This is a genomic window from Streptococcus sanguinis, assembly GCF_020729765.1.
GTDB classification, from domain to species: domain Bacteria; phylum Bacillota; class Bacilli; order Lactobacillales; family Streptococcaceae; genus Streptococcus; species Streptococcus sanguinis_Q.
Genome location: NZ_JAJEPD010000034.1, coordinates 1 through 57,671 on the forward strand (window position 1 = coordinate 1; position 57,671 = coordinate 57,671).

Here is a 57,671-nt window from a genome sequence, read left to right on the forward strand (position 1 = left end):
TTGATTATTTATGGCGTTGCTAAAAATCAGGAAAAAAGAAAGAAGTAGAATTCTATGAATATCTTATTTACATTAAATGATGCGTTTGTACCTCAAGTTGCAACCTGTATGTGTTCTATATTTGAGAATAATAAATCTGCTGAGAATATTACAGTATATTTAATTGGCGAGAGGATAAGCCAAGAGAATCAAAATAAATTAAAAGAATTCGTTAAAAGTTACGATAGAAAAGTTTGTATTATTTCTATAAATAATATCGCAGACTATATTGACTTTGATTTTGATACAAACGGTTGGTCTTCAATTATTTTAGCACGTCTTTTTTTAGATAAACTTCTTCCACAAGAAGTTGATAGGATCTTATATCTCGATGGAGATACACTAGTTCTAGAAGATTTAGGTTCATTGTTTTATAGCGACTTAGGAGATAAGGTAATAGGTATGTGTCCCGAACCAACTGTGGATAAGTCAAGAAAGGAATTTCTAGCTTTGAAAGAGTACCCCTATCATAATTCGGGTGTCCTATTGATCGATCTAAAAAAATGGCGTAGGGAAGAGATTGGTAAAAAGGTCATAGAATTTTATCAGTTTCATGAAGGGAAGCTATTCGCACCAGACCAAGATGCCTTAAATGGAGCCTTGAAAGAGCAAATTTTTACCTTGCCAATTTCCTTTAATTATTTTAATATTTATGATGTTTATCCTTACAAAACGTTGAGTGAATTAAGTAAGCCAACTAAGTTTATATCACAGGAAGATTTTAATCATTTCCGAAAAGCACCTACAATTATTCACTATCTTGGTGAAGAGAGACCTTGGCGGAAAGGGAACACACATAGGTTTAAAAAGGAGTACCTCTATTATCTCCACAAAACTCCATGGAAAGATACACCAATGGAAGAAGGTTGGCAGCTGTATTTTGTTTGTTTTAGAATCTTTAATATTGTTATGAAGCCTTTTCCAATGCTAAGATATAAGATTATCAACTCCCTAATTCCAAGCTTTATGWGATATAGGAAAAAACAGTTGCAGAAAAACAAAAAATAATGTGATGACATGTTATAGAAAGAATAGATTAAATTAATGAAAGTTTTAATGATAATTCCTGCTTATAATGAGGAAGAAAGTATTTTAAATACGGTTATGAGCATTATAGAATATCGGAAGAAAGTTGATTTTGACTTAGACTACGTAGTTATCAATGATGGGTCAGTTGACAGAACTAAGGAGATTTTGGACAGCCATCATCTGAATGCTATTCATTTAGTTATGAATTTAGGGATTGGCGGGGCTGTTCAGACGGGCTATAAGTATGCTCTTGAGAAGAATTATGATGTGGCCGTACAGTTTGATGGAGATGGTCAGCATGATATTGAGTCGCTGGATGCTTTGCTGGAGCCTATTCGCCGTCAGCAGGCGGATTTGGTTGTTGGTTCTCGTTTTATCGGTGACAAGTCTTCGGAGTTTCAGACGACTTTTATGCGGCGTTTTGGCATTACCATTATTTCAGCTTTTATTAAATTAACAACAGGCAAAAGGATTCTGGATACCACATCGGGCTATCGATTGGCTAATCGAGACATTATTAGACAATTCGCTGCGCGCTATCCTATCAAGTATCCTGAGCCAGAATCAATCGTCCATATCTTGAAGCGGAAATATAAAGTGGTGGAAGCACCAGCCAATATGTTTGAACGTGCAGGAGGAGTCTCTTCGATCACTCCGATTAAGTCCATTCGTTATATGATTGAAGTTTGCTCTTCGATCTTGATTGCTGCTTTTATGAAAGAGAGTGAATAATGTCCATTTTGTCTATTGTTATGCTAGTGGCTTCAGTTCTATTCCTGTATTTTGTCTTTCGGAATATCAATCAAAACAATATTTTGTTTGAGCAAGCCTTTATGTGGATTATTATTGGCTTTGTACTGATTGTTATCTCTATTTTTGATTGGATCCCAGTTTCGATTGCCAAATTGTTGGGCTTTGAGCTGACCTCAAACTTTGTCATGTCCTTGGCCATCTTTTTCCTACTGATTATTGTTTTTTTACATACTATTTCCATTTCCAAGCAAAAGGAGCAAATCAAGCAGTTGGTGCAAGAATTGTCTATCATGAAGCAAAGAATGTCCAAGTTAGAGAGTGAAAAAGATGAAAAATAACCATACCTGGGTGATTTGCGCCTATGGCGAGAGTGAATTTTTAGAAGCTTGTATCCTGTCTTTGCAAGCTCAAACCTTGCCATCAAAGATTATCTGCTATAGCTCAACACCGTTGGATTCAATCAAGCAGCTGTGCCAGAAGTACGGTATTCCTTTTTACACGAAAGAAGGCGGTGGTATCGGTAAGGACTGGAATAATGCCCTTTCCTTTGTTGAGACTTCTTATGCTACCATTGCTCATCAGGATGACTACTATGAGCCAACTTATCTAGAAGCAGTGATGCAAAAAATAGAGCAGTCGAAGGACATTCTCATTGCCTATACAGACTATTTTGAAGAGAAAAATGGAGTCAAAATTCCGGCTAATACTAATCTGAAAATCAAGACTCTCATGCTTAAAACCTTGAATCTGATGCCGACCAGCCGTTTTTGGAGAAATCGTGTCCTGGCTTTTGGAAATCCTATTTCCTGTCCGGCGGTAACTTACAACTTAGAGGCATTAAAGGATTTTCGATTTGATGAGGAAATGCGCGTGAGTCTGGATTGGTATGCTTGGTACAAGATTAGCGCCTATAAGGGTCGCTTTGCTTATATTTCTGAGAAGCTTATGTGCCACCGAATTCATGGAGAGTCTGAAACAACCAAGACCATTTCAGATAACACTCGGACTAAAGAAGATTTGTTCATGTATCAGCTTTTCTGGCCAAAGTGGGTGGCAAATCTGATAAATAAAGCATACATGAAGAGTCAAGATGCTAACTCAAACTAATAGAGTTATTTACAAGGAAAGTATATGAAAGATTTAATATCTGTTGTTGTAACTTGTTACAACCATCAAGATTACATTGAACAGTGTTTGCGCAGTATTTTTGAGCAGACCTATCKAAATATTGAGTTACTGGTATTGGATGATGGCTCCTCTGACCATTCTGCTGAAATCATAGAGTCTGTCTTGGTGGATTCCCCTTTTTCGACGCGGTTTGAAAGCCATGAAAATATGGGGGTTGTCAAGACAAGAAACAAGGCTTTGCAGCAAATTCAAGGAACTTATTTTATTTTTGTGGATAGTGATGATTTTCTGGATTCGGACTATATTGAGAGCTTCTACACAAGCATGGTGAAGGAGGAGGCAGATATTGTCTATGGTGATTTGTATGATCCTGATAAAAAGGAAGTTTACCTTAAATCACGGCCATTTGACAAGCTAGCTTTCTTAACAGAGAATTATATTTCCAACTGTTCCCTCATTCGTCGTTCGGTTGCTGATGGTATTTATTATGATGAAGCGCTGAATCGTGAAAAACTGGAGGACTATGATTTCCTTTTAAACTTAATTATCAATCAAGGAGCGAGACCAGTTTATGATGCAAAAACAAAGCTGAATTACCGGGTCTTTGATAAGGAATCAATCTCTAAACGGGATTCTACGAGATATCATTACGAAATGTATCTGAAAATCTTGCGTAAGTATGTGAGAAAGATACCAGATGAAATATATCAAGCTTTGGGCAAGAACATATTTACTCTGGAAGGCCGTTTRGATGAACTGATTCAGCATATGGATAAAGTGAACGACTATGTTCTTGAACTGCAGGAGGATCAGCGACAGTTACATAAAAATCTAGATTCTCTGAAATCCAGACTGAGAACGATAAAGGAACAGCGAGATGAGGCTATTCAGGAGCAGTTTCGTATTCGCCGATCTATTTCCTATCGGCTGGGGAATGGTGTGATTACCCCATTGAAACGTCTGGCTCGATTAGTCAAAAATCCTCGCAGTATCAAAGCTGTTTTAAGTCGGATTAAGCAACAGTTGATTCGTCTAAAACGTCAAGTTAAGTCTCCTAAAGTTTATTATTATCAATGGCTGCGGAACTCTCAAAGGGAAAAAGCTCTTGCTTCAGTTTCAAGCGGCGAAAAAGTCTTAATTTATGTCATTTTTGAATCCGAGCCTCGCTTGCAGCAGTATAAGGTTATCTTTTTAGAAAAATTAGCAACTTTGGCTGATAAGACTCTCATCGTCGTTAACGGCGGACTGGCTGCAGAGGATTTAGAAACTTTAGAGCAGTATGGGCAAGTCTTGGTGCGGGATAATACCGGCTATGATACAGCAGCTTTTCGTGAAGGCATTCTTTCCTTAGGAAAGGAAAAGCTGCAGCATTGCTCTCAGCTGATGCTCGTCAATGACACCAATATCGGACCTATGAGTGATCTGGCGGCTGTCTTTCAAACTATGGTTGGCCGAAATCTTGATTTTTGGGGAATTTCCTATGGTGAAACTCAGGAAGATATCACTGGTTTTAACCGCTATGGTTACATTCCCAACCACCTACAGTCTTATTTTTTGGTGATTGAGCCTTTGCTGCTTCAGTCCGAAGAATTTTACGACTATTGGGAAGTGCTGACTGACACGGATTCACGGGAAGAAGCTATCGGAAAGCATGAAACGACTTTTACCAAGTACTTTGCTGACTTGGGCTATCGTTACGATGCCTTGGTTCACGAAAATCGGGATTCGGCTATGTATATTCATCCATTAAGGATGTTAAAGGCGGGCAGTCCTCTGATTAAGTATACTTCTTTGAAGAATTATGATGATCAGCAGTTTTTATGGCAGGGTCTGGGAAGAGAGTCAGAGGTTCCTGATGTATTGGACTATGTTCGGGAGAAGACAGACTACCCAGTGGAGATTCTTGAGAACATTGTTCAAAAATTTAAAGCGGTGCCTCGTGATCAATACATTCTCATCATTGACGGTGTAGAGAATATCATTCCGCAGTGTACGCGCTACCGTGTTCTCAATAAGGCAGAGCAGCTTAGAAAGAATGGCTTTGCTGTGAAAGTGGTCAATGCGTCTGAGTTTAGTCTGGCTCAGGCCCAGTATGCTAGCCACATCATTATCTACCGCGCTCCTTGGTCCGCCCAGCTCCAGCTTTTATGCGATTTGGCTCGGGAGGAGCATAAGCCAGTCTATTTTGATATTGATGATTTGGTCTTTGATACCCTTTATACGGATCAGCTTAGCTATACCCAAGGTTTGTCTGAGAAGGAAAAGGGCAATTACGATGCTGGTGTCAAGAATTACGGGAAAATGCTGGCGGCTTGTGATGGGGCGATTACCTCCACTAATCAGCTAAAAGAGGAATTGCTCAAATACAAGGACTCTGTCCTGCTGAATCGTAATCTGGCGTCCAGCGAATTGATTGCGGTTAGCTCGCAGTTCTTGAAGGAAGACTTTGGTGCAGACGACAGAATCAAAATCGGCTATTTCTCTGGCTCTATCAGCCACAATGAAAATTTTGAGCTCATCAAGCCGTCTATCAAAGAAGTTCTTGACAACTACCCAACCGTTGAGCTTCATATTGTAGGGCACTTGGATATCCCGCAGGATATGAAACAATATACGCAGCGTATTGTTGTCCATGAGTATGTGGACTGGAAGGCCTTGCCTCAGTTGATTAGTCAGGTTGATATTAATCTAGCTCCGCTGGTTGACTCAGTCTTTAATCGGGCCAAGTCAGAAATCAAGTGGATAGAAGCAGCTCTAGTCAAGGTGCCAACGATTGCCAGTCATATCGGTGCTTTTTCTGATATGATGATTGACGGTCAGACTGGACTTTTGGCTAAAGATGGTGAATGGAAAGAAAAGCTGGAAAGCCTGATTCTTTCTACGGATTTACGCAGAGAACTGGCGGAGAATGCCTACGCTTTTGTATTAGAAAATTGCAGTTTAGATAAAAAAGATGAAATGGTGACTTATTTTGAAAAGAAATAAAGAAGTAAAAGTTGAGAATATTTTCTTGCTGCTGGCAAGTATCTTTGTCTTGACTTTTATGATTGCACAGCCGATTAATCGAGTGCCTGATGAGACCAATCACGCTCGTATGACATGGGAAATCTTCCATAAACCTACCAGCCGAACATATAAATGGATGGACAAAATCCCATCCACTCCGAATGTTTCGCCGGCAGAGTACAAGCAGCTGTTCTCAGAGAAGATAGATCTGGCGCAAGAAGAGTTTACCTTTGGCTTTAATCTCAAGGCTATCTCTTTTCTGCCTCAGCTACTAGGTATGACCTTGGGAAGCATGCTTTATCCGTCAGTAGGCTTCATCGTGATGATGGGGAGGCTCTTTAATGCTTTGGCATATATCATCGGGGTTTATCTGCTGATTAAATACTTCAAATATGGCAAAAAAGCTCTGTTTTTCCTATCTCTTTTGCCTATTATGGTCCAGCAGGCTGCTTCTCTCTCTTACGATGTGATGAGCTATCTGGAGATTATGTTGGCGGTTGGCTTTTTGACCAATATTGCCTACCATAAGAAATTCACTAATAGAAATGTACTGGAGCTTTTGGTGATTTCTATAGGCCTCTTTGTCACCAAACCGAATAATGTCCTTTTATTAGGCTTGCTACCTTTTGTTCATTTTGAGTTTGAAGGATTCCTTGCGGTTCTGAACAAGCCTTTTGTTGCAACCAAAGCTTTTGTAGCTCGTTATCGCATTATCTTTTATATACTTGGCTTTGCAGCTTTCTTTCTTGCCCTGCATTTGGCATTTCGCAATCAGGGAGGGCTCTTGCACTATGGTCAAGTCTTGCTGAATACGCTCTTTAAGCAAAGTGTTAATGGCGACTTGAATACGATTTTGACAATCGGTATGTTTGGCTTTTTGGGGAATTTTACTATCCAGCTGCCGCTTTGGTTGATTTTTATCGATGTGGCAGTTTTGGCGCTTATCTTTTTGCAGTCGCAGAAAGATTTTATGACCATGGGCTACACAGTCATGTCGCGTTATCTGTTTCTGGTTCAAGTGATTGCTGTTGTGTCAATTATGTATCTGCAGTGGACACCCATTGTCCTCGGTAAAGGTGCCATGATATCAGTTGGTGCTCAGGGACGTTATTTTACACCCTTCTTGATCTTACTGCTACCAACTGTTGCTAATTTAGGAACCTTGGACATTAAAGACAGGGTAGTGAATCAAATGATGGTTGGGACTCTGGTAGCTAACTTCTTGGTTTCCCTCTACTTGATGGTGCCCTTTTATTGGAATATATTAGGATAAGCTATGAAAAAAAAGATATTATTCATTTCGCCGACTGGAACGCTAGATAATGGAGCTGAAATCTCTATTGTCAATTTGATGGAATACTTGGTCCAGACGGGCCATCAGGTTATCAATGCGATTCCGGATTATCATGTAGCCGTTCAGCAGGACTATATATCCAGCTTGGTTGCCTTGGCTATTGAGACTATAGCCTTGCCGTCAGTTAAATGGTGGTGGGAGGATGCGCCTGGTGGCCTGCCAGATAGTCCTGAGACTAGAGCTCGGTCATATCAGGATAATACCTCAGCGCTCAGAAAGATACTAACGGAGCGAAAGATTGATTTGGTTATTACCAATACGGTCAATATGTTTCAAGGTGCAGTGGCAGCGGCCTGCGAGGATGTTCCGCATTTCTGGCTGATTCATGAATTTCCTGACGGAGAGTTTGGCTACTATAAGGAAAAGCTAGATTTTATCAGTGATTATTCACAGGAAATATTTGCGGTGAGAGGTGCCTTGCAGAGACAGCTGCAGGAGCTGCTGCCAGACAGAAAAATCTTGCCTTTTGCCCCTTTTACCAAAATTCATCCTACTAATACAGGAGAAAAGGATAGAGCCGAAAGGCGTATTGTGTCAGTTGGACGTTTGACCGAGCGGAAAAATCAATTAGAATTGATAAAAGCCTATAACCAGCTATCTCAGTCAAAACCGGCCTTAGTTTTTATCGGTGCCTGGGATGAGGAGTACAAAAAAAGATGCGATACTTATATCTCTGAACATCAGGTAAAAAATATTAGCTTCCTGGGACACAAGGACAATCCTTGGGCAGAGGTGACGGAAGCAGATCTTGCGGTATTTCCGTCTGCAATGGAAACCTTTGGTTTAGTCTATATTGAAGCGATTATGAATGGCCTTCCGACCATTTTGTCGGACAATCCTGGTCATCTATCTGCCTATGAAATCTTTGAAGAAGGCCAGCTGTATTCATCTGGCAATATCGAGGAGTTGGCTGATAAGATAAACATTGCATTGGCAAACTTTGAGAGATTAAAAGACCAGTTGGTGGCCAATCTTGGCAAAATCCAAGAGCGCTACACAGTTCAGAGTGTTTACCGGACCTTATTGGATAAGATTGAAAACACTGAAATGTATCAGGCTAACTCTCTGCACCATGTCAAATGCTTATTGGATACAAATTTACCTTCTCAACCAGCCAGCTCTTTCTTACGCAAAGTGAAAAATAAGCTGCTTTCTGGTAGAAGAGGTTAAAGAAAGAAAAGGACAAGTTCAGCCGCGGCTCTACCTGTCCTTTTTGTATTATACAAACACACTAGAAAGTGGTATAATAGAATGGATTGTAAAATCTTGAATTGAGGGAAATCATGAAACATGTCTTCATCATCGGGAGTCGGGGACTTCCTGCCAAATATGGAGGATTTGAAACCTTTGTCGAAAAATTGACAGAGCATCAAATCTCTTCTCAAATCCAATATCATGTGGCTTGCTTATCAGATGATGAAGCTTTTCATCATTTTGACTACAAGGGGGTAGACTGTTTTACAGTCAAGCCACCTAAGCTTGGCCCGGCCCGCGTAATTGCCTATGATATGATGGCTGTCTCCTATGCCCTCAAGTTTGCTAAGAAAGAGCAGATTGGGCAGCCAATTTTTTACATTCTTGGAAATACGATTGGTGCTTTTATCCTTCCCTTTGCTCGTCGTATCCATCAGGCAGGCGGTAAATTCTTTATCAATCCTGACGGGTTGGAGTGGAAGCGGGCCAAATGGTCTAAGCCAGTTCAAGCCTATCTCAAGTATTCTGAAAAGGTCATGACCAAGCATGCAGACTTGGTTATAGCGGATAATCAAGGCATCGAAAGCTATATTCAAAAAGCTTATCCTTGGTCTAAAACGACCTGTATCGCTTATGGAACCGACCTTTATCTGTCCAATCTGACGGAAAACGAAGGCAAGGTCAGGGTCTTCTTTGAAAAGTGGGCCAGTAAGGAAAAAGACTACTACCTCATTGTCGGACGCTTCGTTCCGGAAAACAACTATGAAACCATCATTCAAGAATTTATGAAGTCCAAAACCCAACGTGACTTGCTGATTATCTGCAATCATGAGGGCAATCCCTATTTTGAAGAACTTAAGCAGAAAACGGGCTTTGACCGTGATTCTCGCATTAAGTTTGTCGGCACGGTTTATGACCAGAATCTGCTCAAATATATCCGTAATCATGCTTTTGCGTACATACATGGCCACGAGGTTGGTGGGACCAATCCGGGACTCTTGGAAGCACTGGCTCAGACAGATGCCAATTTGGTGCTGGATGTGGACTTCAATCGGAAGGTAGCAAAGGAAACGGCTCTCTACTGGAAAAAAGAACCTGGCCAGCTGGCCCAGCTGATTGACCGAGTAGATGCTCAAACAGATTTTACGGAGCTAGGTCAAGCCGCTAAAGAAAATATGAAAGAAAACTACACCTGGGAAAAAATTGTGGGTGAATACGAGGATTTATTTTTATCATGAAAGTGACCATTCTTCTGTCCACCTATAATGGGGAACAGTTTCTGTCCGAGCAGATTAAGAGTATCCAAGAGCAGACATATAGGGATTGGCAGCTGCTGATTCGTGATGATGGCTCTACAGATGGGACGCGGGCTGTCATCGAAGACTTTTGCCGCAAGGATGACCGCATTGCCTTTATCAATCGGGAAAATCCACAAAATCTGGGTGTCATTCAGAGTTTTCATAGCCTGCTTCAATACCAAGATTCGGATTTCTATCTCTTTAGCGACCAAGATGACGTTTGGCTGCCAGACAAGATTGCCATGCAATTAGCTGAGGCAGACAAGTATGATAGCAGTCAGCCCTTGCTGGTGTATACTGACTTGAAGGTCGTAGATCAAGAGCTACAGGTTGTTCATGAAAGTATGATTCGCACTCAGTCAGATCACGCTAATACAGAACTAGTCCAAGAGTTGACGGAGAATACAGTGACGGGTGGTGTTTCTATGATAAATCGCGCCTTGGCCCAACTTTGGACTGGGAAGGAAGAGAATGAACTGCTCATGCACGATTGGTATCTGGGCTTGCTGGCTGCGGCTTTTGGCAATCTAGTCTATATTGACAAGCCGGGTGAGCTCTATCGTCAGCATTCGAATAATGTGTTGGGAGCTCGAACGCTCAGAAAACGCGTAAAAAACTGGGTTCGTCCCCATGTTCTTTTTGCCAAATATTGGAAATTGATAAAAGACAGTCAGACTCAGGCTAGAAATTTGCTGGTTCTGCCGCTGACTGCTGAAAATAGAGAGTTAATTGAGAACTTTGTGACCATTATGGAGGCGCCTTTTAAGGAGCGCTGGCGCAGGATTCGCCAGTATGGCTACCGTAAAAACCGTGCTTTTCATACCCTTGTTTTTACGAGCCTCATTCTCACAAAGTTTGCTTATAAGGAGTAATATTCATGGATTTTTTTAGTAAAAAAAATCGGATTCTTTTGAAAGAATTAATCAAGACGGATTTTAAATTACGTTATCAAGGGTCCTTGGTCGGCTATCTCTGGTCGATTTTGAAGCCATTGATGATGTTTACTATCATGTATCTGGTCTTTGTCCGCTTTTTGCGCTTTGATGACGGGACACCTCACTATACAGTAGGGCTTTTGCTGGGGATGGTTTTCTGGTCTTTCTTTACCGAAGCCACCAATATGGGCATGCTTTCCATCGTTTCTCGGGGAGATTTGCTTCGTAAATTAAACTTTCCTAAGCATACCATCGTCTTTTCATCAGTTCTTGGAGCAGCTATCAATTTTCTGATTAATCTAGTCGTTGTTTTCCTCTTCGCTTTGATTAATCAGGTGGAGTTCGGCTTGCATACGCTAGTAATTATTCCTCTTTTTCTGGAAGTATTGGTCTTGGCAATGGGCTGTGCCCTCATGCTGTCTTCCTTGTTTGTGAAGTATCGGGATATTGGACCGATTTGGGAAGTGGCTCTTCAAGCAGGAATGTACGCCAGCCCGATTATCTACTCTCTGACCTTTCTTTTGCAGCGGAAGCAATTCTTTGTCGCTAAAATTATGATGCTCAATCCGATTGCCCAGATGCTGCAGGACATGCGCCATTTCATTGTTGCTCCTGTTAATGTCAGAGGCTGGGATATTGTGAATAACAAACTAATCGCCCTCATCCCTTACTTGATTCCTTTTGTGATATTGGCTCTAGGTTTGTTCTTCTTTAATAAAAATGCTAAGAGATTTGCGGAGATTTTATAATGTCAAATAATATTGCAGTAAAAGTCGACCATGTAAGTAAATTCTTTCGATTGCCTACTGAGGCTACTCAGAGTTTGAGAACCAGTCTGGTTAATCGTTTTAAGGGGATTAAAGGCTACAAAGAACAGCATGTTTTGAAAGATATTTCCTTTGAGGTCGAAAAGGGTGACTTCTACGGTATTGTCGGCCGCAATGGCTCTGGTAAGTCTACCCTCCTGAAAATTATCTCTGAGATTTATATTCCGGAGAAGGGCAAGGTAACTATTGATGGTAAGTTGGTTTCCTTTATTGAGCTGGGTGTAGGTTTCAATCCAGAACTAACTGGCCGCGAAAATGTCTATATGAACGGTGCCATGCTGGGATTCTCAACAGAAGAAGTAGACGCCATGTACGATGATATCGTGGAGTTTGCTGAGCTAGGAGAGTTTATGAACCAAAAGCTTAAGAACTACTCCAGCGGTATGCAGGTGCGTCTGGCTTTTTCTGTGGCCATCAAGGCTCAGGGTGATATTCTGATTTTGGACGAGGTCTTGGCTGTTGGAGACGAAGCCTTTCAGCGTAAGTGTAATGATTACTTCAAAGATCGCAAGGAGTCAGGCAAGACGACCATTCTGGTGACCCATGACATGGGAGCTGTTAAAAAGTATTGTAATAAGGCCGTCTTGATTGAAAATGGCTTGGTCAAGGCTATCGGCAATCCAGATGATGTGGCAAACCAGTACAGTCTGGACAATGCGACTGAAACAAAAGCCATGAACGAGGGATTCCAGGTTGAGAATGCGGCAGTTTCTGATTTGAAGGTTAAGCTCTTGCATTCGCCTCAGATTTCACCTGAACAAGAAATTGAATTTGAAATTTCTTATCAGGTAAATCAAGACCTTCCGACCTATGTTTCCTTTTCTCTGACAGATATCGATCGAACTATCTGGCTTTACAATGATAATTCCATGGATCAGCCGACAGAAGGACCTGGACAGAAGCGCTTGACTTACAAGTGTCATGTGTCACAGATAAATAACGCTAAGTTAAAACTGCAGGTTTCGGTGCGGGATCAGGAAGAACAGATTTTAGCCTTTGCAGACTCTCAGAACAACCCAGTTATCTTGGTCAATCGCCAGGATATTAAGGATGACGATGTCTCTGCTAAGGATTCTGCCACTGGCTTAATCCAGCGTAATGGCAGTTGGAAGATTTCTCAATCATAAAGAATAAGGTATTTTCATGGAACGAATATTACTCTATGTTCATTTCAATAAATGCAATCATATAAGCGGTCATGTCTTCTATCAATTGGAGCAGCTAAAGCCGCTTTTTTCTAAGATCATATTTATTTCAAATAGTCCTTTGACCGATGAGGACAAATGCCGGCTGAGAGAAGACTTGGGAATTGCTGACTTGCTTGAGCGGGATAACCGAGGCTTTGATTTTGCAGCCTGGCGTGACGGTATGAACCGACTGGTTTTTGACACTTTGCAGAACTCAGACTCTCTGACTCTCATGAACGACACTTGCTTTGGTCCGCTATGGGATTTAGCAACGATTTATCAGCGCTTTGAAGAGGATTCGCAAGTCGATTTTTGGGGAATGACTAATTTTCGCAAGACCAGGTACTTTGAAGAACACCTGCAGAGCTACTTTGTCACCTTTAAGCAGTCAGTTCTCAAAGACAAGTCTTTCCGTGAATTTTGGTCTCAGGTAGAAGATTTTACTGACGTTCAAGATGTGATAGACCATTACGAGACCCAGTTTACCAAACGTTTTGTAGAGGCAGGATTCAGATATCAATCTCTCCTTGATACCCGTCAGGAAGAAGCAGGAGAATTGGTTCATCCAGATTTTTCATACTATAAGCCTCTTAGGATTCTGGAAGCAAAGATTCCTTTTCTAAAGGTAAAAGCTCTCACAGGCAATCCTTTTTTGGCTAGGTATTTGCTGGAAGATCTTGAAACAAACTCGTCTTATCCAACTTCGCTTATTAGGGAACACCTGTTCTATCATTTTGGTCCAGACCTTCCTTGTTTGCTGCAGGACAAGTATTTGTCTCAGGCAACTTCGAACTATCGGACAGATCATCCTGTCCTCCTGCATATTCATGTAACGGATTTTCCTATTTTTCAGCAGTATCAGGACAAGCTATTCTCTCTGTCATCTCAGTATCAGTATTTATTGACAACAAACCAGCCAGAAGTGCTGAAACAGCTGCAGACAGCTCTGGGTCATCTAGGCAATAAAGTGCAGATTATCCTAAGTCAGAAATCTCATGCCTGGCTTGCCATGCTAGAGCAGAAGGAAATTCTGCAAAACTATGCTTATATCGGCCATCTATCTACTCATCGATTGGTGGAGAATCAGGCAGTTTTTGACCAAGCTATGCGCTCTGATTTGATAAATATGATGGTGGATTATGCGGATGCAAGTATAGAAGCGTTGGAGCAGGATTCTGCTGAAGGGCTGGTTATTCCAGATTTGCCGCGCCTAGTCAGAGATGGCTTGTTTGAGATAGAACCGCCGCGTCCAAGTCTGTCTGCTGTCTGGCAGGAAGCTGGTTTGCATAAGTCTTTTGACTTTATGACCGCCTCTTCTCTGACGAGAGTCTATGGCGGCTTCTTATGGTTCAAAAATTCTGCTTTGGCTAGTTTGTTCCAGATGAAGAGCTTAGAAAGTTTGCTATCCTCTGAGCAGGAATTGTCTGATGTTTTAGAGCATTTATTGGTTTATCTAGCTTGGGACAATCATTATGATTTCAAGATTATGCCCTTATCTTCTCTACCCTCTTTACTGGACTGGCAGAGGAAAAAAGCAGAATTGACCGAGCAAAAAGAAAAATTAAGTCAGAAAAATTTATCTCAAAAGATTAGAAATCGTTTGTCAAATCTTTTAAAGAAAAAGTGAGATTCTTGGTTTACAAAAAATCTCGCTAGAGAATTTAACTATTTACCAGAAAGAAAAATGAAATTTTTACTCAACCACTATAAGCAGTTCTCATACCTGCTAATTAGTTTTTTACTTTTAGATATAGTTGCTGTTACGACAGTCTTATTGTTGGAGGAAGGCGAAGATTTGCGGAGCTATCCAGCCTTGTGGCTGGCCTTTCTGATGTTGCTTCCTCTTTTGTTTGGCTTGGGCAAGCTTTTGTCTCAGCTCTTCAGCAAAAGATTTTTCCTATGGTCAGCTATTATTTACGCTCTTTATACAGGATTTTCTTACTTACTGACAGTAACGCAGCATGTCAATGATTTTGAGTTCAAAGCAGATCGAGTTTTCAGCAATCATTTTTGGCAGTTTAACTCCTTGCCTGGCTTGCTTTTGATTTTCTTATTTGCGTATATTTTTATCCATTTTCCAAAGCTTAAAAAACGCTTCCCGGGTAAGTTTTTGCAGGTTACCAAGAAAAATAGAGAGGTACTGGAAAATCTTTTTCTGTCCCAATTCTTTCTATTTCTTGCTTTGATGGACGATAAGATGCCGGAATTGCTGCATCACCAAAGCTATTTAGTGAATTTCCTTGAGGAAGGCAAGTTGGAAATAACGCAGAACTTTGTGCTAACTTTCCTCTGCCTTATCGCACTTATCTTTATCCTACTTTCTCTCCCCAGCTTTCTAGCTGTTAAGGGATTGCGCGATCTCGCTCAGAATAAAGCCAGTGTTTCTGTTGCTTTTGTGTTGAGTGCAGTGTTTGCCCTTGTCTTTAACTATACAATCCAAAATAGTATCCGAGGAGACGTGATTGTTTTGGATCAGTATCTTTTCACTGGAGCCAGTCTCTTTCAAATCATCGTTTTTTTCATGATTTTTATGGCTCTTTACCTGATTTTCAATCATTTTCTCCTGCCAACCATGCTGATAACAGCGCTAGTAGTGGTTGCTACCATAGCCAGTAGTCTGAAATTTCAGTATCGCCAAGAGCCAATATTGCCTAGTGATATGGTCTGGCTGAGAAATCCCAAGACCCTCTTTGACTTTCTCGGAGGCAATTATGGATTTTATGCTATCTTGGGACTAGTTGCTCTAGGCGTTCTTTATTGGTATTTGCGCAAGAAAATCTTGCCAGGAAAGCTCATTACCGTTCTTAAATACCAGCTCCTCTTGCTAGTCCTGCCCCTAGTCTTTTTCTTGGGAGTCATGGATATATTTGCCACTAAAAAGAATGGCAAAATAGTAGAGAATATCCCAGTCATTTCGATCTTAAATAATTACCATGACCTGACTTGGATGGGAAATACTGTCAATTCACAGCTGCGCTCCCTTTCTTTTGTCTGGTTTTCACAGATGTCGGATACAACCATGATTGAGCCGCGTGGCTACTCTAAGGAAAAGATTCAAGAGATAGAAAAAAAGTATAAGAATGTTGCGGAAGCTATTAACAAAGAACGCCAGAATAAAATCGAAGATCAAACGGTAATTTATCTTCTGAGTGAAAGTTTTTCTGACCCTGCTCGGGTTGACGGCGTTACTATGTCTGAGAATCCAATTCCTTATATTCAGGAAGTTAAAACTCGCACCACCAGTGGACTGATGAAGTCAGACGGCTATGGTGGAGGAACGGCCAACATGGAATTTCAGACACTGACAGGTTTGCCTTTTTATAATCTGTCTCCATCTATTTCGGTTCTCTATACTGAAATTGTCCCGAGGATGAATAGATTCCCTTCCATTAGTGATGCTTATTCATCTAAGAATCGAACAGTAATCCATCTGGCTTCTCCTAGCAATTATGCCAGAAATGTCATTTACCAGGATTTGGGATTTGATACCTTTATTCACTATGGTACCAAAGGCTTGAAAGGTGATAATATAGGTGGTAATTACAGCGATCAAACGACTTATAATCAAGTCTTGGAGCATTTGAATGGCAAGCAGGGACAGTTTTTCTCTGTCATGACCATGCAGAACCACATGCCTTGGAGTGAGCCCAATCCTGTCTACATATCTGCCAGCTATCCTGACTTTAGCAAGGAAGGGAACGAATCTCTTTCTAGCTATGTCAGAATGCTTTACCATACAGATCAGGCGACCAAGGATTTTCTTGAGAAGCTTTCAAAGGTAGATAAAAAGGTAACAGTCGTCTTTTATGGCGATCATCTGCCAGGTCTCTATCCTCAGTCAGCCTTTAAAGAAGATCCAGAAAGCCAATATCTGACAGATTATTTCGTTTGGAGCAATTATGAAACTCCTAAACTCGATTATCCAAGAGTCAATTCTAGTGATTTCTCCGCTCTCTTACTGGAGCRGACAAATTCCAAAGTATCACCTTACTATGCTTTATTAACAGAAGTATTGCATAAGGCTAGTGTAGATAAAAAAGAATTGGACGAAGAAGCACAAGAAATAGCAGATGATTTGAAACTGATTGAGTATGATATGGTCAGAGGAAAGGGCTACTTGTCTGATAGCTTCTTTAAGACAGCAAAATCATAAATAAAAAAATAGAATAGGCAAGTCTACCTGTTCTATTTTTTCTTAATTTATGCTAAACTAGTAGTATGGGGGTGTGAGCATGATAAAGATTTTCGGTAAGGTTCGCTATCACTGGCAGCCAGATGTAGCTATCCTGATAATATATTGGTCTTTATCGGTCATTCCGATTTTTGTTGGCCTGGCTTTGATGTATGAAAGCTCACGAGTGCCGACTCTTGTTCTGTTTTCTTTCTTCTTGTTCATGGTTTTGCTGGGAATGGGAGTTCATCGTTATTTTACTATTTATGATGATGGAACCTTGCGAATTATCACAGCCAATCCCTTTACTCCGATAAAGGTCAAGATTTCAGATATTGAAAAAGTCGAAGTGACCAAAACGTCAATTACCTTATATTTTAAAGGGCAGAACCGCAGCCGGAGTTTTTGTATGCGTAAGTGGCCTAAGAAATATTTTGTCAATGCCCTGGCCCTTAATGAGCATTTTAAGGGTGAGGTAGAATTAGTAGATAATTTTACCCATATTGACTATTTTGAAGCTTACTATGGCAGTCAGTCCAAAAAATCCTAGTCTTTCAAAAGAGCTCGGGTTGGGCAGTTTTTGATGGCTTCCACGACATCGGGATCCTCAGCGATTTCCTTTTCTAGGAGCTGGTCGTCCTGGTAAAATTTGACGATGCCATTGTCATGATAGTCAAAGAGATCTGAGTAGGTTTGACAAAGCCCGCAGGCAATGCACCGTTCGGGAATGAGTGTTACTTTCATACCCATATTGTAATAAGATTTTAAGAAAAATTCAAGGAGGAAGTCATGGAAAAAGAACCATGGGAAGAAGATGTATACGATAACGGAGAAGATAAGTTGAAACGAACTAAGAAGTTTAGCGCTTTGAATGCAGACCGCTTGTTGACCATATTAACCATTATTTTCTGTATTTTAGTGGTTGCGGTGGTGTGCTTTCTGACCTATCTGTCTACTGGTGGAAGTAATAGACAAACCCAAATGGAAGGTTTCTACGGCACTTCAGCAGCAAGTTCCAGCAGTGAAGCGTCTTCTACAGCAGAGCAGACAGCAGCAAATACCACAGAATCCTCTGAAGGAACTCTGACTGTTCAGCCTGGTGAAGGTGAGGCGGCCATTGCAGCGCGTGCAGGTATTTCTATTGCTAAGCTTGAACAGCTTAACCCTTCTCATATGTCTACTGGTTCTTGGTATGCCAATCCAGGTGACGTTGTGAAGATTGAGTAGGAGCCAGCCATGAAACAGATTCAAATTGCAATTGACGGTCCTGCTTCCAGTGGAAAATCGACCGTTGCCAAGATTATTGCTAAGGATTTTGGCTATACTTATTTAGATACAGGAGCCATGTACCGGGCTGCAACCTATCTGACTCTGCGGCATCATCTAACAGAAGCAGATGCCACTGAAATTGTAGACTTGCTCAATAATCATTCGGTCAGTTTTGGTCGAGCAGAAGATGGCGAGCAGCTAGTCTTTGTTGGCGATGTGGATGTGACTCACCCAATTCGGGAAAATGAAGTTACCAATAACGTTTCTTGGGTATCTGCCATTCCTCAAGTCCGTGAGAAACTGGTGGCCTTGCAGCAGCAAATTGCAGCTCAGGGAGGGATTGTCATGGATGGCCGTGATATTGGAACAGTTGTCTTGCCTCAGGCTGAGCTCAAGATTTATTTGGTAGCCTCGGTTGAGGAAAGAGCTGAGCGCCGTTATAAGGAAAATCTATCTAAAGGAATTCCTGCTGACTTGGAGAAACTGAAAGAAGAAATTGCAGAGCGGGATTATAAGGACAGTCATCGCGAAGTTTCGCCATTGAGACCGGCAGAAGATGCTGTTCATTTTGATACCACGGGTGTTGGTATTTCTGAAGTTGTTGCCTTTATCGAAGAAAAAGCGAAAAAAATCATTGACAAATAAAATGAAACTTGGTATGATAGTAGAGTTGAGAAAAGCAGAAGTGAGAACTTCTCGCCTTGCGACTAACGTTGTCTGGCTCTACAGGATTCAGTTTCAGTAATGAAATACTATCGTGTAGTGCGGGTTTGCGTTAGCAGGTCCGCACTTGTTTTTCTCTAAAAATAAAAAAAGAGGTGAAAACCATAGCAAAACAAGACTTATTCATCAATGATGAAATTCGTGTGCGTGAAGTTCGCTTGATCGGTCTTGACGGCGAACAATTAGGTATTAAACCGCTGAGCGAAGCGCAGTCTCTTGCGGATGAAGCAAATGTCGATTTGGTCCTGATTCAGCCACAAGCTAAACCACCTGTTGCAAAAATTATGGACTATGGCAAGTTCAAATTTGAGTACCAGAAAAAACAAAAAGAACAACGCAAGAAACAAAGTGTTGTTACTGTGAAGGAAGTCCGTCTCAGTCCAACCATCGACAAGGGAGACTTTGACACTAAACTTCGCAACGCACGCAAGTTCCTTGAAAAAGGGAATAAAATTAAGGTATCTATCCGCTTCAAAGGCCGGATGATTACCCACAAAGAAATCGGGGCTAAAGTTTTAGCAGATTTTGCTGAAGCGACTCAGGATGTTGCTATCATTGAGCAAAAGCCTAAGATGGATGGACGTCAGATGTTCATGCAGATGGCGCCAATTCCTGACAAAAAATAGATTGTCAGAAAGATAGAAAAAGGAGAACACATTATGCCAAAACAAAAAACACACCGCGCATCAGCTAAACGTTTCAAACGTACAGGTTCTGGTGGACTTAAACGTTTCCGTGCTTACACTTCTCACCGTTTCCACGGAAAGACTAAGAAACAACGCCGTCATCTTCGCAAAGCAGGAATGGTGCATGCAGGAGATTTCAAGCGTATCAAAGCAATGTTTACAGGTCTGAAATAAGAGCTGCTGAAACGATTATCTAGGAAATATTGGAGGAAATATAAATGGCACGTGTTAAAGGTGGCGTTGTATCACGCAAACGCCGTAAACGTATTTTAAAATTAGCTAAAGGTTACTATGGAGCAAAACATATCTTGTTCCGTACTGCAAAAGAGCAAGTAATGAACTCTTACTACTATGCATACCGTGACCGTCGTCAGAAAAAACGTGATTTCCGCAAACTTTGGATCACTCGTATCAATGCGGCAGCTCGTTTGAACGGACTTTCATACTCACAATTGATGCATGGTTTGAAGTTGGCTGAAATCGAAGTGAACCGTAAAATGTTGGCTGACTTGGCTGTTAACGATGCAGCAGCTTTCACAGCTCTTGCAGACGCAGCTAAAGCTAAGCTTGGTAAATAATTAAAATAAGAACTGAGGATTTCCTTGGTTCTTTTTTGATAACTCTTAATGAAAAGTATGAAGAGGGAAATTTCCTGCCATGCTACTTATAGTATAGATAAAGGCTTGTTACTGATAAGAAAGCTTTCATGGTAAAGCTAGTTAAAAATAGGGATTTGCGATATAATAGATAAAAACAGACATATATGTAAATAAAAATTCAGTAGAATGGAGAAATCATGTCAGAGAATCGTTTAGCTTGGGACCAGTATTTTGCGGCTCAGGCTCTCTTAATTGCTAATCGTTCAACCTGCAAACGAGCCAAAGTCGGCGCTGTCTTGGTCAAGGATAATAAGGTTATTTCAACTGGTTACAATGGCTCAGTTTCAGGGACTGAGCACTGTATTGACCATGAATGCTTGGTTATTGACGGTCACTGTGTACGGACCTTGCATGCTGAGGTCAATGCCATCTTGCAAGGAGCCGAGCGGGGAGTTCCCAAGGGATTTACGGCTTATGTGACCCATTTTCCCTGTCTCAACTGTACCAAGCAACTGCTTCAAGTAGGCTGCAAACGGGTTGTTTACATCAACCAATATCGGATAGATGACTATGCTCAATATCTCTACAAGGAAAAAGAGGTGGAATTGGTTCATTTGCCGCTGGATGATGTCAAGAAGGCTATCGCTCAAACGGATTTGGTTTAGAGGAGAAGTTCTGGAGGTAAAAGGAGAAGGCAGATGAATGAGAAATTGGCAGCCGCTTGGCAGCATTTCTTTGAAGGACAATTAAATAAGGCCGAAGAACTAGAGCAGCAGCTTGAAAAAGATTCCTTTAGCCGCTGGAATTTGCGAGCTTATCTTGCTGTAGAAAGGCAAGATTATCAGAATGCTTTTGCAAATTTGGAGCTTTATCTGATTCAGGCTCAAAATGATAGTGATATTGAAAATGAGCATATCGCTTATCATCAGCTAGGCTATGTTGCTAGAGCTGCGGGAGATTTTTATCAAGCTTTAGAATGGATAGAAAAAGAGGCTGCTTTCCTAGCGATGTACTTCCCAGATGACCATTATCGTCAATCAGTTAATCTCTATGAGCTAGGCTACCTAAATCTTAAATTAGGCCGATTGACTCAAGCTCAGGAGTTTATGCGAAAGGCGAATATCTATGCTAAGGAGTCAGATGATGTGATCAATCATGCATGTAGTTACCGAGGCTTGGGTGAAATTGCTCAATCTTTGGGAAATCTCCAAGAAGCAAGAATCAACTTCGCGGCTGCTATCAGACTTTTTGACCAAGCTGGTGATGCTATCGGTAAGGCGGAAGTTGAAGAGTTGTTAGCAAGCTGCCCTTAGTTTATCATTGCAATAAAGCTATAGTTTTCGGCTATAACTTTTTCTATTTAAAAAATTCTGAAGTTTTTAGCGAAAAGTGGTATAATGAAGAAGTTATATAGTCCCGATAAGGTGGTAGGAAACTTCTATCAGTACTTTGTAACTCGCAAACAATGACGGCTCCAAAGTCGCTCGTCATTCTACGGTTGCCGCTATATTGCGGTCACCCTATGCGCCTTACTAGCTCAGAAATAAAAAGGTATCGTTTTTATTTCTTTCGCGTCGTAACTCGTAGGTGACAAGATTTTCATCATTTTGGAGTTTGTTCATTTGTTTAATATTTTTTAAGGGGGGACATTTCTATGTCAGAACGTAAACTTTTCACGTCTGAGTCTGTATCGGAGGGGCATCCTGATAAGATTGCAGACCAAATTTCCGATGCTATTTTGGATGCTGTCTTGAGTCAGGATCCAGATGCCCATGTGGCTGCTGAAACAGCCGTTTATACGGGATCGGTTCATGTTTTTGGTGAGATTTCGACCACAGCTTATGTGGATATCAATCGTGTGGTTCGAGATACCATTGCAGAGATTGGCTATACCAATACAGAGTATGGATTTTCAGCTGAGACAGTCGGTGTGCATCCGTCTTTGGTGGAACAATCACCAGATATTGCTCAGGGTGTCAATGAAGCTCTGGAAGTTCGTGGGAATGCGGATCAAGATCCATTGGACTTGATTGGTGCTGGAGACCAGGGGCTTATGTTTGGCTTTGCAGTGGATGAAACGCCAGAGCTCATGCCGCTACCTATCTCGCTCAGTCACAAGCTAGTTCGTCAATTGGCGGAATTGCGCAAATCAGGAGAGATTGCCTATCTGCGTCCAGATGCTAAGTCTCAGGTGACCATTGAGTATGATGAAAATGACCAGCCAGTGCACGTGGATACGGTAGTTATTTCGACCCAGCATGACCCAGAAGTGACCAATGAAGAGATTCATCGTGATGTGATTGAAAAGGTAATTAAAGCAGTTATTCCAGCCCAGTATTTGGATGATAAGACGAAATTCTTCATCAATCCAACCGGCCGCTTTGTAATTGGCGGCCCGCAAGGAGACTCTGGCTTGACTGGACGTAAGATTATTGTGGATACTTACGGCGGTTATGCTCGTCATGGTGGCGGTGCCTTCTCTGGTAAGGATGCAACCAAGGTCGACCGCTCGGCTTCATACGCAGCTCGCTACATCGCTAAAAACATCGTGGCGGCGGGATTGGCCAAGAAAGCAGAAGTGCAGTTAGCCTACGCCATTGGTGTGGCTCAGCCGGTTTCTGTTCGGATTGATACTTTTGGCACTGGAGCAGTTGCAGAAAGCAAATTGCAGGAAGCAGTTCGTCAGATTTTTGATTTGCGTCCGGCCGGTATCATTCAAATGCTAGATCTGAAACGTCCAATCTACCGTCAGACAGCAGCTTATGGCCACATGGGTAGGACAGACGTTGACCTGCCTTGGGAAAAGTTGGATAAGGTAGAGGCTTTGAAAGCAGCAGTGCAGTAAGATGACAGTTCTCAATCGTAATGATTGAGAGCTTTTTTATATAGGTGGATTTTACAAGGCAAGCAGTCTAGGCTTGCGCTTCTCTCAATTTTTGCAATACTATTTTTTCTGAAAAATTATTGAAAAAGCCATTTTCTCTGTTTCATTTTAATTTCAATTGTCTTATTTATCTAAAAGTATAGGAAATTTCCTGAATCTGTGGTATAATAAATGGCAATACCTTGAAAGAGCTTTATTTTAAACATGAAAAAAATTGTAATACATGGTGGTCGCCCCTTAAAAGGAGAGGTGACTATTAATGGTGCTAAAAACAGTGTCGTTGCCTTGATTCCGGCTGTGATTCTGGCAGATGATATTGTAACGTTGGATGGCGTTCCGGATATTTCGGATGTGGATAGCCTGATTGATATTATGATTGCCATGGGGGCTAGTGTTACTCGCTCTGAGGACAATCTGACGATTGATCCGCGTGGTATCCAAAACGTCCCTATGCCTTATGGGAAAATCAACAGTCTAAGGGCTTCTTATTATTTCTATGGCAGCTTGCTTGGTCGCTATGGTGAAGCAACGGTAGGTCTGCCTGGTGGTTGTGACTTGGGGCCGCGTCCTATTGACTTGCATCTCAAGGCTTTTGAAGCCATGGGGGCTAAGATGACCATGGACGGCAACTACATGAACCTATCCACAGGAGGTCAGCAGCTGAAAGGCGCTAGCATTTATATGGATACGGTCAGCGTGGGTGCTACCATTAACACGATGTTGGCTGCTGTCAAGGCCAAAGGTCGGACTATTATTGAAAATGCAGCGCGGGAGCCTGAAATCATTGATGTGGCAACTCTCTTGAACAATATGGGAGCACATATCCGTGGAGCAGGAACTGATATTATCACGATTGAGGGGGTTCCACACCTTCATGGAACTCGTCATCAAGTAATTCCAGACCGTATCGAGGCAGGAACTTATATCGCTCTTGCTGCAGCTATTGGTCAGGGAATTCAGATTAATAATGTCCTTTATGAGCATTTGGAGAGTTTTATTGCCAAGCTTGAGGAAATGGGTGTTCGGATGACGGTTTCTGAAGACAGCATTTTTGTTGAAGAGCAGCAAAATCTGCGAGCTATAAACATTAAGACTTCTCCTTATCCAGGCTTTGCAACTGACCTACAACAGCCCATCACTCCGCTCTTGCTGACGGCTAATGGCCACGGTAAGATTACGGACACCATCTATGAGAAGCGGGTTAACCATGTGGCGGAGCTGGCTAAGATGGCAGGTAAAATTTCGACCAGCAGCGATCAGATTGTCTATGAGGGACCAAATCAACTGCAGGGAGCTCAGGTCAAGGCGACCGATTTACGAGCAGGAGCAGCCTTGGTTATTGCAGGTTTGATGGCTCAAGGAAAGACAGAGATTACTAATATCGAGTTTATCCTGCGTGGCTATTCTAATATTATTGAAAAATTAACAAGTCTGGGTGCAGATATCCAGTTGATAGAAGAATAAGCGTTTTTCGCTTATTTTTTGTAGAGGTAGCAGATGAATTTATGGACACATTTAGCAGCCTGCTCATTTATTGAGACAGAGCATGCTTTTTTGCGGCCCATTGTCTTTGAAGATGCAGGAGCCCTATATAAGATTGCGTCCAATCCGGAAAATACTCAGTTCATCTTTCCGACAGAAGCAAGCCTAGAGGAAAGTGAATACGTCATTGCCAATTTCTTTATGAAAAATCCTCTGGGGATTTGGGCCATTTGTCACAAGGAAACGCAGGAAATGATTGGCTCTGTCAAGTTTGAAAAGATGGACGAGATCAAGAAAGAAGCTGAGTTAGGTTATTTTCTGCGGCAAGACTACTGGGGACGAGGGCTGATGACAGAAATTGTCCGAGAGATTGCTTTTCTATCTTTTACCCGCTTTGACTTCAAGCGTCTCAGCATTATTACTCATGCAGAGAACCTAGCTAGTCAAAAGGTAGCTCAAAAATCTGGCTTCAGCCTCTACCGGCAGTTTAAAGGGAGCGATCGATACACGAGGAAGATGAGAGATTATCTGGAGTACCGTTATGAGAGAGGAGATTTTAATGAGTAAGCATCAGGAAATTTTAACTTATCTTGAAAATCTTCCAATCGGCAAGAGGGTCAGTGTTCGCAGTATTTCAAACTATCTGGGAGTCAGCGACGGTACGGCCTATCGAGCGATCAAGGAAGCGGAGAACCGCGGTATTGTTGAGACCAGGCCTCGGAGTGGTACGGTTCGGGTCAAGTCCAAGAAAGTTGTCTTGGAGCATCTGACCTATAAGGAAATCGTTGATATTACAGGCTCAGAAGTATTGGCCGGAGAAGACGGTCTAGAAAAAGAATTTAATAAGTTCTCCATCGGAGCCATGACGGAGCAGAATATCCTGCGCTATCTGAATGAGGGAGGCCTCCTGATTGTTGGAGATCGGACAAAAATCCAGCTCTTGGCTCTGGAAAATGAGAATGCGGTACTGGTGACCGGAGGATTTGAAGTCAGTTCGGAAGTTCTGAAGATGGCTAATCTGCTCAATATACCGGTTCTAAGGACCAAGCACGATACCTACACCGTGGCAACCATGATTAATCGTGCCCTGTCCAATATGCAAATCAAGACCGATATTTTAACAGTGGAGCAGGTCTATCGCTCCAGCCACGAGTACGGCTTCTTGCATGATACAGATACTGTTCGTGACTATCTGGACTTGGTCCGCCGCAATCGTGCCAGCCGGTTTCCGGTTATCAACCAGCAGCAGATGCTGGTTGGAGTAGTAACCATGCGGGACGCAGGGGATAAGTCTCCTCTGACAACCTTGGACAAGGTCATGACGAAAAATGTCTTTATGACAGGCTTATCTGCTAATATTGCCAATATCAGCCAGCGCATGATTGCAGAAGATTTTGAAATGATACCAGTAGTGCGCAGCAATCAGACCTTGCTGGGTGTGATTACGCGGCGGGACATTATGGAAAAAATGAGTCGATCTCAGATTTCCAGCTTGCCGACTTTCAGTGAACAAGTAGGACAGAAGATTAGCCGCCAGGATGATTTGTTTTCCTTTACCGTTGAGCCTTTTATGCTGGAGCAAAATGGTGTGTTGGCTAACGGTGTGCTGACAGAAATTTTGACTCGGATTACCCAGCAGCTCATGGTCAACAGCGGCCGTAGCTTGATTATCGACCAGCTGATGATTTATTTCTTTCAGGCGGTCCAGATTGATGACCTGCTGCATATTCAGCCGCGCATTATCCGTCAAACTAGGCGGACAGCTATTATTGACTTTGAGATGTATCTGGAAGCGATGCTGGTTGCCAAAGCGACGATTACAGTGAAAATTAATTAAGAAGAGGAAATTAGAGAAAGAATGATTACTTTAAAATCACAGCGTGAAATTGACTTGATGGACAAGAGTGGAGATTTTCTGGCTTCGGTCCACATTGGTTTGAGAGACTTGATTAAGCCAGGAATTGACATGTGGGACATTGAAGAGTATGTTCGCAAGCGTTGTAAAGAAGACAATGCGCTACCTCTGCAGATTGGTGTTGAAGGCTCTGTCATGGACTATCCTTATGCTACCTGCTGCTCTCTTAATGACGAGGTAGCCCATGCCTTTCCCCGTCATCAGAAGCTGGTAAAAGGCGATGTCATCAGCGTTGATATGGTGGTTGGCTTGGTCGATAAGGCAGAGCTGGATGTGTCCAAGCTAGATTTTGACAATGTAGCACAGATGAAGCAGCACACAGAGAGTTTCCGGGGTGGTGTGGCAGATTCTTGCTGGACCTATGCAGTAGGGGAGATTAGCCCGGAGGCTCAGCAGCTGATGGATGTGACCAAGGAATGTCTCTACCGTGGAATTGCAGCTGCCAAGGTCGGCAATCGTATCGGCGACATTGGAGCAGCTATTCAGGAATATGCTGAAAGTCATGGTTATGGCGTTGTGCGCGATCTGGTCGGTCACGGTGTTGGCCCAACCATGCATGAGGAGCCTATGGTGCCGCATTATGGTCGAGCAGGACGTGGCTTGCGCTTGCGTGAGGGAATGGTTCTGACTATCGAGCCCATGATCAATACAGGTACCTGGGAAATTGATACGGACTTTGAGACCGGCTGGGCACATAAAACGCTGGATGGCGGTCTGTCCTGTCAGTATGAGCATCAGTTTGTCATTACAAAAGATGGTCCTGTCATTCTGACCAGCCAGGGAGAAGAAGGGACTTATTAGAAATCAAAGGCTGGGCAGTTGTCTCAGCTTTTTTGAAGGAGAAGAGAGTGAAGAAATTATTTGGTAAGGTTCGCAGCAATCAGTTTTTAAGAGAATTTTTCCGTTTTTATAAAGAGGCAGATAGCGAGCTGAGCAGCGTTGCAGTTGCTTATTATTGGTTGATTTCTGTTTTTCCCTTGCTTTTGATTGTGGTGAATATTTTGCCCTATTTTCATATTCCGGTGGCGGATTTTCTGACAGCCATCAAGGACATGCTACCAGAAACTTTATATGATGTTGTAGCAAAAGTCATGCGTGAAGTGCTGACCCAGCCTTCGACTGGCCTACTGAGCTTCTCAGTCTTGTCGGCTCTTTGGACTTTTTCCAAGTCCATGAATTTCCTCCAGATTGCCTTTAACAAAGCCTATGGGGTGGCTAAGAGTCGGGGGCTGATTTCTCATCGCGTCATGAGTCTCTTTGTGAGTCTAGGTCTGCAGATTCTCTTTGCCTTGGCCCTCTTTCTGACCATGTTCGGCCATATGTCGCTGGATTTTCTCCGTACTTACTGGAAGCTAGATAACCAGCTTTATCAGCACTTGCAGAATTTTACCGAGCCCCTGATTTACGCCTTACTCTTTGCGGTTTTGGTTATGTTCTATTATTTCCTGCCTAATGTGAAAATCAACAAAAAACGCTATGTTCTGCCTGGCAGCGCCTTTGTGCTTTTGACCATTCTGGCTTTGCTGAATATCTTTTCCGTTTACATGGATAATTATTTAAATCACCTAGTTGATGTCCGCTTTTTTAGCTCCATCATTATGGTTGTGATGATGTTTTGGTTTATCATGATTGCTAAAATTTTGATTGTTGGCGCAGTGCTTAATGCCACTATCCAGAGCTGCTGTGAGTCAGGGTTTCAAGTTGAAAGCACAGGACGCTTTACTTTCAAGAAGAAAGAGCAGGATGGGGAAGATGAATTCTAATATGACATTGTGTAAGAATGGTAGAAGAGAATGATAAGATGAGAAGAAAAAGTAGAATTGTTTTATTGCTACTGTTAGGTGGATTATTTTCCATTATTGCACTAACTGGATGTAGGACACTAAAATCCTCGGTTCCTGAAAATCGAACAGAGGAAGAATATGTTCTGGAAAATAGCTTCAAGCCTTTCTTTGACTTTTTAGCAGCGGAAAAGAAAGATTTATCAACTGTTCAAGAATATAGCTCTTATTTATTGGAACAGGAGAATCCCTCAAGTACTTTACAACACCATAAAATAGATTTAGAAAGAAAAGGCAATATATTAGAGGGAAATTATAATATTGGCTATAATAATGGGGAGCCAAATTCAACTCTTTACAAGGTGATTTATGAGAATGAGCACTTAAACTATTTAGAAGAAGTCCCACAAGAGTATGATATGCGGCTTTTTAATCTTCAGATTCATGAGGGAGTCTTTCGAAAATTACCGATTATTTCAATTCAAAAAGATCATCCAGAGACAACTTTACAAACCATTACTTATAAAGCTAATGACGACCTTGATTTTGTAAAAGAGATAAAAAAGAATTATAATATTAAGAGTAAGAGTTATGTGAGTATTACTATAGCTAATAGAGGATATGGAGAATTTTATTTGGATATTAGCATTGAAGCTGAGAATGGGCAATATATTAGTGTTTTAAATCATATTGTGTTGAAAAAAACAGAGGAACAGTAGAAAAATACTAGAAGATAAAACCTTTGTTAAATTCTTGCATTTTTCAATTTAAAGAGGATTTTCCTCTTTTTATTTTTGGTGATTTTATTGCATTTGCAATAAAATGTGATATAATAGTTTCAAATAAAAATAAAAGGAGGGGATATGTCAGTATTGCGGGAAATTGGGATTATCGCCCGAGCTTTGGATTCCATTGCGAATATTGAGTTTCGTGATATTGACCTTGCGCGGGGGCAATATCTTTATCTGGTACGAATCGCGGAGAATCCGGGAATTATCCAAGAGGAGCTGTCGGAGCTGCTCAAGGTGGATCGCTCAACGGTTGCCCGCTCTGTTAAGAAGCTAGAAGCCAAGGGCTTGGTGCAGCAGAAGGCAGCCAAAGGCAACAAGAAGAACAAGGAATGGTTTGTGACGGAAAAAGGGGAAACACTTTATCCTTTTATCCTAGCGGAGAATGACTATTCTGAAGAGACATCTCTGCGGGACTTTTCTCAGGAAGAAGTTCAAGCCTTGGAGGAAATGCTGGTCCGAGTGCGTGAAAACATCACAGGTGACTGGGAAGCCGTCAAAAAAGGACAAAAAAGAAACTATTAAGATTGAAGAGGTAGAGCATGAAAGTTACAATTGAAAATGAATTTTGGCAAGTATTTCCGGAAGCTCAGATTAGTATTTTAGTGGTCAAAGGGCTTGATAATAGTGTGGATGAAAGTAAGGATCCATATTTCAAATCCCTGCTGGATAAGGGAGCGAAGCGAGCTGAAGACTTTATCTTAGACGAGAACTTCACTCAAAATGAAGTCATTCAGGAGTGGCGGCAGGCTTTCAGCAAATTCAAGACCAAGAAAGGAGCACGATCCTCCATCGAAGCCCTGCTCAAGCGGGTTAGTCAGGGGCGGGAATTTCATCCAATCAATCCTTTGGTCGATGTCTACAACAGTGTCTCGCTGTCTTATGCGGTTCCATGTGGCGGTGAGGATTTGGATAAGATTGTCGGAGGTCTTCATCTAGGAAAAGCCAAAGGTGGGGAAGCCTTTTTCCCATTGGGTGCTGAGAGTGACGCACCGGCACTGCCAGAAGAAATCATCTACTATGATGAAGAGGGAGCTGTCTGCCGTTGTCTTAACTGGAGAGAAGCGCAGCGGACCATGCTGACGGAAGAGACCAAGGATGCTGTTTTGGTCATTGAGGCCATCAATGGAGAGCAAGCAGCGCGTGCACAAGCAGCCATGACAGAACTCCAGACTCTGATTGAGGACTATTTTGGTGTCAAAGGTGAAATCACCCACCTGACTTTTGATAATCCAAGCTTGGAAATCTGAGAATAAAAAAATCTGGATCAGAATTACCTGGTCCAGATTTGATATTTTTAAGGTTGAAGTATCATAGTCAATTAGCTTTTCTTGTTTTCAAAGATGAAGAGTTTACTGAAAACATAGTTGAGAACAATAATAAGTACTTGAGAAAAAAGTGACTCGATAGAGTTGATAAGATTGCGGTTATTGTTGACAAATTGCCCGATAATATTAGGATAAGTATCCACTAATAATTTTGCAAGAACGATGTCTAGCAAAAGAGTGCCAGAACGCGCCAGAGCAAATTTAAAAAGTCGTTTTTGCCAACCTTTGCGCTGCTGTTTAAAGACAATGGTATCATTTGTGATAAAAGCAAAAAGTACTGCTGTGACATTAGCAGTAATGGTCGCAAATAATGTCTGTCCTGTAAGAGCGAAGATAAGGAGACGAGTAGTCATATAAACAAGGGTAGCTGCCACACCAAAGAAAAGATAGGACAGAACCTCATTGTCAAAGAATTTTTTGATTAAAGTTTTCATAAAGATAGTCTATCATATTTCTAGGATTTATGCTATACTAGTTGGGTTGCTAAATCTGTTTGGAAATCAACTAATGATGCTCTTCTCATGCGATGCAACCCTTGGCGCTTAACTTCTTTCGCCAAGCATATTACACGCGGTAAAGCCGCTAAAGGAGAAAACATGAAACAAGAAAAACTGACAGTTCGTGACTTGGCTCAGATTGCCATTGTTGCTGCTATTTATGTTGCCCTTACGATTACGCCCCCTTTAAATGCTATTAGCTATGGTGCTTACCAGTTCAGAATTTCTGAAATGATGAACTTTATGGCCTTTTATAATCGGAAGTATATCATGGGAGTGACCATTGGCTGTATGATTGCCAATCTCTATAGTTTTGGAATCGTTGATGTCTTTGTCGGTGGCGGGTCCACTTTAGTCTTCCTGTCATTGGGTGTCTACCTTTTCAGTCGCTATAAGAATCAATATCTGATTAAAGACTTGATTCGTTTGGATCATTTCTATTTTGCAGTATTCTTTTCTATTTCGATGGTGACCATTGCTGCAGAGTTACATTTCTTGCAAGGTTTGCCATTCCTCCTGACTTGGTTCACAATGGCTATTGGAGAATTTGCTTCCTTGATTGCTGGAGCTATCCTTATTAACCAGATTGCGAAAAGGATTGATTTGACAAAATAAGACAGCAGAGAGCGGAATTTCCGCTCTTTTTATGTCCTTTTGTTTTTTAGGAAGAATTGAGAACAAATAGAGGAAGATTTTGTGTATTTGTGATAAAATAGAAGTATGAAAGAAAGAATGTCAGAATTAGTAAAATTGCTCAACCGATATGCCCATGAATATTATACGGCAGACAGGCCAAGTGTATCGGACAGCGAGTATGACAGACTCTATCGTGAGTTAGCGGAGTTAGAAGAAAAGTACCCAACCGATATCCTGCCTGACAGTCCGACACATCGGGTGGGAGGGAAGATTTTAGAAGGATTTGAAAAATATCCACACCAGTATCCTCTCTTTAGTTTGCAGGATGCTTTTTCACGTGAAGAATTAATAGTCTTTGACCAGAGGATTCGCAAGGAATTTCCTCAGGTCTCTTATCTTTGTGAGCTCAAGATTGATGGGCTCTCTATTTCCCTGACCTATGAAAAGGGAATCTTGGTAGCAGGAGCGACTCGGGGGGATGGCTCTGTTGGAGAAAACATCACTGAAAATCTCAAGCGGGTCAAGGATATTCCTCTGACATTGAAAGAACCGCTGGACATTACGGTTCGCGGAGAGTGCTACATGCCCAAGGCTTCCTTTGATGCGGTTAATCAGCTTCGGCAGGAGAATGGTGAGCCTGAGTTTGCCAATCCCCGAAATGCGGCAGCAGGAACCTTGCGGCAGTTGGACACAGCAGTTGTGGCCAAGCGCAATCTAGCAACCTTTCTCTACCAAGAAGCCAGTCCGACTCAGGTTGGCAGCCAAGAAGAGGTCTTAAACAAGCTGGCAGATTTGGACTTTTCAGTCAATCCTACACATATTCTGGCGGATTCTATCGACTCAGTTTGGGAGTTTATCGAAAAGATCGCTGAGGAGCGGGACAGTCTTCCTTATGAGATTGACGGTATTGTCATCAAGGTCAATGACTTGGCTGTGCAAGAGGAGCTAGGCTTTACTGTTAAGGCGCCTAAGTGGGCCATCGCCTATAAGTTTCCGGCTGAGGAAAAGGAAGCCCAGCTTCTGTCTGTTGACTGGACAGTGGGGCGGACGGGAGTTGTGACTCCGACAGCCAATCTGACACCAGTGCAGTTAGCGGGAACGACTGTCAGCCGAGCAACCTTGCACAATGTGGACTATATTGCAGAGAAGGATATTCGTCAGAAAGACACCGTTATCGTCTATAAGGCGGGGGATATTATTCCTGCTGTCTTGCGAGTGGTCGAGTCCAAGCGGGTGTCAGAAGAGGCTTTGGAAGTGCCAAGCCATTGTCCAAGCTGCGAGAGTAAGCTAGTGCACTTTGAAGACGAAGTGGCTCTGCGCTGCATTAACCCGCTCTGTCCAGCCCAGATCAAGGAGGGCTTGATTCACTTTGCTAGCCGGGATGCCATGAACATTACCGGCCTTGGTCCAGCAGTGGTAGAGAAGCTCTTTGCTCAAAATCTAGTCAAGGATGTGGCTGGAATCTATCGGCTGACGGTGGAAAATTTACTAGAACTAGAGAACTTTAAGGAAAAATCAGCAAATAAATTATATACTGCTATTCAAGCTTCCAAAGAAAACTCGGCTGAACGCCTCTTGTTTGGCTTGGGAATTCGCCATGTGGGAAGCAAGGCCAGTCGAATTTTGCTGGAGAAATTTCATGATATTCCTAAGTTGTCTCAGGCCAGCCAAGAAGAGATTGCAGCTATTGACAGCCTTGGAACTGTGATTGCCCAAAGCTTACATACCTATTTTGAGCAGGAAGGCTCTCAGATTCTTTTGGCGGAGCTGCAGGAAGCAGGTGTGAATCTGGACTATCTGGGGCAAAAGGCAGCGGCTGATGCAGCCCTATCTGGTATGACGGTTGTCCTGACTGGTAAATTACAAAAATTGACACGCAATCAAGCTAAAGAAAAATTGCAGAGTCTGGGTGCTAATGTTTCCGGATCTGTTTCTAAAAAAACGGATCTGTTAGTAGCTGGCGCAGATGCCGGCAGTAAGCTGGCCAAGGCTCAGGAGTTGGGAATTGAAATTCGGGATGAAGATTGGCTTGATAGCTTATGAGGCTGAAGTATGAAGGATAAGATTAAACGAGCACGATTGATTTATAACCCGACTTCGGGACAGGAAATTATTAAGAAAAATATTGCGGAAGTTCTGGATGTTTTGGAGGATGTGGGCTATGAAACCAGCGCCTATCAAACCACTCCAGCGCCTCTTTCTGCTCAAAAAGAAGCTGAAAGAGCAGCAAAAGCAGGATTTGATTTGATTATTGCGGCAGGCGGCGACGGTACCATCAATGAGGTAGTCAATGGCGTGGCGAATCTGGATGAACGGCCTAAATTGGCCTTTATTCCAACTGGCACAACCAACGATTATGCGCGTGCTCTGAAGATTCCCATGGGAGACCCAGTAGCAGCAGCCCGCATTATCGAAAAGAACCAGACCATAAAGATGGATATTGGCCGGGCATATGGCAGCAAGTATTTTATCAATATTGCAGCAGCTGGAACCCTGACAGAGCTGACGTACAGCGTTCCTAGCGAGGTCAAATCCCGCCTAGGCTACTTTGCCTATGTTGCAGAAGGAGCAAAAAAGCTCCCTCGCTCTAAGTTCCGCAAGGTCCGTATCAAGCACGACCACGGTGTCTTTGAAGGGAAGATTTCGCTCATGTTTGCGGCCCTGACCAACTCCATTGGTGGTTTTGAAAAGCTAGCGCCAGATACTAAATTAGATGACGGGAATTTTACCTTGATTTTGGTCAAGACAGCCAATCTCTTTGATATGCTGAGTCTGATGATGCAGGCTATCAATGGCGGTCAGCACGTTGGCGATATCAATGTAGAATACCTCAAAACAAGCAAGCTGCAGCTGGAAGTTTTAGATAAAAAAGGTCCATTTATGCTGAATTTGGATGGAGAATACGGCGGTGATACGCCTGTTGAACTGGAAGTGCTGCACGGTCATTTGGAATTTTTTGCCAATATTGATGAAATCAGTCAGACAGCCCTTTCAATAGAATAATTTTAGATAAGAGATAAAAGAACATGCTAGACTATAAAGTCTTAGTCCATTACCACAATCCTACTGGAGATTATTTCTCCTATGATATGTGGCAGTGGCAAATAAACCAATGGGGACAGGAAGTAGCCTTTTCCAAACTTGATTATTTTGGTATTCAGGGGGAATTATCATTTCAAACCTGGGAGCCCTTAGATCATGCTCATGTGATTATCAAACGTTCAGACTGGTCTAGCCAGTCATGTGACTATCATATTGATCTGTTACCGCCTCATCTGGTGACGGAAATTTGGCTGATTGAGGGAGATACGCAGGTGTATTATTCCCTGCAGGCTGCAACGACAAGTCACCAGTATTCACGCCGGCGTCCGCATAACTTTGATGTTGCCCTGAGAACAGACTACTTTGATGAATGTTGGGGCTATCAAGGCTGGTTGGGACACCGTCAGACGGACGGCGCGCATACCTTCAAAGTTTGGGCACCGACAGCTAGGAAGGTAGAGCTAGTTGTCTATGAATCGGCTGACAATCAAGCTCCTGTTTATAAAATCTTCCCAATGAAAAAAGGAGACCGATATTCTCACGACCATAAGGAAAACACCATCGGTGTCTGGTCAACTGAAATAGCAGAAGACTTGACCGGCAAAACTTATCATTACCATGTTAGCTTTGAATACCGTAATTTTTATACTCGCGATCCCTATACCATTGCGACCAGTCCAGATGGCAAGCGATCAGCGATTCTTGGAGCGGATGAGACAGAAGTAGCGGGCTTTGAGGTTCGACAGGGCAAAGAAGCTTTCTGGCGCTTGGATAATCCAAATCAAGCAGTGATTTATGAGATGCACATTCGGGATTTGACCAAGTCGGAAACTTCTGGCGTGGATAGTCAGCTGCGCGGGACCTTCTTGGGAGCCTGTCAAAAAGGCACTACCAATCATCAAGGGCAAAAGACAGGCTTTGACTATATCAGTGATTTAGGCGTTAATGTCGTCCAGCTTCAGCCTGTCTCTGACCGTTACAAGGACTATGATGAAAATGGAGAGCTGATCTACAACTGGGGCTATGACCCGCAGAATTATCATGCTCCAGAGACGAGCTTTTCCAGCAATCCTGCCGACCCAGCGCAGGCCATTCGTGATTTGAAAACGATGATTCAGGCCTACCATGATGCGGGGATCTCTGTGACACTGGATGTTGTTTACAATCACATCTACTCGACATATGATTCTGCTTTTCAGGCTACAGTACCGGATTATTACTATCGGATGAATCCTAATGGCTCTTTCCAAAACGGAACTGGTGTGGGTAGTGAGACAGCCAGCGAGCACGAGATGTTTCGCAAGTTTATGATTGACTCCCTGCTGTACTGGGTAGAGGAGTTCAATGTGGATGGCTTCCGCTTTGACCTAATGGGAATTCATGATGTGGAAACGATGAATGCCATTCGTCAGGCCATGGATGAGGTGGATCCACGAATCCTGCTCTATGGAGAAGGCTGGGATATGGGAACGGGTCTAAGACCGGAAGAAAAAGCCAAGAAGGACAATGCTTATCAGTTGCCACGGATTGGATTTTTCAATGATACAGAGCGGGATGCGGTTAAGGGAGCCGAGGTTTACGGCGGCATCAAGGCTGGTTTTGTCAGTGGTCAGGCGACAGAGGATATCGTCGCTAAGTCTATCCTTGGCAGCAGTGAGCTAGGCAGCTATCGCAGTCCTGATCAAGTTCTTAACTACGTGGAGGCTCACGACAATTTCAACTTACATGATTTACTTGCGGAGCTGCATCCCGACGATGATGTTCTGACTCGCACCAAGCGGATTGAGCTGGCAACTGCCATGAACCTGCTCATGCAGGGTATGGCTTTCATGGAGGTGGGACAGGAATTTTCCCGTACTAAGCTGGTAGCTACGGGGGAAGACGGCCAAGTCCTGCATAGCGATCGCGAAAGGGCTATGAACAGCTACAATGCACCAGATGCAGTCAATCAGGTGAATTGGGATATTTTGCAGGACCATCAAGAGAGTATTGATTTTATCAAGGACATCATTCGTCTCAAGACATCTTGCAAGGCCTTTTCTTATCAGACCTATGAAGATATTTATAAGCATGTCTTTGTCCAATCAGCAGAGCAGGGCAGTGGCTTGATTATCTTCGAAATCAAGGACGACAAGCATTATCAAGTCATTTTTAACGCTAGCGGCCTGCCTTACTATCTGCCTAATGCAGATAAGCTGCGCCTCGTAGTTGGCAATAGCCGTCATAAGAAGCCTTTCTATGTTGAAAATCTGACGGTTTCTGTTTTTGAAGTTATTCAATAAGTTATTAGCTACATGAAAAGCGGCTCTTTGTCAACTGTAGTGGGTTGATGAAAAGTTATAATCTGGAGAGGACTAAATCAGTCCTCTCCTTTTTGATGTTCAAAGCGATGAGGATTCTAGTTTGAAAATTGTCAAAGTTCCGAAAGCCGAAAGCGTTTCGCTCATTCCTACAGCGGTTTTACCCACTACAGAAATTATAGAGCTACTTTTTCTACCACTTACTTAGGAAATCTTACCACTTACCGAAAAGGGGTAGATTTGCTATTGTCCATTTGTTAGGATAAGGGTGCAAAGGGGAAAATACATCTTAAGGAGGATATCATGAAACCATCATTTTTGAAAAACGCTGTGGCGTTAGTAAGCTGTGGCTTGCTCGCTTTTGGAGCAGCGCAAGTTCGAGCTGACCAGCAAAAATTGCCGTCGGGCACGCCTTATGACCAAATCGGTCAGAAAATTGAAAATTTCCACAAGGAACACGAAAAAACCAGCGCGGGACTGGCGGCAGCAGTCTTTGATAAGGACGGCCAAACCATTTACCAAAAGAACTTTGGCTATATGGACAAGGAAAAGAAGCTGGCTGTGGACGACAACTCGGTTTTTGAATGGGGCTCCGCCACCAAATTGACCGTCTGGCTCAGCGTCATGCAGCTCTGGGAAGAAGGAAAAATTGACCTAAAAACAGATATAAAAGAGTATTTGCCCAAGGATTTCCTGAAACACCTCAAATACGACAAGCCCATTACCATGCTGGATCTGATGAACCACCAAGCGGGTTTTGATGAAACGCCGCTGAACACAGGAACAGGCAAGAGCTTGGAAGAATTACTAAAAAGCCAGCCCGCTCAAACTTATGAGCCAGGGACGGTGACATCCTATTCCAATTACAGTACAGCTCTAGCAGGCTATATCGTGGAGCGCATCAGCGGACAGGACTTTGCGGATTATGTCCACGAGCATATTTTCCAGCCTTTGGGCATGAACCATACCGCTCTCTTACCTGATTTGTCGGACAATACCTATGTCCGAGACAAGCGGCAGGGTGAGAAAACCTATGATACAAACGGAAGTTTATATCTAGATAAATTGCTTCCCGCGGATATTTATCCAGCGGGGCAGGCGACAGGGACTTTTGCCGATTTCAAGCGGTTCGCGCAAGCTCTTTTGAGAAAGGAAAAGCTCTTTAAGCGCCCAGAAACCTGGAATGAACTGTATCAGACAACTTCTACATTCTCAGATAAAGCAGTCGCTAAGAATGCCCACGGCTTTTGGGTGACAGAGTATGAGATAGGCTCTATTTTAGGGCACGGCGGTCATTCTTTTGCCGGTTTTTCAACCATGATTTCGCTGGATTTCAAGTCGGGTATCGGCATGGTTACCATGGTAAATCAGAGAGAAGAAGCCACCTTTTCTTTCGGTCTGCCCGATTTAGTCTTTGGCAAGAAAAAGCAAGCCCCTAACCAGTCTCAAAAAGACTTTCAGGAGGGCATGTATCGGACTTCCCGCTCCATTCAGCAAGGCCCGACCTCTATTTCGCGCCTTACTCCTGTTTATACTTTTTATGTGAAAGATGTGATCAAAGACGGTCATCTGCTACTCAGCAACTACTGGCTTTGGCAACATCGCCAAGGACGAACAGAAGTTGAAACAACCTATAATCATTTAGAAAAGCTCTCGCTTTGGGAGGTGGTAAAGGATTATGGTTCTGTCGCTCTGCTGGGTCTCGCAGTTGTTTATGCTGTGCTTGTTCTTTTGTTAGCTGCTTTGGGTAAGGTGTATCGCTTGCTTTTTGGGAAAGGAAGTAAAAGAGCGACTCCAAGAAGTTGGAAAATTTGGCATTATGGCACTTGCGGACTGATTTTGGTTAGCCTAGTCAATCTAGCAGGTCTCGTCATCGTTGCCGTTTCGGGCAAGTACATGCCCGATTATCGCTGGCAAGCCATTCTCTTTGCCTTCTTAGCACTGATTTTTCTGGTCAATGCTGCGCTGCCCATCTTCCTGCGCTCAACCTTCCAAGTTAGCAAGGGTCGAAAAATCTTGACCTACTTGACCAGCAGCGCTTCACTTATCGTCGTTCTCAATATCCTCTACTGGAGCCTCTACCAATGGTGGGCACTTTAATAGAAAGGAAAGCTATGACCCATTCTCAAAAAATCGAAACAATGATTCAAAACGGATCCGACCAACTCTACACCGTTTGCTATCCCAATCCTGACAAGGAAACGATTATCCTGCTGCACGGTGGACCGGGAACGCCTGATGACTTCAAGCTCTTTATCCCTAAGCTCGAAAAAGATTATCAACTGATTGTCTTTCACCAGCGGGGAACGAGAAAATCGCCCTGCCTGAGTGGCGACTACAGCATGGAAGCCTACATTGCGGACATCAACACGATTGCCGACCACTTCAATGTAGATAAATTTCACCTTTTGGGACATTCCTGGGGCGGATTGTACGCGCAAATCTACGCCAGCAAAATCCCTGAGCGGGTTCTTAGTCTCTTTCTTTCCTCTCCGGGAACAGGCACGAGCAAGCAGTGGCAGCAAATGGAAAAAGAGATGATGAATTACAATAAAAATCACTGCACGACTATCGAATGGCTAAAAATGGGAATCTATTCTCTGCTCGGCAATCTTGGTAGTTCCAAGGCTTCGCAAGCTCTCTTTCGCCAAGTTGTCCGTAATTACAATGCCGACTATCCAGCCTTTCATGATGTGAAACTAGACATGAGCAATGTTTCAGTCCAAGCAGGCAATCAGACAAGAAAGGAAATTATGGCCTATCCTCTCTTGCCCCGACTAGAAGATCCTGCTTTTCCTATTACCGTGACTTTCGGTGACAATGATATTTTTGGTGCTAGCATGCACTTTGTCATCAGCCGCTACCCTAGCGCCCAAGTCTTTACGATTAAAAACAGCGGCCACTTCCCATTTCTTCATAATCCGCAGGATTACTTTGCTATCTTGCACCAGCATTTTCAACCTTAGCATGAACCTCTAAAGTTTTCCAACTTTAGAGGTTTTCACTTATCTGCAACTTATCCCTCTTTTTCGGGCTCTTTGTCAACTGTAGTGGATTGATGAAAAGTTATAATCTGGAGAGGACTGATTTAGTCCTCTCCTTTTTGATATTCAAAGCGATGAGGATTCTAGTTTTAAAGTTTTCAAAGTTCCGAAATCCGAAAGCATTTCGCTTGATGACTTTGATGAGGTTGTTAGTAGCTTCTAGTTTTGCATTTGAGTAGGGCAGTTCCAGTGCGTTCAGGATCTTGTCCTTATCTTTCAAAAAGGTCTTAAAAACAGTTTGAAAAATAGAATTTACACAAGAAATGGTATCTTCAATGAGTCCAAAGAAATGGTCAGCCTGTTGCTCTTGAAAATGAAAAAGCAGGAGTTGGTAGAGTTTATAGTGTTCTCTGAGTTCTTGAGAGTAAGAAAGTAGCTTTTTCAGAATTTCTCTATTGGTCAAGTGCATGCGAAAAGTTGGACGATAAAAGCGTTTATGGCTGAGTTTACGGCTATCCTGTTGAATGAGTTTCCAGTAGCGTTTGAGTGCCCTATATTTGTGCGATTTTTTATTCAACTGATTCATGATTTGGATGCGGAGGCGGTTCATAGCCCGGCTGAGATGTTGTACAATGTGAAAACGATCCAGAACGATTTTAGCGTTTGGAAATAGTTTTCTGGCAATATCGTAGTAGGGGCTAAACATGTCCATTGTAATGATTTTCACTCGACTTCTTACCTGTCTAGAATAACGAAGGAAATGGTTGCGAATCGTTGCTTGAGCCCGCCCATCTAGGATAGCTATGATCTTTCTGGAATCAAAATCCTGTGCAATGAAGCTCATCTCTATCTGCCGATTGAAACAGTCACTTCCCTGACTGTTTCCATATCCCAGCTCATGTATTCTGGAAGGTAGTTGAGGTTCACGTTGAACTTGAATTCTTTCAATTTACGAATGACGGTGGAAGTGGAGATAGCTAGGATTTCAGCGATAGCTTTCATAGGGACTTTCTTGATCAATTTTTGAGCGATTTTCTGGTTGACGATGGCTGCGATTTGGTGATTCTTCTTGACTAAGGAAGTCTCTGCGACTGCCATTTTCCTACAGACTTTACAGCGGAAACGGCGTTTCTTTAACCGAATCAGCGTTTTGTATCCCACACACTCTAGATATGGAATTTTGGATTCTTTCTGGAAGTCATATTTAGCCATTTGTCTTTGACAGTGGGAGCATTTAGGAGCAGGATAATCTAGCTTAGAGATAATTTCTTTATGAGTTCCAGCATCTAGAACATCCAAGATAGTGATGTTAGGGTCTTTTATTCCCAGTAAGTTTGTGATAAAATTGAACTGTTCGATAACAGTCTTTCTAATGATAGTTTCATCGCTTTTCATTATAGGACTTATGGGACTTTTTTTCTACAACAAAAGAGGCTCCATCATTCCTACAGCGGTTTTACCCACTACAGAAATTATAGAGCCTGAAAAGCCTTAAGTCCAATGGACTTAAGGCTTTTGCTATCTATGGATTGGCTGTGGAACTAGAGCTGGAAGAGCTCGAGTCTTCCTGACTGCTGTCTTCGTCGCTGCTGCTAGTTTGGAACTGCTCTGGATGCAGTGCACGATAGCTTGGCGAATTAAAGAGGTCCACAGTGGAAACATTACCTCGCTTAGAGTAAAGACTGGTTGATTGGTCGCCTTTTTCCTTTTCAATAGCCAACAAGGCCTTCATTGAATTAAGATAAGAGTAATCTTTAGGGTTGACCTTGCCTAAGTCATTTCCCTTGTAGAAGCGAATCAAGTCACCGGTTTGAATAGCGTCACTCATCTTAAGCTGAGTATTGGCAGCATTACGAATCTCATCCAGTTCTTTCTTGATAGTTTCGTCTGGATTGGTAATTTCCTCACCGGTCTGGGTGTAGTAGGTCCGTCCGTTGAAGCTAGTGTATTTTGGAGTGACAAAGTTATTGCTGGATCGGAAAGCTGTGATTTGCTGATGCTGAGATGACAGCAGGTCTTGTCCAACCTGAAGGTAGTTTTTAGAGTCAATGCCCAGCAAATGCTCCAATGTTGGCAGCATATCCACTTGACCGCCGTAGGTATCAATGATCTTTCCTTTGTCCATGCCAGGTACCACTACCATGTATGGTACGCGCTGCATCATAGCATTGTCATAATTGGACCAAGTCTCAGAAGTCTTTCCTACAAGAGGGGCTAAGTTAGGATTACGGGTTTGGGAAATTCCAAAATGGTCTCCGTAGAGAACGATAATAGAGTTGTCATAGAGGCCGGATTCTTTGAGATAATCAAACAAGGCCTTGACAGAAGAATCTAGATAGTTGGCAGTTGCAAAGTAGCCATTGATGGTTTCATCCTTGGTCTTGGCCAGAGGGAAGCCAATTTCGTCGCCAATCAGACTTGTCGTGTAAGGATAGTGATTGGAAACCGTGATATACTTAGCATAGAAAGGCTGCTGCAGGTGTTCCAGATATTTGATGGAATCTTTCAGCATAATCTTGTCGTTCAAACCGTACTGGAAGGAGTTGGTGTCGTCCTGCTTGGTAAAGTAAGATGCATCGAAGAAATAGTTATAACCCCATTGCTTGTAAGCAGTATTACGGTTCCAGAAGCTTCCTGTATTTCCGTGGAAAACAGCAGAAGTGTAGCCGCCATTTTTGGAAAGAATAAAAGGTGCAGCTTGCTGGGTATTGGTACCACCGTAGTTGACCATGAAGGAGCCTTGATTGAGACCAAAGAGCCCAGTTTCAATCATGGTTTCAGCATCAGAAGTCTTACCAGCCTTGACCTGGTTGAAGACATTAGAGAAAGCCAGAGTCGAATTGGAGTGGTAGAGGGAATTGAGGAAAGGTGTCACCTCGTACTCTTTCCCATCTGCCTGCAGCTTATAGTCAATCAGGAACTGCTGGAAGCTTTCCAGATGGACATAGATGACATTGCGTCCTTTGGCAATCCCGTAATATTCTGGATTTGGTTCCGCATAGTGGGATTGGATATATTCTGTTACTGGTTCCAAGTCTTTTTCAGAAGCTTTGGAGCGCTCACGATTGGCGGTATATGTCTGGTTAGCACTGTAACCTAGAAAGGCTGGCAAGCCCAGAGCCCGAACGACATAATAGTTGGAAAATCCACGTGACAAGAGCTCAGGCCGGTCAATTTCAGCCAAGAAAAGGTTGGCTGAGAACAGCATGGCGGACAGGGATGTCACAGCAAAACTGGCACGTTTATTGAAAGGCCGGTCATCCATGCGGATGTATTTCTTAAAGAATAAGAAGGCCAAAATCGGGAAATCAATCAGATAAAGAATATCCCAAGGGCGGAAGAGCTCAAGTGCTGCTTCCCCAAGTCCGGCTGAAACGCTGCTTGAAGCCAGCATAGTGTTTACTGTGACAAAGTCACTGAACTCGCGGTAGTAAATGGAGTTAGATACCAGCCAAGCAAAGAGGAGTAGATAGATTCCAAAGGCTAGGCTGTAGAATAATTTGGTTCGTTTTACATAAAGTGCCAGTCCCAGCAGCAAGAGGCTGATAGGGAAAGGGTTGATAATAGCTAAAAATACTTGATAGGCACCTTGGATATCAAGGTTAAAATCAATCGTATAGGCCCACATGGTTTTTATCCAATAGAGGACCAGTAAAATCAAGACAAAACCTAGTCTCGTACTCATGAAATTGAGTAAATTCTTGGTTATTTTTTTCACAAAAAGTTACTTCCTTGTCTTATTTCCTAAAAATTTTCTCCTCTAAGTATAACATAATTTCTCCAGTTAAGGAAAATTTGAGCCGCATTTGAGATATTTTAAATCGGCGAAATTGTAATATTTCTATAAAAGCCTTATCCTCTCTATGGAGAGGTTTATAGTCGTTTTGCACTTGTTTGTGAAATCTTTTATTAACTCAAATGTAAAATATGTTTTGAGAATTTTCACAATCTTTGGTATAATATAATTTATGAATAAACTTACTGTTAGTCAACAGGCAGAAGAAAAACTGAGAAAGGGCATTCTTTTATTAGATAAAAAGGATTTTGGTGCTCTTTCGCTTCAGAATCAATGCGTGGAGCTGCAAAACCGTCAGGGAAAGTTCTTAGGCACAGCCTATCTCTCTCCGCAGAATAAGGGAGTAGGCTGGCTGATTTCCCAGAAGAAGGTAGAGCTGAACTTGGATTTTTTTCAAACTCTCTTTGAGCAGGCTAAGAGCAGACGTTCTACTTATTTCCATTCGGCTGACACGACAGCTTTTCGACTCTTTAATCAAGAGGGGGATGGCTTCGGTGGCTTCACGGTGGATTTCTACAATGACTTTGCGCTTTTTTCTTGGTACAATGACTTTGTCTTTGCTATCAAGGAGCGGATTCTGACAGCCTTCGCTAAGGTTTTCCCAGAGATTCAGGGAGCTTATGAAAAGATTCGTTTCAAGGGTTTGAACTACGAATCAGCTCATCTCTACGGAGCGGAAGCGCCAGAAACCTTCACAGTCTTGGAGAACGGTGTTCGCTATCAGGTTTTTCTGAATGACGGTCTCATGACCGGTATCTTTCTGGATCAGCACGATGTGCGTGCTAGTCTGGTAGATGGTCTGGCTGCTGGTAAAAGTTTGCTCAATATGTTTTCCTATACAGCTGCTTTTTCAGTAGCAGCAGCCATGGGAGGTGCCAGTCAGACAGTATCAGTTGATTTGGCCAAGCGCAGCCGTGAGCTTTCTGAAGCTCATTTTCTGGCCAATGGTCTGACACTGGATCAGCATCGCTTTCAGGTGATGGATGTCTTTGATTATTTCAAGTACGCTAAGCGTCACGCTCTAAGTTTTGATGTCATTGTGATAGATCCGCCTAGCTTTGCTAGAAATAAAAAGCGGACATTCTCGGTTGCTAAAGATTATCATCGTTTGGTTGCACAAGCTTTGGAAATCCTGAATCCTCAGGGAATCATGATTTTAAGTACCAATGCAGCTAATCTTTCCAAAAGTAAGTTTAAACAAGAAATTGAAAAAGGCCTTGCCGGCAGAAAGCACCGCTATCTTGCGGAGTATGGCTTGCCAGCAGACTTTGCCTATAATAAAAAAGACGGGAGCAGTAATTACCTCAAGGTATTTACAATAAAGGTGGACCAATGAAATTAGTCGTTTCTGTAATGCCCAAGAGTTTAGAAGAAGCTCAAGAAATTGATGTATCACGTTACGAAGATGCGGATATTATTGAATGGCGGGCGGATTTTCTGGCCAAGGATGATATTTTAAATGTTGCGCCAGCTATTTTTGAAAAATTTGCTGGACGTGAATTGATTTTCACGCTGCGGACCCGTCAGGAAGGCGGAGAAATCGAACTGTCCGATGATGAATACGTAGCTCTCATCAAGGAAGTAGCCGGTTTTTACCAGCCGGATTATATCGACTTTGAATACTTCTCTCACAAGGGGAAATTTGAAGAAATGCTGGAGTTTCCTAATCTGGTGCTGAGCTACCACAACTTTGAGGAGACACCTGAAAATATGATGGAAATCCTGTCTGAGCTTACTTCTCTGACCCCTAAGGTGGTCAAGGTTTCTGTCATGGCTCACAATGAGCAGGATGTGCTGGACTTGATGAACTATACTCGCGGTTTCAAGACTTTGAATCCTGAGCAGGATTTTGTCACCATTTCCATGGGAAAAGTCGGCAGGATTTCACGCATTGCGGCTGATTTGACAGGTTCCTGCTGGTCTTTTGCCAGTCAGGAGATGGCGTCAGCACCTGGTCAGATTTCTCTGAGCAATATGAAGAAAATCCAGGAGATTTTGAATGAGAATTAATGGCCACACCCGCATGGCTGCTGTGGTTGCCAAGCCAATTAAGCACAGTATTTCTCCTCTTATTCACAATATGGCTTTTGAAAAGACTGATGTCAATGGTGTCTATCTAGCTTGGGAAGTAGAAGCGAAGGATCTGCAGGCCAGTATAGAAAATGTCCGCAGATTCGATATGTTTGGTGTCAATCTTTCCATGCCCTACAAGCAGGAAGTGATACCTTATCTGGACGAGCTTGATGTCAGCGCCCGCCTTATCGGAGCGGTCAATACGGTTGTGAATAAAAATGGAATTTTAGTTGGTTATAACACAGATGGCAAGGGATTTTTTAAGAGCTTGCCTTCTTTTGCTATTCGGGGCAAAAAAATGACGATTTTGGGAGCAGGCGGAGCAGCGACAGCTATTATTGCTCAAGCAACTTTGGACAATGCAGAGGAAATTTTCGTCTTTACTCGGAAAGCTTCCTATGAGAAGACTGGCAGAAAGATGGCAGCTATCAGTCACCAAACCAAGAGTCGTATCCAAGTACTAACCTTGGAGGATGCGGATAGTTTGCAGGATAAAATCAACCAATCAGACCTTCTGGTCAATGGGACTAGTCTAGGCATGGATGGCATCAGCATGCCCCTGCCTGAACAGATTGAGCTGCCTAGCCAGATTTTAGTTGCAGATGTTATCTACCAACCTTTCGAAACGCCCTTTCTCAAATGGGCCAGAAATCAAAATGTGACAGCAGTCAATGGACTTGGTATGCTGCTTTATCAGGGAGCAGAAGCCTTTGAGCTTTGGACTGGCAAGACCATGCCCAGTCAGGAAATTTGGCAGTGTTTAGAAGAATTGTATAAATAAGGAGGCGCTTATGAAACTGAATGTGAATCTCCCGTATCATCCCTATGATATTCTCATCGAAAAGGGGTCTTTATCTCAGGCTGGAAGCTGGCTGAGTCAGCTTTGGCAGCCTCAGAAGGTAGTTATCGTCACGGACAATCGAGTGGCTCGACTCTATGCGGAAAAGGTCAAGCTGAGCTTGGAAGCGGCTGGGTTTGAGACTTTTGTCTTTGACTTTTTGGAGGGTGAAGCCAGCAAGAACTTAAAGACAGTCAACAAAGTCTATGAGTTTTTGGTCAAGGTTGGTCTGACTCGCAGTGACGGTATTGTGGCCTTGGGTGGCGGCGTTGTTGGTGATTTGGCAGGATTTGTTGCTTCTACCTACATGCGAGGCGTTCATTTCGTGCAGATTCCGACTAGTCTGACAGCTCAAGTGGACTCCTCTATCGGTGGTAAGACAGGTGTCAATACGCCCTGGGCCAAGAATATGGTCGGCACCTTTACCCAGCCAGATGGCGTTCTGATTGACCCAGAGGTCTTGCATACTTTGGGTCAGCGGGAACTAATCGAAGGCATGGGCGAGGTGGTCAAGTACGGTTTGATTGAGGACAAGGAACTCTGGGATGAGCTGTCAGAAATGGATGGCAGTCCAGAGTCGATTTTGGATTATGCAGAGAGCATCATCTACCATTCCTGCGATGTCAAACGTAAGATTGTGGTCGAGGACGAGCTGGATAATGGCGTCCGCCTCTATCTGAATTTCGGCCATACTATTGGGCACGCTATTGAAGCGACGGCGGGCTATGGAAAAGTCATGCACGGTGAAGCTGTAGCGATTGGCATGGTACAAGTTTCCCGCGTCGCTGAAAAGAAAGGCCTCATGCCAGCCGGAATCACAGAAAACATCATCCATATGTGTCAGAAGTTTGGCTTGCCGGTGGATTACCAGCCTTGGAATGAAGCTGCTCTTTATCAGGCCTTGACCCATGATAAGAAGGCTCGAGGGAATTCTATTAAACTAGTACTTGTTCCTGAGTTGGGTTCGGCTAGTATTCACCAGATTCCGCTGGAAGAGATGAAAGAATTTCTGAAGAAATAAGTGCCAGATGGAGTTTAAGATGATTGGACAGTTTGGATGAAAAATAGACAGAGTGTCCAGCTCTTTCCATCCCAGAAATAGGAGAAAATGTATGAGATACTTAACAGCAGGAGAATCGCACGGACCACGTCTGACAGCTATTATTGAGGGAGTGCCAGCTGGTCTTCCTTTGACCGCTGATTATATCAATGCTGAGCTCAAGCGTCGTCAGGGTGGGTACGGACGCGGTGCCCGTATGAAGATTGAAAGCGACCAAGTTGAGATTACGTCTGGTGTTCGGCATGGATTGACTATGGGCGGACCGATTACCCTCAATGTCACGAATCTGGATCATCAGAAATGGCTGGAGATTATGAATGCGGCAGATGTGGATGAAAAGAAAAAAGGGCTGCGCAAGATTACCAAACCACGCCCTGGCCATGCGGACTTGGTTGGTGGTATGAAATACCGCTTTGACGATTTACGAAATTCCCTTGAGCGCTCTTCTGCGCGTGAAACGACTATGCGTGTGGCAGTCGGAGCAGTAGCCAAGCGTTTGCTTGAAGAAATCGGTGTGGAGGTAGCCAGCCATATCGTAACCTTTGGTGGCATTGATATTGATGTGCCGAACAATCTGACTGTAGGAGAAATCAAGGAAAGAGCTGCCCAGTCAGAGGTTTCCATTGTCAATCCCGATCGCGAAGAAGAAATCAAGGCCTACATTGACCAGATTAAGAAAGACGGGGATACCATCGGTGGTGTCATTGAGACTGTCGTTGGTGGTGTGCCGGTTGGTCTGGGCTCCTATGTCCAATGGGACAAGAAGCTGGATGCTAAGATTGCTCAGGGAGTCGTGTCCATCAATGCTTTCAAGGGAGTCGAGTTTGGTGTGGGCTTTGAAGCCGGTCGTCTCAAAGGCAGTCAAGTCATGGATGAAATCCTTTGGTCTGAGGAGGATGGCTTCACTCGCAGGACCAATAATCTAGGCGGCTTTGAGGGCGGTATGACCAATGGTCAGCCAATCGTGGTGCGCGGGGTTATGAAGCCTATTCCAACCCTTTACAAGCCTCTGATGAGCGTGGATATTGAGACCCATGAGCCTTATGAGGCGACGGTGGAACGGAGCGATCCTACGGCTCTGCCAGCGGCGGGTGTTGTCATGGAAAGCGTGGTGGCAACAGTTTTAGCCACCGAAGTCTTGGAGAAATTCTCTTCGGATAATCTGGAAGAACTAAAGGATGCGGTAGCCCGCCACCGGGAATTTGTCAAGAACTTTTAGAAGAAAGGAGTGGGCATGGAGAGAAAAACAGTCTATATCGCAGGTCTGGGACTGATTGGAGCTTCTTTGGCTCTGGGCATCAGGCGAGCTCATCCTGAGATTGAAATTCTCGGCTATAACAGAAGTGAAGAATCGCGTAGAGTTGCCTTGGAACGTGGAATGGTAGACCGGGTAACGGATGATTTTGCCGCCTTTGCTCCATTGGCTGATGTGATTATTCTGTCTGTGCCCATCAAGCAGACCATAGCATTTATCAAAGATCTAGCGGAGCTGGACCTGAAGGAAAATGTTATCATTTCAGATGCTGGATCGACCAAGGCTGAGATTGTGGCAGCTGCAGAAAAGTATCTTCAGAATAAGCCCGTCCGTTTCGTCGGAGCTCATCCTATGGCTGGAAGTCACAAGACCGGAGCCAAGGCAGCCCATGTCACCCTCTTTGAAAATGCCTATTATATCTTCACGCCCTCTAATCTGACCAAGCCGGGTACTCTTGAGGAAATGAAAGACTTGCTAAGTGGTCTTCATGCCCGCTTTATTCAGGTAGATGCAGCCGAGCATGACCGAGTGACCAGTCAAATCAGCCATTTTCCTCATATCCTAGCTTCCAGCTTGATGGAGCAAGCAGCAACTTATAGCCAAGAGCATGAGCTGACCCAATCTTTTGCAGCCGGTGGTTTTCGAGATATGACACGGATTGCGGAGAGCGAGCCAGGTATGTGGACCTCTATTCTCTTGACAAATCCTGAAGCTATCTTGGAGCGGCTAGAAGATTTTAAAGACCAGTTAGACAAGGTTGCCGCAGCGATTGAGGCTAAGGACGAGACCGCAATCTGGGAATTTTTCGACCGAGGACGGCAAAGCCGCAAGCAGATGGAAATTCATAAGCGGGCCGGTGTAGACAGCTTTTACGACCTCTTTATTGAGGTGCCTGATGAAGAAGATGCGATTTTGGGCATTCTGGAGCTCCTGCGGGGAATTTCTGTTGTCAATATTCGTATCAACGAGGAAAACCGCGAAGATATCAACGGTATTCTGCAAATCACCTTTAAAAATCACCAAGATTTGGAAAAATCTGCTAAAATAGTAAGAGAAAATACGGATTACCTAGTGTCCGAAGACTAATATAGATTGGAGAACTCTATGTCAAATATTTATGATTTAGCCAATGAACTAAGCAGAAATCTGCGTGATCTGCCTGAGTACAAGGCAGTTGCAGAAAGCAAGAAAGCAGTAGATGCTGATAGCGAAGCGAAAGCTATTTTTACAGATTATCTGGCTTTCCAGCAGGAGTTGCAACAGCTGGCTCAGACTGGTCAGGTACCGACTCAGGAGGTACAGGACAAGATGACTTCCTTTGGTGAGAAGATTCAGGGCAATGCTGTTCTTTCTGAATTCTTCAATAAGCAGCAGCAACTGTCCATCTATCTAGCGGACATTGAGCGTATTATCTTTGATCCGGTGCAGGATTTGCTTAAGTAAGCTAATAAAAAAAGAAGAATCTGGGCTGAATACCTGGATTCTTTTTGCTTCAGCTAGGATTCCAGAAATTTTAAGAATTTCTGGTCTTTTTATGATAAAATAAGAAGCAACAAAGGAAAGTATGAGGTCACCTATGAAATTATCAACCAATGTAAAAGGCCTGAAGGGCCGTATCCGCGTACCTGGAGATAAGTCTATCAGTCACCGTTCCATTATTTTTGGCAGTTTGGCCAAGGGGGTCACCACCGTTCATGACATTCTGCGAGGAGAAGATGTGCTGTCAACCATGCAGGTTTTTCGTGACTTAGGCGTGCAGATTGAGGACGATGGAAATCTAGTCAAGATACATGGCGTAGGATTTGAAGGTTTGCAAGCACCGAAAAATAAGCTGGATATGGGCAATTCTGGAACGTCTATCCGTTTGATTTCTGGTGTTTTGGCTGGTCAGGACTTCGAAGCGGAGATGTTTGGTGACGACAGTCTATCCAAGCGGCCTATGGATCGGGTGACCATTCCTCTGCGGCAGATGGGAGTAGAGATTTCTGGTCGGACTGAGCGCGATTTACCACCGCTCAAGATGAAGGGCAGCAGGGAACTGCAACCTATTCACTATCAGCTTCCAGTGGCTTCTGCTCAGGTTAAATCGGCCTTGATTTTTGCTGCCCTACAGGCTCAGGGAGAGTCGGTTATTATTGAAAAGGAAATCACTCGTAATCATACAGAAGATATGATTGCCCAGTTTGGTGGGCAGATTGAGGTTGAGGGTAAGGAAATTCGCATTCAGGGTGGTCAGGAATTCACTGCTCAGGAAGTGACGGTTCCAGGTGACATTTCCAGTGCGGCTTTTTGGCTGGTGGCTGGATTGATTGTGCCGGACTCTAAGATTGTCTTAGAAAATGTCGGCATCAATGAAACTCGTACAGGGATTTTAGATGTGATAGAGGCTATGGGCGGACGGATGACGCTGTCAGATGTCGATCCAGTAGCTAAGTCTGCTACCATCACCGTTGAGACTTCTGAGCTTAAGGGAACGGAGATTGGAGGCGAGATTATCCCACGCTTGATTGATGAGTTGCCGATTATTGCGCTTCTGGCGACTCAGGCTCAGGGACGGACTGTTATTCGTGATGCAGAGGAGCTCAAGGTCAAGGAAACCGATCGGATCCAGGTAGTGGCAGACGCTCTCAATAGCATGGGCGTAGCTATTGCCCCGACGGAAGACGGCATGATTATTGAAGGGAAAACACCTCTTCATGGTGCTCAGGTCAACACCTTTGGCGACCATCGCATCGGGATGATGACGGCAATTGCTGCTTTGTTGGCTCAAAGCGGTCAGGTAGAACTTGAGCGGTCTGAAGCCATTAAGACCAGCTATCCAAGCTTCTTCAGCGACTTGGAGGGCTTGATGCATGGCTAGGATATTGCTAGGCTTTATGGGAGCCGGAAAATCCACAGTGGCCCGAGGCTTAGCCCAAGACTTTGTCGATATGGATGAACTCCTCTGCCAGCGGCTGGGCATGTCAATCAAGGACTATTTTGATCAGCATGGTGAAGCAGCCTTTCGGACTGCAGAAGCCCAGCTCTTGGCTGAGTTGATCGATACGGACTTGGTCGTCTCAACTGGCGGCGGTGTAGTCGTCAGCCCAGAAAATCGCAAATTACTGACTCAGAATGCTGACAATATCTATCTGAAAGCTGATTTTGAAACGCTCTATCAGCGAATTCAGCAGGATGCTGAGCAGGAGCGGCCTTTGTTCTTAAACCAGAGCAAGTCAGACTTGCAGCAGATTTTTGAGCAGCGTCAGGCCTGGTATGAGGAAGTGGCGACCCAGATTGTTGATACGAGGCTCAAAAGCCCGCAGGAAATTATTGAGGAAATTCAATGAAAATAGCATTTTTAGGTCCTAGAGGCTCCTTTTCTCACCATGTAGCCCAAGCTGCCTTTCCCAGCGAGGACTTGGTGCCCTATCAGAATATCACCGAGGTCATGAAGGCTTATGAGGCTAGGGAAGTGGATTACTCGGTCGTTCCGGTGGAAAATTCCATTGAGGGCAGTGTCCATGAAACCTTGGACTATCTTTTTCATCAAGCAGATATTCAGGCGGTTGCTGAGATCGTCCAGCCCATCAAGCAGCAGCTCTTGGTGACTGATTTAGAAAAGCCGATTGAGAAGATATTTTCTCATCCCCAGGCTATTGCCCAAGGAAAGAAATATATCCGCCAGCATTATCCGCAGGCCGCCATTGAGGTGACGGCTAGTACGGCCTATGCAGCTCGTTTTGTGGCAGAGCATCCTGAAAAGAATTTTGCGGCTATTGCCCCGCGCACGGCTGCAGCAGAATACGGGCTCAAAGTAGCAGCCAGCGACATTCAGGAAATGGAAGAAAATTATACCCGCTTCTGGATTCTAGGTCATGAGGTTCCTAAGCTTGAACTGACCAAGACAGGAGACAAGCAGACACTGGCTTTGACCTTGCCGGACAATCTGCCTGGTGCCCTCTATAAGGCTTTGTCGACCTTTGCTTGGCGTGGGATTGACCTGACCAAGATTGAGAGCCGGCCTCTAAAAACGGCTTTGGGAGAGTATTTCTTCATTATTGACATTGACAACGAGCAGAAAAAATTGGCGGATTTTGCCTATCAAGAGTTGACAAGTCTTGGAATTACTTATAAAATTTTTGGTAGCTACAGTGTGTTTCTGATTGAGGACAAGTAGCAATAGATTGGAGAAGAGATGAAGAAACCAGAAAATCTTAGCCATCATGAACAGCTCCGCTTAGATTATCTCTACAAAAATTATTATTATCTAAACGATAAAGAAAAGAAAGAATTTGACTATCTGCGTCAGAAGTCCAAGGGGATTGGCAGTTCAGCCAGTGTGCCGGACCATAAAGAGCAGCCGCATACAGTTAGTGACGCCTTTGAGCAAGAGCCTGTGGAAATGGATTCTTCTGGCCTCTTGCCCAAGTACCCTGAGCGTTCTTCTCGCAGCAGAAAGCAAAAGAAGGAGCCGGAAGCTCTGGCAGGAGCTGGTCTGGGACAAGACAAGCCTAAGAAACCTCGCAAAAAAATCCGCTTGAAACGGATTCTGCTTTGGGCAGGGATTTTCCTGCTGATGGTCTTGGGTGGCATGATTTTCATGTTTGTCAAAGGCTTGACGACAGCTCATAATGGCAATTCTAAGCCAGCAGAAACGGAATTCTTTGACGGCAAGGATACTAAGGACGGAGTGAATATCCTCATTCTCGGAACAGATGGCCGGGTTGGTGACGACTCGACTGAGACGCGGACTGACTCCATTATGGTCTTGAATGTTGGTAATAAGGACCACAAGGTTAAATTGGTCAGCTTTATGCGTGATACCCTCATTCACATTGACGGCGTCAGCAATGAGTACACCGATCCGTCGCAGGCAGATTACTATGACCAAAAGCTCAATTCTGCCTACACGATTGGGGAGCAAAACCACAACCGAGGTGCAGATTATGTCCGCCAGATGCTCAAAGATAATTTCGATTTGGACATCAAATATTATGCACTGGTGGATTTCCAGACTTTTGCGACAGCTATTGATACCCTTTTCCCAAATGGCGTCAGCATGAATGCCCAGTTCTCAACGATTGATGGGGAGAAGGTGACAGAAGTTGAAGTGCCAGATGACCTGAATATGAAGGACGGTGTGGTGCCTAATCAAACAATCAAGGTCGGTCAGCAGCAGATGGACGGTCGGACCTTGCTCAACTACGCTCGCTTCCGTAAGGATGATGAGGGCGACTTTGGCCGGACCCGTCGCCAGCAGGAAGTTTTGACAGCTGTCTTCCAGCAGGTCAAAGATCCGACTAAGCTCTTTACCGGATCAGAGGCTCTTGGTAAGGTCTTTGCCTTGACTTCGACCAATGTACCATACAGCTTCCTTTTGACTAATGGTCTCTCTATGGCTGGAGATTCCCGCAACGGGGTTGAGCGCCTGACGATTCCGGAAAATGGCGACTGGGTTGATACCTATGACATGTACGGTGGTCAAGGGCTCTTGATTGACTTTGAAGCCTATAAAGAAAGACTGCAGCAAATGGGTCTCAGATAAGATATATGATATAATGAAAGGTAGGACGATGTTCTGCCTTTTCTTTTGGGAAATGGCAGAGCGATAAAGCAGAAAGAGAAAAATATGTTAAAAAAGAATGATGTGATTGAAGTTGAAATTGTGGATCTGAGCCATGAGGGAGCAGGAGTGGCCAAGGCAGAGGGCCTAGTTTTCTTTGTAGAAAATGCCCTGCCGGGTGAGCTCATCCGCATGCGTGTGCTTAAGGTCAACAAAAAAATTGGCTTTGGTAAGGTAGAAGAATTTCTTCGTACTTCAGCCCAGCGCAATGAAAATCTTGATATGGCTTATCTGCGTACAGGGATTGCTGACTTGGGGCATCTGAACTATCCAGCTCAGCTGGACTTCAAACGCAAGCAGGTCAAGGACAGTCTCTATAAGATTGCTGGTTTGTCCGATATTGAAGTGCCTCCGACACTTGGTATGGAGCAGCCGCTGCGCTACCGCAATAAGGCTCAAGTGCCTGTCCGCCGTGTCAATGGCCAGCTGGAAACAGGTTTTTTCCGGAAAAATTCCCATGACCTCCTGCAGATTGAAGATTTCTATATCCAGGATCCAGTCATTGATCAAGTGATCCTCTTTACACGCGACTTGCTGCGTTGTTTTGACCTCAAACCCTACGATGAGCAAGAAAAGACTGGACTCATTCGCAATCTAGTTGTTCGTCGTGGCCATTATTCAGGGGAAATTATGGTAATTTTGGTGACAACCCGTCCTAAAATATTCCGAGTAGAGCAGCTGATGGAGCGCTTGACAGAGGCTTTTCCAACTATCAAGTCCATTATGCAGAATATCAACGACCAGCCCGGCAATGCGATTTTCGGAAAAGACTGGCGAACGCTTTATGGTCAAGACTACATTACCGACCAGATGCTGGGAAATAACTTCCAAATCTCTGGACCAGCTTTCTATCAAGTCAATACCGAGATGGCAGAAAAGCTCTATCAGACAGCCCTTGATTTTTCCGAGCTGACTGCAGATGATGTGGTGCTTGATGCCTACTCGGGTATCGGAACGATTGGGCTCTCTGTCGCGAAGCATGTCAAGGAAGTCTATGGTGTGGAAGTGATCCCAGAAGCGGTCGAAAATAGCCGAAAGAATGCAGAAATCAACGGTATTGCCAATGCCAGCTATGTCTGCGCCCCTGCTGAAGAAGCCATCCAAAACTGGCATAAAGAGGGCATCCAAGCGAATGTCATCCTAGTCGATCCACCACGAAAAGGCCTGACGGAGAGCTTCATCAAAGCCAGCATCAGCATGGAGCCCAAGAAAATCACTTATATCTCCTGCAATGTCGCAACCATGGCGCGTGATATCAAACTCTACCAAGAATTAGGGTATGAGTTGAAGAAAGTCCAGCCGGTTGACTTATTTCCTCAAACGCATCATGTTGAGGCGGTATCACTGCTTGTACGAGCTGAGGTATCAGCGAAGTAGAAGTAGATGCTCCGCCCATGGGATAGGACTCGTAGAATGAGGAGGGAAACCGACGAAATGATACGGTAAGTCCGAACCGCTGAGTGTGTAGGTTTGCTGGTGAAAAACTTGGAATAAATATTAGAAAATATAATTTAAAGGTTTCGCCACTTTATATTGTACAGATAAAAAAGAAATGTGGAATTGTACTGAAAGGGCATTATATAATATTAAAAATTTTGAGTAAAATAAATTAGAATTTTACGATATATTTTTGTATTTCATAGTAATGAAAAATGTAATATTAGAGGGGTGGAAATGAAGATAGGAATTATCCAAGGAACAACGCAAGTTGATAAAAATGAAATGATATATAAAATAACAAACAAAGTAGTGTCATCAAAGAATTATGAAGTTATAAATTTTGGGKTTTATCCAGAAGAAATAAATTCATATTCATATACAGAAATTGCGGTCTTGATTGCCTTACTCATTAATAGTAAGGCGGTTGATTTTGTAATAACTGGATGTTCCTCAGGGCAAGGAATGAATTTGGCATGTAACACACTGCCAGGATTATTATCAGGCTTTATTCAGAATCCGCAAGACGCATACTTATTCGGAAGAATTAATAATGGTAATGTAGCTAGTTTGCCTTTGGGATTGGGGTTTGGTTGGTTAGGAAATCTCAATCTTGAATATACTTTAGAAAAGTTGTTTGATGGAGAATTTGGAATTGGCTTTCCACCAGAGGTTGCAGAACGAAAGATTAAAGAAACCAGCCGTGTAAAAAAATTTAATAAAATAAGTAAGGTATCTTTGATTGAGTTTATGGAGCAGTTGGAACAGGAATTTATGGCTAAAATATTGTCTAAAAAASATGTCATTGATTATATACTTAAGCATTCAAGGGAGGAGAAACTAATAAAATATCTTTTAAATAAGATTTGAAGCAATCATAAATTTTAAAGATTTATGAAACGAACAATCGCTAGATAAACTGTACCCCAAAAGTTAGATTTTTTTGTGTCTAATTTTTGGGGTGCAGTTCAAAGTATTAGTAATCGAAATAGGTTAATGCGAGTATGAATGAAATTATTGTACGCAATCTAAAGAAAAATTTTCGTGGTAAAGTTGTATTGGACATTCCTAGATTTGAATCGCATTCAGGAGAGATTGTTTCTATAGTGGGCACCAATGGTGCAGGTAAATCAACTTTCATAAAAATTATCTCTGGCTTAATKTTACAGGACGCAGGTGATGTATTTGTTTTTGGCAGTAAGAATACTTCGAAAGATATTCATAACAATGTCAAGCTTGTACTAGAAAGCGGTAGAGGCTACTACGAATATCTGACGGCAAATCAAAATATTGATTACTTTTTACATTTGAATAAAAGTTCGCGTGGTCAGGTTAAGGAAGAATTGGAGGATYTATTTAATAAACTAGCTTTCCATCCCTATGTTGATGTCTTGGTGTCCGAATTGTCACAGGGAACGAGACAAAAATTGTCTTTGATTATTGCTTTACTTTGTAAGCCAAAAGTATTGTGTTTAGATGAGCCAACCAATGGTCTGGATGTCATTGCCAAAAAGCAGTTTGCGAAATTGTTACTAACTCTCAGTCAGGAAAAAGGAACCATTGTTCTCATGACGACTCATGATATCTATTTTGCAAAAGAAATATCAACAAGAATTTGTATCATGAGTAGAGGGAAAATAATCCAGCAAGGTAGTTTCTCAGAAATCTTTGGGAAAAATACAAGGTGGATTAAATATAAAAWAGGTATTTCAGATTCTGAAAAAGATGCTTTTGAGAGACTGTTTCCTGATTTATCTTATCAAGTAGAAAAT

General features: G+C 43.1%; 54 protein-coding genes, 1 riboswitch and 1 other annotated feature (1 of these 56 running past the window's edge). Of the genes, 50 read left to right on the forward strand and 4 right to left on the reverse strand.

What is annotated here, in order from left to right; translation table 11 throughout:
• Positions 1–54 precede the first annotated feature (54 nt).
• The 14 genes from K4H96_RS04515 to K4H96_RS04580 all read left to right on the forward strand — a co-directional run bounded on the left by K4H96_RS04515 (position 55) and on the right by K4H96_RS04580 (position 17,471).
• On the forward strand, positions 55–1,047 hold the full coding sequence (locus K4H96_RS04515) for a glycosyltransferase family 8 protein (protein WP_227956376.1): 993 nt from the start codon (positions 55–57) through the stop codon (positions 1,045–1,047).
• Between the two features lie 36 nt (positions 1,048–1,083).
• Positions 1,084–1,800 (forward strand): glycosyltransferase family 2 protein, encoded by a 717-nt coding sequence (locus K4H96_RS04520; RefSeq protein WP_002912852.1) that lies wholly within the window; start codon positions 1,084–1,086, stop codon positions 1,798–1,800.
• The gene (locus tag K4H96_RS04525; protein WP_002916999.1) at positions 1,800–2,159 is read left to right on the forward strand and encodes a DUF2304 domain-containing protein; all 360 of its coding nucleotides are present in this window, start codon (positions 1,800–1,802) and stop codon (positions 2,157–2,159) included. The genes K4H96_RS04520 and K4H96_RS04525 overlap by 1 nt, the downstream gene beginning before the upstream one ends.
• Positions 2,149–2,928 (forward strand): glycosyltransferase family 2 protein, encoded by a 780-nt coding sequence (locus K4H96_RS04530; protein ID WP_061592592.1) that lies wholly within the window; start codon positions 2,149–2,151, stop codon positions 2,926–2,928. The genes K4H96_RS04525 and K4H96_RS04530 overlap by 11 nt, the downstream gene beginning before the upstream one ends.
• Positions 2,929–2,952: 24 nt before the next feature.
• A complete protein-coding gene (locus tag K4H96_RS04535; protein WP_227956378.1) occupies positions 2,953–5,934 on the forward strand; it encodes a rhamnan synthesis F family protein in 2,982 nt (993 codons plus the stop codon).
• Positions 5,921–7,228 (forward strand): DUF2142 domain-containing protein, encoded by a 1,308-nt coding sequence (locus K4H96_RS04540; RefSeq protein WP_061592594.1) that lies wholly within the window; start codon positions 5,921–5,923, stop codon positions 7,226–7,228. Before K4H96_RS04535 ends, K4H96_RS04540 begins: the two co-directional genes overlap by 14 nt.
• Before the next feature lie 3 nt (positions 7,229–7,231).
• A complete protein-coding gene (locus K4H96_RS04545; protein ID WP_223337072.1) occupies positions 7,232–8,479 on the forward strand; it encodes a glycosyltransferase family 4 protein in 1,248 nt (415 codons plus the stop codon).
• A gap of 113 nt (positions 8,480–8,592) precedes the next feature.
• Positions 8,593–9,741, forward strand: a complete 1,149-nt coding sequence (cps2T, locus tag K4H96_RS04550; protein WP_223337071.1) for a beta 1-4 rhamnosyltransferase Cps2T — start codon at positions 8,593–8,595, stop codon at positions 9,739–9,741.
• Positions 9,738–10,673, forward strand: a complete 936-nt coding sequence (locus K4H96_RS04555) for a glycosyltransferase family 2 protein (protein ID WP_223337070.1) — start codon at positions 9,738–9,740, stop codon at positions 10,671–10,673. The genes cps2T and K4H96_RS04555 overlap by 4 nt, the downstream gene beginning before the upstream one ends.
• 5 nt (positions 10,674–10,678) lie before the next feature.
• A complete protein-coding gene (locus K4H96_RS04560) occupies positions 10,679–11,485 on the forward strand; it encodes an ABC transporter permease (RefSeq protein WP_223337069.1) in 807 nt (268 codons plus the stop codon).
• Entirely contained in the window at positions 11,485–12,690 is a 1,206-nt protein-coding gene (locus K4H96_RS04565) for an ABC transporter ATP-binding protein (RefSeq protein ID WP_004190912.1), read from the forward strand. The genes K4H96_RS04560 and K4H96_RS04565 overlap by 1 nt, the downstream gene beginning before the upstream one ends.
• Before the next feature lie 16 nt (positions 12,691–12,706).
• Positions 12,707–14,377 carry a rhamnan synthesis F family protein gene (locus K4H96_RS04570; RefSeq protein ID WP_223337068.1) on the forward strand — a complete coding sequence of 557 codons (1,671 nt, stop codon included), beginning with the start codon at positions 12,707–12,709 and terminating at the stop codon, positions 14,375–14,377.
• A gap of 57 nt (positions 14,378–14,434) precedes the next feature.
• Complete coding sequence (locus K4H96_RS04575; RefSeq protein ID WP_227956380.1) at positions 14,435–16,903, forward strand: LTA synthase family protein; 2,469 nt, start codon at positions 14,435–14,437, stop codon at positions 16,901–16,903.
• A 79-nt stretch (positions 16,904–16,982) separates the two neighbouring features.
• A complete protein-coding gene (locus K4H96_RS04580; protein WP_002900006.1) occupies positions 16,983–17,471 on the forward strand; it encodes an EbsA family protein in 489 nt (162 codons plus the stop codon).
• Here K4H96_RS04580 and K4H96_RS04585 read toward each other — a convergent pair.
• Positions 17,468–17,665: a ferredoxin gene (locus K4H96_RS04585; protein ID WP_295345912.1), complete on the reverse strand. Its 198-nt coding sequence runs from the start codon at positions 17,663–17,665 to the stop codon at positions 17,468–17,470. The two genes, K4H96_RS04580 and K4H96_RS04585, sit on opposite strands and share 4 nt — an antisense overlap.
• A gap of 45 nt (positions 17,666–17,710) precedes the next feature.
• On the opposite strand from K4H96_RS04585, the gene K4H96_RS04590 reads away from it, so the two are divergent.
• The 16 genes from K4H96_RS04590 (at position 17,711) to K4H96_RS04665 (ending at position 30,298) form a co-directional block, all read left to right on the forward strand.
• Positions 17,711–18,148 (forward strand): SAG1386/EF1546 family surface-associated protein, encoded by a 438-nt coding sequence (locus K4H96_RS04590; protein ID WP_002895035.1) that lies wholly within the window; start codon positions 17,711–17,713, stop codon positions 18,146–18,148.
• 9 nt (positions 18,149–18,157) lie between these two features.
• Positions 18,158–18,835, forward strand: coding sequence for a (d)CMP kinase (gene cmk, locus K4H96_RS04595; RefSeq protein WP_223337066.1), 678 nt, complete (start codon positions 18,158–18,160; stop codon positions 18,833–18,835).
• Positions 18,836–18,861: 26 nt separating this feature from the next.
• Positions 18,862–18,992 (forward strand) — a sequence feature (ribosomal protein L20 leader region).
• Positions 18,993–19,008: 16 nt separating this feature from the next.
• Complete coding sequence (gene infC / locus K4H96_RS04600; RefSeq protein WP_002895037.1) at positions 19,009–19,539, forward strand: translation initiation factor IF-3; 531 nt, start codon at positions 19,009–19,011, stop codon at positions 19,537–19,539.
• Between the two features lie 33 nt (positions 19,540–19,572).
• A complete protein-coding gene (rpmI, locus tag K4H96_RS04605; RefSeq protein WP_223337065.1) occupies positions 19,573–19,773 on the forward strand; it encodes a 50S ribosomal protein L35 in 201 nt (66 codons plus the stop codon).
• Positions 19,774–19,817: 44 nt separating this feature from the next.
• Positions 19,818–20,177 (forward strand): 50S ribosomal protein L20, encoded by a 360-nt coding sequence (gene rplT, locus K4H96_RS04610; protein ID WP_000124830.1) that lies wholly within the window; start codon positions 19,818–19,820, stop codon positions 20,175–20,177.
• A 218-nt stretch (positions 20,178–20,395) separates the two neighbouring features.
• A complete protein-coding gene (locus K4H96_RS04615) occupies positions 20,396–20,863 on the forward strand; it encodes a deoxycytidylate deaminase (RefSeq protein WP_002895042.1) in 468 nt (155 codons plus the stop codon).
• 33 nt (positions 20,864–20,896) lie between these two features.
• Positions 20,897–21,511 (forward strand): tetratricopeptide repeat protein, encoded by a 615-nt coding sequence (locus K4H96_RS04620; RefSeq protein WP_223337064.1) that lies wholly within the window; start codon positions 20,897–20,899, stop codon positions 21,509–21,511.
• Between the two features lie 341 nt (positions 21,512–21,852).
• A complete protein-coding gene (gene metK, locus K4H96_RS04625; protein ID WP_223337063.1) occupies positions 21,853–23,043 on the forward strand; it encodes a methionine adenosyltransferase in 1,191 nt (396 codons plus the stop codon).
• A gap of 243 nt (positions 23,044–23,286) precedes the next feature.
• The gene (locus K4H96_RS04630) at positions 23,287–24,546 is read left to right on the forward strand and encodes a UDP-N-acetylglucosamine 1-carboxyvinyltransferase (RefSeq protein WP_111675596.1); all 1,260 of its coding nucleotides are present in this window, start codon (positions 23,287–23,289) and stop codon (positions 24,544–24,546) included.
• A 33-nt stretch (positions 24,547–24,579) separates the two neighbouring features.
• The gene (locus tag K4H96_RS04635; RefSeq protein ID WP_009659355.1) at positions 24,580–25,131 is read left to right on the forward strand and encodes a GNAT family N-acetyltransferase; all 552 of its coding nucleotides are present in this window, start codon (positions 24,580–24,582) and stop codon (positions 25,129–25,131) included.
• On the forward strand, positions 25,124–26,401 hold the full coding sequence (gene spxR, locus K4H96_RS04640) for a CBS-HotDog domain-containing transcription factor SpxR (RefSeq protein ID WP_185756118.1): 1,278 nt from the start codon (positions 25,124–25,126) through the stop codon (positions 26,399–26,401). The genes K4H96_RS04635 and spxR overlap by 8 nt, the downstream gene beginning before the upstream one ends.
• A 21-nt stretch (positions 26,402–26,422) precedes the next feature.
• Entirely contained in the window at positions 26,423–27,280 is an 858-nt protein-coding gene (locus K4H96_RS04645; RefSeq protein ID WP_223337062.1) for a methionyl aminopeptidase, read from the forward strand.
• Positions 27,281–27,312: 32 nt separating this feature from the next.
• Positions 27,313–28,242: a YihY/virulence factor BrkB family protein gene (locus K4H96_RS04650; RefSeq protein ID WP_223337061.1), complete on the forward strand. Its 930-nt coding sequence runs from the start codon at positions 27,313–27,315 to the stop codon at positions 28,240–28,242.
• Between the two features lie 38 nt (positions 28,243–28,280).
• Positions 28,281–28,979, forward strand: coding sequence for a hypothetical protein (locus tag K4H96_RS04655; RefSeq protein ID WP_223337060.1), 699 nt, complete (start codon positions 28,281–28,283; stop codon positions 28,977–28,979).
• Between the two features lie 144 nt (positions 28,980–29,123).
• Positions 29,124–29,573, forward strand: a complete 450-nt coding sequence (locus K4H96_RS04660) for a MarR family winged helix-turn-helix transcriptional regulator (protein ID WP_223337059.1) — start codon at positions 29,124–29,126, stop codon at positions 29,571–29,573.
• 17 nt (positions 29,574–29,590) lie between these two features.
• Entirely contained in the window at positions 29,591–30,298 is a 708-nt protein-coding gene (locus tag K4H96_RS04665; protein WP_223337058.1) for a B3/B4 domain-containing protein, read from the forward strand.
• A gap of 71 nt (positions 30,299–30,369) precedes the next feature.
• On the opposite strand, the gene K4H96_RS04670 is transcribed toward K4H96_RS04665, so the two are convergent.
• Positions 30,370–30,810 carry a GtrA family protein gene (locus tag K4H96_RS04670; RefSeq protein ID WP_223337057.1) on the reverse strand — a complete coding sequence of 147 codons (441 nt, stop codon included), beginning with the start codon at positions 30,808–30,810 and terminating at the stop codon, positions 30,370–30,372.
• 58 nt (positions 30,811–30,868) lie between these two features.
• Positions 30,869–30,975, forward strand: a riboswitch (PreQ1 riboswitch).
• Between K4H96_RS04670 and K4H96_RS04675 the strand changes: the two genes are divergently transcribed.
• The 6 genes from K4H96_RS04675 to K4H96_RS04700 all read left to right on the forward strand — a co-directional run bounded on the left by K4H96_RS04675 (position 30,973) and on the right by K4H96_RS04700 (position 39,817).
• A complete protein-coding gene (locus K4H96_RS04675) occupies positions 30,973–31,488 on the forward strand; it encodes a QueT transporter family protein (RefSeq protein ID WP_223337056.1) in 516 nt (171 codons plus the stop codon). Its footprint overlaps the riboswitch before it by 3 nt.
• 105 nt (positions 31,489–31,593) lie before the next feature.
• On the forward strand, positions 31,594–33,552 hold the full coding sequence (gene ligA / locus K4H96_RS04680) for an NAD-dependent DNA ligase LigA (protein ID WP_223337055.1): 1,959 nt from the start codon (positions 31,594–31,596) through the stop codon (positions 33,550–33,552).
• Positions 33,553–33,561: 9 nt separating this feature from the next.
• Positions 33,562–34,512, forward strand: a complete 951-nt coding sequence (locus tag K4H96_RS04685) for a diacylglycerol kinase family lipid kinase (protein ID WP_002895076.1) — start codon at positions 33,562–33,564, stop codon at positions 34,510–34,512.
• Positions 34,513–34,535: 23 nt separating this feature from the next.
• Positions 34,536–36,833, forward strand: a complete 2,298-nt coding sequence (gene pulA, locus K4H96_RS04690) for a type I pullulanase (protein ID WP_223337054.1) — start codon at positions 34,536–34,538, stop codon at positions 36,831–36,833.
• Between the two features lie 321 nt (positions 36,834–37,154).
• A complete protein-coding gene (locus tag K4H96_RS04695) occupies positions 37,155–38,951 on the forward strand; it encodes a serine hydrolase domain-containing protein (protein ID WP_223337053.1) in 1,797 nt (598 codons plus the stop codon).
• Positions 38,936–39,817, forward strand: coding sequence for an alpha/beta fold hydrolase (locus K4H96_RS04700; RefSeq protein ID WP_002897276.1), 882 nt, complete (start codon positions 38,936–38,938; stop codon positions 39,815–39,817). The genes K4H96_RS04695 and K4H96_RS04700 overlap by 16 nt, the downstream gene beginning before the upstream one ends.
• 100 nt (positions 39,818–39,917) lie before the next feature.
• Here the strand turns inward: K4H96_RS04700 and K4H96_RS04705 are convergent.
• Together K4H96_RS04705 and K4H96_RS04710 are read right to left on the reverse strand one after the other, a co-directional pair.
• A protein-coding gene (locus tag K4H96_RS04705) for an ISL3 family transposase (RefSeq protein WP_223337331.1) occupies positions 39,918–41,194 on the reverse strand; the annotation gives its coding sequence in 2 pieces (ribosomal slippage) (positions 39,918–40,684 and positions 40,684–41,194; 1,278 coding nt in all).
• Positions 41,195–41,357: 163 nt separating this feature from the next.
• Complete coding sequence (locus tag K4H96_RS04710) at positions 41,358–43,553, reverse strand: LTA synthase family protein (protein WP_002897278.1); 2,196 nt, start codon at positions 43,551–43,553, stop codon at positions 41,358–41,360.
• Between the two features lie 250 nt (positions 43,554–43,803).
• Between K4H96_RS04710 and K4H96_RS04715 the strand changes: the two genes are divergently transcribed.
• The 14 genes from K4H96_RS04715 to K4H96_RS04780 all read left to right on the forward strand — a co-directional run.
• Positions 43,804–44,967, forward strand: coding sequence for a class I SAM-dependent rRNA methyltransferase (locus K4H96_RS04715; protein ID WP_223337052.1), 1,164 nt, complete (start codon positions 43,804–43,806; stop codon positions 44,965–44,967).
• Positions 44,964–45,641 (forward strand): type I 3-dehydroquinate dehydratase, encoded by a 678-nt coding sequence (aroD, locus tag K4H96_RS04720; protein WP_223337051.1) that lies wholly within the window; start codon positions 44,964–44,966, stop codon positions 45,639–45,641. Before K4H96_RS04715 ends, aroD begins: the two co-directional genes overlap by 4 nt.
• Positions 45,631–46,485, forward strand: coding sequence for a shikimate dehydrogenase (locus K4H96_RS04725; RefSeq protein WP_223337050.1), 855 nt, complete (start codon positions 45,631–45,633; stop codon positions 46,483–46,485). Before aroD ends, K4H96_RS04725 begins: the two co-directional genes overlap by 11 nt.
• A 10-nt stretch (positions 46,486–46,495) precedes the next feature.
• Positions 46,496–47,563, forward strand: a complete 1,068-nt coding sequence (gene aroB / locus K4H96_RS04730) for a 3-dehydroquinate synthase (protein WP_223337049.1) — start codon at positions 46,496–46,498, stop codon at positions 47,561–47,563.
• Between the two features lie 91 nt (positions 47,564–47,654).
• Positions 47,655–48,821 carry a chorismate synthase gene (gene aroC / locus K4H96_RS04735; RefSeq protein WP_223337048.1) on the forward strand — a complete coding sequence of 389 codons (1,167 nt, stop codon included), beginning with the start codon at positions 47,655–47,657 and terminating at the stop codon, positions 48,819–48,821.
• 15 nt (positions 48,822–48,836) lie between these two features.
• On the forward strand, positions 48,837–49,943 hold the full coding sequence (locus tag K4H96_RS04740; protein ID WP_223337047.1) for a prephenate dehydrogenase: 1,107 nt from the start codon (positions 48,837–48,839) through the stop codon (positions 49,941–49,943).
• Between the two features lie 18 nt (positions 49,944–49,961).
• On the forward strand, positions 49,962–50,300 hold the full coding sequence (locus K4H96_RS04745) for a YlbF/YmcA family competence regulator (protein ID WP_002895097.1): 339 nt from the start codon (positions 49,962–49,964) through the stop codon (positions 50,298–50,300).
• 133 nt (positions 50,301–50,433) lie between these two features.
• Entirely contained in the window at positions 50,434–51,717 is a 1,284-nt protein-coding gene (aroA, locus tag K4H96_RS04750; RefSeq protein ID WP_223337046.1) for a 3-phosphoshikimate 1-carboxyvinyltransferase, read from the forward strand.
• Positions 51,710–52,186, forward strand: a complete 477-nt coding sequence (locus K4H96_RS04755; protein WP_223337045.1) for a shikimate kinase — start codon at positions 51,710–51,712, stop codon at positions 52,184–52,186. Before aroA ends, K4H96_RS04755 begins: the two co-directional genes overlap by 8 nt.
• Entirely contained in the window at positions 52,183–53,016 is an 834-nt protein-coding gene (gene pheA / locus K4H96_RS04760; RefSeq protein WP_223337044.1) for a prephenate dehydratase, read from the forward strand. Before K4H96_RS04755 ends, pheA begins: the two co-directional genes overlap by 4 nt.
• Before the next feature lie 18 nt (positions 53,017–53,034).
• Complete coding sequence (locus K4H96_RS04765) at positions 53,035–54,384, forward strand: LCP family protein (protein ID WP_223337043.1); 1,350 nt, start codon at positions 53,035–53,037, stop codon at positions 54,382–54,384.
• Between the two features lie 84 nt (positions 54,385–54,468).
• Complete coding sequence (gene rlmD / locus K4H96_RS04770; RefSeq protein WP_317627991.1) at positions 54,469–55,839, forward strand: 23S rRNA (uracil(1939)-C(5))-methyltransferase RlmD; 1,371 nt, start codon at positions 54,469–54,471, stop codon at positions 55,837–55,839.
• Positions 55,840–56,136: 297 nt separating this feature from the next.
• Positions 56,137–56,769: an RpiB/LacA/LacB family sugar-phosphate isomerase gene (locus K4H96_RS04775; protein WP_227956381.1), complete on the forward strand. Its 633-nt coding sequence runs from the start codon at positions 56,137–56,139 to the stop codon at positions 56,767–56,769.
• Between the two features lie 134 nt (positions 56,770–56,903).
• Positions 56,904–57,671, forward strand: partial view of an ABC transporter ATP-binding protein gene (locus tag K4H96_RS04780; RefSeq protein WP_227956383.1) — the 5' portion only. Its footprint extends 132 nt past the window's final position; only the first 768 of its 900 coding nucleotides appear in the window; it begins with the start codon at positions 56,904–56,906; the stop codon falls past the right edge of the window.

Bases quoted from the DNA above. Each gene is read 5' to 3' on its own strand.
- rpmI (WP_223337065.1), top strand. From the start codon at position 19,573: ATGCCAAAACAAAAAACACACCGCGCATCAGCTAAACGTTTCAAACGT.
- K4H96_RS04525 (WP_002916999.1), top strand. From the start codon at position 1,800: ATGTCCATTTTGTCTATTGTTATGCTAGTGGCTTCAGTTCTATTCCTG.
- K4H96_RS04620 (WP_223337064.1), top strand. From the start codon at position 20,897: ATGAATGAGAAATTGGCAGCCGCTTGGCAGCATTTCTTTGAAGGACAA.
- K4H96_RS04520 (WP_002912852.1), top strand. From the start codon at position 1,084: ATGAAAGTTTTAATGATAATTCCTGCTTATAATGAGGAAGAAAGTATT.
- K4H96_RS04685 (WP_002895076.1), top strand. From the start codon at position 33,562: ATGAAGGATAAGATTAAACGAGCACGATTGATTTATAACCCGACTTCG.
- K4H96_RS04660 (WP_223337059.1), top strand. From the start codon at position 29,124: ATGTCAGTATTGCGGGAAATTGGGATTATCGCCCGAGCTTTGGATTCC.
- K4H96_RS04555 (WP_223337070.1), top strand. From the start codon at position 9,738: ATGAAAGTGACCATTCTTCTGTCCACCTATAATGGGGAACAGTTTCTG.
- K4H96_RS04755 (WP_223337045.1), top strand. From the start codon at position 51,710: ATGGCTAGGATATTGCTAGGCTTTATGGGAGCCGGAAAATCCACAGTG.
- pulA (WP_223337054.1), top strand. From the start codon at position 34,536: ATGCTAGACTATAAAGTCTTAGTCCATTACCACAATCCTACTGGAGAT.
- K4H96_RS04580 (WP_002900006.1), top strand. From the start codon at position 16,983: ATGATAAAGATTTTCGGTAAGGTTCGCTATCACTGGCAGCCAGATGTA.
- K4H96_RS04655 (WP_223337060.1), top strand. From the start codon at position 28,281: ATGAGAAGAAAAAGTAGAATTGTTTTATTGCTACTGTTAGGTGGATTA.
- cmk (WP_223337066.1), top strand. From the start codon at position 18,158: ATGAAACAGATTCAAATTGCAATTGACGGTCCTGCTTCCAGTGGAAAA.
- K4H96_RS04700 (WP_002897276.1), top strand. From the start codon at position 38,936: ATGGTGGGCACTTTAATAGAAAGGAAAGCTATGACCCATTCTCAAAAA.
- K4H96_RS04745 (WP_002895097.1), top strand. From the start codon at position 49,962: ATGTCAAATATTTATGATTTAGCCAATGAACTAAGCAGAAATCTGCGT.
- K4H96_RS04560 (WP_223337069.1), top strand. From the start codon at position 10,679: ATGGATTTTTTTAGTAAAAAAAATCGGATTCTTTTGAAAGAATTAATC.
- K4H96_RS04635 (WP_009659355.1), top strand. From the start codon at position 24,580: ATGAATTTATGGACACATTTAGCAGCCTGCTCATTTATTGAGACAGAG.
- spxR (WP_185756118.1), top strand. From the start codon at position 25,124: ATGAGTAAGCATCAGGAAATTTTAACTTATCTTGAAAATCTTCCAATC.
- rlmD (WP_317627991.1), top strand. From the start codon at position 54,469: ATGTTAAAAAAGAATGATGTGATTGAAGTTGAAATTGTGGATCTGAGC.
- K4H96_RS04715 (WP_223337052.1), top strand. From the start codon at position 43,804: ATGAATAAACTTACTGTTAGTCAACAGGCAGAAGAAAAACTGAGAAAG.
- K4H96_RS04565 (WP_004190912.1), top strand. From the start codon at position 11,485: ATGTCAAATAATATTGCAGTAAAAGTCGACCATGTAAGTAAATTCTTT.
- K4H96_RS04585 (WP_295345912.1), bottom strand. From the start codon at position 17,665: ATGAAAGTAACACTCATTCCCGAACGGTGCATTGCCTGCGGGCTTTGT.
- K4H96_RS04590 (WP_002895035.1), top strand. From the start codon at position 17,711: ATGGAAAAAGAACCATGGGAAGAAGATGTATACGATAACGGAGAAGAT.
- rplT (WP_000124830.1), top strand. From the start codon at position 19,818: ATGGCACGTGTTAAAGGTGGCGTTGTATCACGCAAACGCCGTAAACGT.
- K4H96_RS04725 (WP_223337050.1), top strand. From the start codon at position 45,631: ATGAGAATTAATGGCCACACCCGCATGGCTGCTGTGGTTGCCAAGCCA.
- metK (WP_223337063.1), top strand. From the start codon at position 21,853: ATGTCAGAACGTAAACTTTTCACGTCTGAGTCTGTATCGGAGGGGCAT.
- K4H96_RS04670 (WP_223337057.1), bottom strand. From the start codon at position 30,810: ATGAAAACTTTAATCAAAAAATTCTTTGACAATGAGGTTCTGTCCTAT.
- K4H96_RS04675 (WP_223337056.1), top strand. From the start codon at position 30,973: ATGAAACAAGAAAAACTGACAGTTCGTGACTTGGCTCAGATTGCCATT.
- aroB (WP_223337049.1), top strand. From the start codon at position 46,496: ATGAAACTGAATGTGAATCTCCCGTATCATCCCTATGATATTCTCATC.
- K4H96_RS04765 (WP_223337043.1), top strand. From the start codon at position 53,035: ATGAAGAAACCAGAAAATCTTAGCCATCATGAACAGCTCCGCTTAGAT.
- pheA (WP_223337044.1), top strand. From the start codon at position 52,183: ATGAAAATAGCATTTTTAGGTCCTAGAGGCTCCTTTTCTCACCATGTA.
- K4H96_RS04645 (WP_223337062.1), top strand. From the start codon at position 26,423: ATGATTACTTTAAAATCACAGCGTGAAATTGACTTGATGGACAAGAGT.
- aroA (WP_223337046.1), top strand. From the start codon at position 50,434: ATGAAATTATCAACCAATGTAAAAGGCCTGAAGGGCCGTATCCGCGTA.
- cps2T (WP_223337071.1), top strand. From the start codon at position 8,593: ATGAAACATGTCTTCATCATCGGGAGTCGGGGACTTCCTGCCAAATAT.
- aroD (WP_223337051.1), top strand. From the start codon at position 44,964: ATGAAATTAGTCGTTTCTGTAATGCCCAAGAGTTTAGAAGAAGCTCAA.
- ligA (WP_223337055.1), top strand. From the start codon at position 31,594: ATGAAAGAAAGAATGTCAGAATTAGTAAAATTGCTCAACCGATATGCC.
- K4H96_RS04530 (WP_061592592.1), top strand. From the start codon at position 2,149: ATGAAAAATAACCATACCTGGGTGATTTGCGCCTATGGCGAGAGTGAA.
- K4H96_RS04630 (WP_111675596.1), top strand. From the start codon at position 23,287: ATGAAAAAAATTGTAATACATGGTGGTCGCCCCTTAAAAGGAGAGGTG.
- K4H96_RS04545 (WP_223337072.1), top strand. From the start codon at position 7,232: ATGAAAAAAAAGATATTATTCATTTCGCCGACTGGAACGCTAGATAAT.
- K4H96_RS04695 (WP_223337053.1), top strand. From the start codon at position 37,155: ATGAAACCATCATTTTTGAAAAACGCTGTGGCGTTAGTAAGCTGTGGC.
- K4H96_RS04570 (WP_223337068.1), top strand. From the start codon at position 12,707: ATGGAACGAATATTACTCTATGTTCATTTCAATAAATGCAATCATATA.
- aroC (WP_223337048.1), top strand. From the start codon at position 47,655: ATGAGATACTTAACAGCAGGAGAATCGCACGGACCACGTCTGACAGCT.
- K4H96_RS04665 (WP_223337058.1), top strand. From the start codon at position 29,591: ATGAAAGTTACAATTGAAAATGAATTTTGGCAAGTATTTCCGGAAGCT.
- K4H96_RS04740 (WP_223337047.1), top strand. From the start codon at position 48,837: ATGGAGAGAAAAACAGTCTATATCGCAGGTCTGGGACTGATTGGAGCT.
- K4H96_RS04615 (WP_002895042.1), top strand. From the start codon at position 20,396: ATGTCAGAGAATCGTTTAGCTTGGGACCAGTATTTTGCGGCTCAGGCT.